Below are 57,671 nucleotides of genomic sequence, written 5' to 3'. Positions count from 1 at the left end.
CCGGCTTGGAATCGCTATATATTCTCTGGACGCCTGGTATTTTGATGATGCAGTCTGCAGGAAGAAGCTGCTGGAGCATTTTCATGTATCCTCCTTTGCAGGGCTTGGGCTGGAGGATTATGACTGCGGGATCATCAGCGCCGGAGCCCTCCTTCAGTATCTGCTGGAAACCCAGAAAAACAATCTGTCCCATTTGACCCATATTACTCCCTATACCACGGGAAAATATATGATGCTGGACAGTTCTACCAGAAGGAATCTGGAACTATGCGAGACGCTGAGGGAAAAGCAAAAAAGAGGTTCCCTGCTCTGGGTGCTGGATAAGACCCGGACTGCCATGGGGGCCCGGACACTCAGGAAGTATGTGGAACAGCCTTTGATAGAAAAAGAGGAGGTTCTTCGGCGCCTGGATGCGGTAGAGGAATTAAAGAACAATGCAATCTCTCGCGAAGAGATCCGCGAATACCTGTCGCCGGTCTATGACCTGGAACGCCTGATTACCCGAATCACCTACGGTTCTGCCAATCCAAGAGACCTGACCGCGCTGTGCAGTTCGCTGGAGATGCTGCCGCCGATCAAATACATACTCGAAGAGATGCAGTCCCCGCTTCTGGGAGGAGTGCGCGATGATCTGGATACACTGGAAGATTTGTGTTCGCTGATCAAGGATGCGATCATAGATGATCCTCCGCTTGCGATGAAAGAGGGCGGTATTATACGGGACGGCTACAGCGAGGAGGTCGATACGCTCAGGCACGCCAAGTCAGACGGGAAAGACTGGCTGGCTAAGCTGGAAGAAGAAGAGCGTGAAAAAACCGGTATTAAGAATCTGAAGATTAAGTACAACAAGGTCTTCGGATATTATCTGGAAGTGACCAATTCCTATAAAGATCTTGTGCCGGATTATTATACAAGAAAGCAGACGCTTGCCAATGCGGAGCGTTATATTACACCGGAACTCAAAGAGCTGGAAGACACAATACTGGGGGCAGAGGACAAGCTGTATGCACTGGAATACGAGCTATACAGCGCTGTCCGCGACACCATAGCCGGGGAGGTCGAGCGCATCCAGAAAACAGCCAAGGCGGTGGCGGCGCTGGACGTATTTGCATCCCTTGCCCTGATTGCGGAACGCAATAATTATGTGCGCCCTAAAATTAACGAAAAGGGCGTAATCGACATCAAGGACGGACGGCACCCGGTCGTGGAAAAGATGATTCCCAATGATATGTTCATCTCAAACGATACCTATCTGGATGATAAAAAGCAGAGGATCTCCATCATCACCGGACCGAATATGGCCGGTAAGTCCACTTACATGCGGCAGGCCGCACTGATCGTTTTGATGGCGCAGCTGGGCTCCTTTGTTCCGGCATCCAGTGCCAATATCGGGCTGGTCGACAGGATCTTTACCCGGGTTGGGGCGTCGGATGATCTCGCTTCCGGACAGAGTACGTTTATGGTCGAGATGACAGAGGTTGCCAATATCCTGCGCAATGCAACCAGCAAAAGCCTGCTTATCCTGGACGAAATCGGAAGGGGAACCAGCACATTTGACGGACTCTCCATCGCATGGGCCGTTGTGGAGTATATCTCCGACACGCATCTGCTGGGAGCAAAAACACTGTTTGCGACACACTACCATGAGCTGACCGAGCTGGAAGGCAAGATAGAAAACGTAAACAATTACTGTATTGCGGTAAAAGAAAAGGGAGACGACATCGTTTTCCTGCGCAAGATCGTGAAAGGCGGGGCGGACAAGAGTTATGGGATCCAGGTAGCCAAACTTGCCGGAGTGCCGGACATTGTCATAGAAAGGGCAAAAGAGATTGTAGAAGAACTCAGTGATGAGGATATCACCACAAGAGTCAGCGAAATTGCCGTCAAAGAACACGAGAGCAAAAAGAAATCCAAGGTCAAAAAATACGATGAAGTTGACATCGCCCAGATGTCTCTGTTTGATACGGTAAAAGACGGAGATGTCCTGGAAGAATTGAAAAATATTGATGTTGGGAACCTGACCCCGATTGATGCATTAAACACGATATACAGATTGCAAAACAAACTGAAAAACCGCTGGTAAAAGCAAAGGGGTCTGACCCTCTTGCAAAGGGGACCACCCCCTTTGCAGAAGGGTCAGACCCCTGGAGCGTGTTTGATAATTCATTGTACACGTCTGACCGCCCCATTTCACGACCTATTTTAGCCAAATTTTATCAACGTAGAACCACTACGCCTCAAAAATTTGGTTAAAACATCTCGCAAAGTGGGACAATCAGCCGTATACATGGTTTATCAAACACACTCTATGGCGGAAAAGGAGAGAAGCTATGCCACATATTCAGGTATTGGATCAGATTACAATTGATAAAATTGCTGCCGGAGAGGTGATTGAGCGTCCGGCCTCTATTGTAAAGGAGCTGGTGGAAAACGCCATTGATGCCCGGGCTACTGCCGTTGTAGTGGAGATACAGGAGGGCGGTATTTCTTTTATCCGGATCATGGATAATGGGGACGGAATACTCCGTGAGGACGTGCCAAATGCTTTCCTCAGGCATTCTACAAGCAAGATTCGGGCGGTTGAAGACCTTTCGCACATCGAATCGCTGGGATTCCGCGGAGAGGCTCTTTCCAGTATTGCTGCAGTTACGCAGGTGGAATTGATTACGAAGAGGAGAGAAGATACTTTAGGAACCCGCTATCTAATTGAGGGCGGCAAAGAACAATTGATAGAGGATACAGGCGCTCCGGATGGGACGACCTTCCTGATACGCCAGCTTTTCTATAATGTTCCGGCCAGAAGAAAGTTCTTGAAGACCCCTATGACAGAGGCCGGTCATATACAAGACCTGTTGATGCGCCTGGCGCTTTCCCATCCGGAAGTGTCATTCCAGTTCATCAACAACGGGCAGGAAAAGTTAAGGACAGCGGGTAATGGCCGGTTGAAAGATGTGATCTACAGCATCTATGGACGCGAGGTGGCCGCCAATTTGATTGAGATGGATTACGGGAAAGGCGGGATCCATATTACCGGCTATCTCGGGAAGCCTACCATCAGCCGCGGCAACCGGAATTTCGAAAACTTTTTTGTAAATGGCAGGTATGTAAAGAGCGCCATGATCTCCAAGGCCATAGAGGATGCATACCGTGATTTTGTTATGCAGCATAAATTTCCTTTTGTTGTATTACACTTCCATATTAATGGCGAAGATATAGATGTAAACGTTCATCCTACAAAGATGGAACTTCGGTTCCAAAGACAGCAGGAAGTATACAACACGGTCTATGAAGCCGTGCACAGAACGCTGCTGGAACCGGAATTAATCCCTGTCGTGGATGTCCCGGAACCTCCAAAGGCGGCAGAAGAGGCTCCGTCAGGAAGTCCGTTCTTACTAAGACCCAAGGCTGGCGCCGTGTCGGATAAAGGCTCGCCAATGACCGCAGGAAAGCAGGAAAGCGCGGAGATGGCGCCCGAGGAGAAAAATGAAGACTACTTCCTCAAAAAGATGAGGGAAAGAGTCTTGTCTTACCATAACCGTGCGTCCTCCGCGGAAGTATCCGATATCCGCCAGATCCACCGACCGGATGAACAGACATCCCGAATCCGGGAAGCCGCGGAAAAACGCAGGGCAGACGAACAGACAACCCACGATGCAAAGCCCCTGCCGGCAGTAACCATCCGGGAAGCCGGGGATATCCCATCCTCTGCTTGGTCAGATGCAGCACCGACACATCTTTCAGAAGAGCGGGCAGTTTATGGAGAAAATCCGGAACCTTCTGAGAAGCCAAAAGCCACCGAGAAGCCGGAAGCCCCTGAAAAGCCGGAACAGCTGAATCTTTTCGACGAAAAGCTGCTGAAGCGCGAGGTAAAGGCGGAATATAAGCTCATTGGCCAGGTGTTCGATACGTACTGGCTAGTCCAGTTCCATGACAGCCTCTATATCATAGACCAGCATGCCGCCCATGAGAGAGTTCTTTATGAGCGGACACTCAAAGGCATGAAAAACCGGGAGTTTACCTCCCAGTATCTGAGTCCGCCTGTCATCCTCAGCCTTTCCATGCAGGAGACAGAGCTTCTGAATGAGCATATGGACCGGTTTAAAAGAATCGGGTTTGAAATCGAACCCTTTGGTGGCGATGAGTATGCAGTCCGCGCAATACCGGACAATCTGTTTGGTATTGCAAAGAAGGAGCTGCTCCTGGAGATGCTGGACGGACTGGCCGATGGGATTACGACTTCCATGACGCCGGAACTGATTGACGAGAAGGTGGCGTCCATGTCCTGCAAGGCCGCAGTAAAAGGAAATAACCGCCTGTCCGCCATGGAGGTGGATACACTGATCCAGGAGCTGCTGGAGCTGGACAATCCATATCACTGTCCTCACGGACGGCCGACCATTATCGCCATGACGAAACGGGAACTGGAAAAGAAATTTAAGAGGATCATATAAATGAAAAAGCCATTGATTATATTGACGGGGCCGACCGCCGCAGGCAAAACGAAAGCTTCCATCGGCCTTGCAAAAGCAGTAGGTGGAGAGATTATTTCCGCCGACTCCATGCAGGTATACCGGTACATGGACATCGGCTCCGCGAAAATCCGGCCCGCCGAAATGGAGGGAATTCCCCACCATCTTGTAGACGTCCTGGATCCGGAAGAGGACTTTCATGTGGTGCGTTTCCAGCAGATGGCAAAGGAGGCCATGAAAGGAATCTATAAAAGAGGACACATTCCCATAGTCGTGGGCGGCACGGGTTTTTACATCCAGGCCCTGCTCTATGATATCGACTTTACGGAGAATGAGGGGGATACCGCCTGCAGGGAGCATCTGGAGCAGCTTGCCAGGGAAAAGGGAGCTGCATACCTCCACGCAATGCTGCGGGAAAAAGACCCCAAATCAGCCGAAGATATCCACGAGAACAACGTAAAACGCGTGATCCGCGCCCTGGAATTTTATCAGCAGACCGGGATTCGTATCTCGGATCACAATGCAGAAGAACGAAAAAAAGAATCTCCGTACAATTACGCCTATTTTGTGCTTCATGATGACCGGTCACGCCTGTATGAACGGATTGACCGCCGGGTTGACCGGATGCTGGAAGAAGGCCTCGTGGAAGAGGTAAAATCATTAAAGGACCGCGGTCTTGGACGTGATAAAATCTCCATGCAGGGGCTGGGATACAAGGAAATCATGGCGTATCTGGATCAGGAGATGACGCTGGATGAAGCGGTTTATACGATCAAAAGAGACACCCGCCACTTTGCAAAGCGGCAGATTACCTGGTTCAAAAGAGAACATGATGTCATCTGGCTGAATAAACAGGAATTTGCTTATAATGAGAAACGCCTTCTTGCACGGATGCTGGATGAGCTGGAAAAACGCAGTATAATAGAGAAAGAAGATAGATGAGGATCGCAGTATGAGCTTAGAAATGAATCAGATATATGAAGAATTAGGTATCCAAAAAGAAGTATACGAATTCGGGCGCAAGGCGGAAGAGGAGCTTGCCCCCCGGTTCCGTGAGTTTGAAAAGACTGCGGAATTCAATCAGCTGAAGGTACTGCATGCGATGCAGGAAAACCGTGTTAACGAAGGCTGTTTTCAGTTTGCAAGCGGATACGGTTACAACGACCAGGGCAGGGATACCCTGGAAGCGGTGTACGCCAGCGCCTTCCATACGGAAGCCGCTCTGGTACGTCCGCAGATTACCTGCGGGACCCACGCCCTTGCCCTTGCCCTTGCGGCAAACCTGCGTCCCGGGGACGAGCTGCTTTCTCCCGTGGGCAAACCTTATGACACCCTGGAAGAAGTAATCGGAATCCGTGAATCAAAAGGTTCCCTGGCAGAATACGGCATCACCTACCGCCAGGTGGAACTGCTGGAAAACGGATATTTTGACTATCCGGCAATCAAAGCGGCGCTGAACGAAAAGACAAAGCTGGTTACCATACAGCGCTCCAAAGGCTATCAGACACGTCCCAGCTATTCCGTTCATAAAATCGGAGAACTGATCGCCTTTATCAAAGGGATCAAACCGGATGTTATCTGTATGGTAGACAACTGTTACGGAGAATTTGTCGAAACCATCGAACCGAGCGATGTGGGCGCGGATATGATCGTAGGTTCCCTGATCAAAAATCCGGGCGGCGGTCTGGCTCCCATAGGCGGGTACATTGCCGGAAAGGAGGCGCTGATCGAAAACTGCGCGTACCGCCTGACATCCCCTGGACTTGGCAGGGAGGTCGGCGCATCTCTTGGCGTCATGCAGTCCTTTTACCAGGGATTCTTTCTGGCCCCTACCGTAGTGTGCAGTGCAGTAAAAGGTGCCGTATTCGCCGCATATCTGTATGAAAAGCTGGGATTTGGCGTGATACCTGACAGCAGGGAAAGCAGGCATGATATCATCCAGGCAGTGGAACTGGGAACTCCCGAAGGCGTAATTGCATTCTGCAAGGGCATCCAGGCCGCAGCTCCTGTCGACAGTTACGTAACACCGGAACCCTGGGCCATGCCGGGATATGACAGCGATGTAATCATGGCGGCCGGCGCGTTTGTCCAGGGCTCCTCTATCGAATTGAGTGCGGACGGTCCGATCAAACCGCCCTACGCGGTTTATTTCCAGGGCGGGCTGACATGGCCACATGCCAAACTTGGTATCCTGAAATCATTGCAGAGCATGGTGGACGCAGGAATTATCTCAGCCGAATCCCTGCTGCAATATTAGAGCGTGTCTGAAAATTCATTGCTGCAGGCAGCATTCAACCACAAGGCACAAAGAAGAAAAGGAGGCACATCCATGAATAAAGTTGCAGTAATCGGGGGCGGGGCATCCGGCCTGATGGCAGCCATTACCGCCGCGCGAAACGGCGCCGGGGTCTGTATTCTTGAACATAAGGACCGGGTGGGCAGAAAAATTCTGGCGACAGGAAACGGCAGGTGCAATTTTACGAACCTGCACCAGGAACCGATCTGCTACCACTCTGAAAATGTTCTCTTTCCCTGGAAGATCATTGAAAAATTCAATGCGCAGCAGACAATCGCATTTTTTCTGGAACTGGGCATCTATTCTAAAAACAGGAACGGATATCTCTACCCGCAGTCTGACCAGGCATCCGCGGTCCTGGAAGTGCTGCGCATGGAGGCGCGCCGCCTGGGGATAGAGATCCATACGGAGACAGAATGCAGAGAAATCATTCCGAATAAAAAAGGATTTCTGCTGCAGACAGATCACGGCAGTTTCCGTGTACAGAAGGTCATCCTGGCCGCCGGTTCCAAGGCTGCTCCATCCACGGGTTCCGATGGTTCCGGCTATGGCCTGGCAAAACAGCTGGGACACCGTCTGGTTCCGGTTCTTCCCTCCCTTGTGCAGTTGAAATGCAGAGAGAACTTCTATAAAAGCATCGCCGGTGTTCGTGTCGGAGGAAGCGTGTCTGTCTATACGGACGGTGAATGCCAGGCAAAGGATACTGGGGAGATCCAGCTTACCGGTTATGGCATATCGGGAATCCCGGTTTTTCAGGTCAGCCGCTGCGCCGCTATCGGTCTCTATGAAAAAAAGTCGGTAACCGCAGTATTGAATTTTATGCCTGATTTTACAGAAGAACAATTTCTGGCCTTTTTGAAAAAACGGATTGCCGCCCGTCCGCAAAAAACAGCAGAAGAATTCTTTGTCGGCCTGTTCCATAAAAAGCTCTCCGCACTGTGGCTGAAACTGGCACATCTTGACCCGTCCGCGGCGGTTGGAGACTGGACCGTGGAAGAGGTCCTTGCCCTTGCACGCCTGATACAGCATTTTTCTACGGAAATAACGGAGACCAACTCCTTTGAGCAGGCCCAGGTCTGCCGAGGAGGCGTCAATACGGAGGAAGTCACAGACAATCTGGAATCCCGTTTTGTCCCCGGCCTGTATTTTGCAGGGGAAATTCTGGATGTGGACGGTCTGTGCGGAGGCTACAATCTGCAGTGGGCATGGTCCAGCGGCTATGTAGCCGGAAAGGAGGCTGCCGGTGCTTAGAGTCAGCCAGATCAATCTACACCCGGGGCATACTCCGGAGGAATTAGAGAAAAAGCTTTTAAAAACCCTATCCGTTAAAAAGTCCGATCTGCTTGGATGGCGCATAGCAAAGCAGTCCATCGACGCCCGGAAAAAACCGGATGTGTTCTTTTCCTATACGGTGGATGCCGAGGTCAGGCATGAGAACCAGGTTCTGAAAAGAGCCGGAAAGCAGGTGCGGCAGATCCGTGTCAGCGCCTATCAGCCGCCCGCCCCGGGCAGCATTCCGCTAAGCCGCAGGCCGGTCATCGCAGGCAGCGGCCCGGCCGGAATGTTCTGCGCCTATCTGCTGGCTAAAAGCGGATACCGGCCGCTGCTTCTGGAACGGGGGGGCTGCGTGGAGGAGCGGATCAAAGATGTGGAAGATTTCTGGAACGGCGGCCGCCTGAATTTGTCCTCCAACGTCCAGTTCGGGGAAGGAGGAGCAGGCACTTTTTCAGACGGCAAGCTGAATACACTGGTCAAAGATTCCAAAGGAAGAAACCGCTTTGTCCTGGAGACATTTGCTGCACATGGTGCTCCTGAGCGTATCCTTTTTGAACAGAAGCCCCATATAGGCACCGACGTTCTGATCGATGTGGTCAAGAATATGCGTCAGAGCATACTGGAACTGGGCGGAGAAGTCCGGTTCCACAGCCAGGTGACCGATATCCTGCTGGATTTGGCCGCCCCCTCCGAAGAGCCCCGCATCAAACAGGTCGTTGTAAACAACAGGGAGGCGCTGGACACGGAGCTTCTGGTTCTTGCCGTGGGCCACAGTGCGCGGGATACTTTCCGGATGCTGTATGACAGACAAATCCCTATTCAGGCAAAGTCCTTTGCCGTAGGGGTGAGAATTGAACATCCCCAGTCGATGATCAGCCAGTGCCAGTATGGAAAGACAGACTGCCCGGAACTACCCGCCGCATCCTATAAACTGACGGCACAGCTTTCCAACGGAAGAGGAGCCTATACCTTCTGCATGTGTCCGGGGGGATACGTCGTCAATGCCTCCTCCGAGGAGGGCCGCCTGGCAGTCAATGGGATGAGCTACCACGCGAGAGACGGAGCCAATGCGAACAGCGCGGTCATTGTCACTGTAACACCAGAAGATTACGGGACGGATCACCCGCTTGCAGGCGTGGAATTCCAGCGAATGCTGGAGGAACGCGCATGGAAGGAAGGAAACGGGAAAGTTCCGGTTCAGCGCTTCGGTGACTTCTGCAGCGGCCGCCTCACAACAGAGCCCGGAACAATCCTGCCTCAGATCAAAGGTCCCTGGACCTTCTCCAACGTCAGGAATATTTTCCCGAACGTTCTGGCAGATTCCCTGGAAGAAGGCATCTATGCCATGGATCATAAAATCCATGGATTTGCAAGAGAAGATGCTATGCTTTCCGGTGTGGAAAGCCGAACCTCTTCTCCTGTCAGAATTATCAGAAACGAGGACTTCGAAAGCCCTGCTGCCTCCGGACTATATCCATGCGGAGAGGGCGCCGGGTATGCAGGGGGAATCACCTCTGCAGCGATGGATGGGATCAAGACAGCCGAAGCACTTATTCAGAAATATACACCAAAGTATACTTGAGTAAGTTTAAGCTCTTATCCGACTTCACAAAAAATTAAGAATAGCAGACCTATACATGATTTTTAATTTATGCTAAAATAAATCATTGTATTGAGCCATCCGCAGTCTGAAATAATTATATGAACCAAAACAATACAATGAAAGAGATGTTGGAAGAAGCGCGCCCTTATGAGAAATGCGCCAAATATGGAGCGAGTAATTTGACGGACATTGAATTACTGGCTGTTTTACTGCGTACAGGGACACGGGGAGAGAATTCCCTGCAGCTTGCGGAGAAGCTTCTGCATCCCGATTTTGCCCAGGAGGGCATCCTGAGCATTCATCAGTGGACAAAGGAACAGCTTCTTTTAGTCCGTGGAGTCGGCAAGGTTAAGGCAGTACAGATCCTATGCCTGTCCGAGCTTTCCAAAAGGCTCTCCAAGGCAGCTGCGGAGATTGGGCTGAACTTTACAAGCCCGGCCTCAGTCGCCCGTTATTATATGGAAGACATGCGTCACAAAAGGCAGGAGACCATGAAGCTTCTGCTTCTGAACACAAAAACCCGCTTAATCGGGGAGACTGATATATCAAAGGGGACGGTCAATTCGGCCGTAATCTCGCCCCGCGAGCTGTTTGTAGAAGCGCTGCAGAAAAATGCGGTTTCTATCGTACTGCTGCACAACCATCCCAGCGGAGACCCGACACCGAGCAAGGATGACATCCTTGTTACAAGAAGGATAAAGGATGCCGGTATATTGATTGGGATCGAGCTGCTGGATCATCTGGTGATCGGCAATAATTGTTATATCAGTATGCGGGAAAAGGGACTTATATAAGGATAGGGGAAGGTTATACAATGGCCAGAAATGTATATGGACTCGATTTGGGAACATATGAGATAAAAGTATATGATAAGAAAAAAGAGGAGATCTGGAAAGCCAAGAATGTTATCGCCATGCAGGACAAAAAGTATATTTTTTCCGTAGGCGACGAAGCATATAAGATGTATGAAAAAGCGCCGGATAATATCAAGGTGGTATTCCCCATGCACAACGGGGTGATTGCACATTTTGATGACATGCAGTATCTGCTCCAGAATCTGTTAAAAATGGACCGGCAGTTTTCCCGCGGCGCCGAATACGTAATCGCGGTTCCTACGGACGTGACTGAGGTAGAGAAGAGGGCTTTCTACGACCTCGTATTCCATTCAACTGCAAAAGCCAAATCCGTCCGGATTGTAGAGCGGGGGATTGCCGATGCTCTGGGCATGGATATAGACATCTGGAATGAAAAGGGCATCTTTATCGTCAATATCGGAGGGGAGACAACGGAATTATCTGTGATTGCCTCCGGCGGTATGGTTTTGAACCGTTTGATCCAGATCGGCGGCATCCATTTTGACAATGCCATCACTCATCTCGTCCGGCATAACCGTGACTTTCTGATCGGCCGCCTGACAGCCGAAACGTTGAGACGGGAATTCGGGGTATTTGACCAGGCGGCAGATGCTTCGCTGACTGTTGCCGGAAGAAATCTTATTACGGGTGTTCCGGAGCAGAAAAGCATTCCTATCGGACTCGTCAGGGCGGCCATGAAAGAGCCGCTGTCTGACTGCGTCCGCGCCATCAAATCCATGATAGACAGAACACCCCCGGATGTACGAAGGGGGATTGACCAGAACGGAATCTGCCTGACCGGCGGCCTGGCCAATCTGAAAGGGCTGTCTACATATCTGGAGGAAAGCACCGGCCTTGGAGTGCGGACGGTACAAAATCCTGAGCTCTGTGCAGTAAGCGGGCTCAAGAAGATTGTACTGAACAAAGATTACAGTAAGTTAACATATTCCATGTTAGATGAAGATTATAGGTGGCTGAGATAATATGAAAAAGAAAAATCAAACCTCGTCGACAAATAAATACTGGCTGGCAGGGCTTTCTCTGTTCTGCATCCTGTTGATGGTGCTTTCCGTATTTTCCGACAAAGCGGAGGGGCCGTTCAAAGGGATTGCCAGCGTAACAGTCATTCCCATGCAGAAAGGCATCAATCAGATCGGCACCTGGCTGGGCGACATATGCGACAATTTCGACACGCTGCAGCAGGTGAGGAAGGAAAACGAAAAACTGCAGGCAAAGGTAGATGAACTGATCACCGAGAATAACAACCTGCAGGAGGAAAAGTATGAACTGGAACGGCTGCAGGCGCTGTATAAACTGGATCAGAACTATACCGAATATGAGAAAACAGGCGCCCATGTCATCGCAAAAGATTCCGGCAACTGGTTCAGTACCTTTACGATTGACAAAGGAAGCAATGACGGGATTAAGGTAGATATGAACGTACTGGCTGGAAGCGGCCTGGTCGGAATTGTCATCAAAACAGGCCCCACATGGTCCACGGTCCGTTCCATCATCGATGACTCCAGCAACGTAAGCGGCATGTCACTTTCCACATTCGACAAGTGTATGGTAAGAGGGGATCTTTCTCTGATCAATGACGGGAAAATCCGTTTTGAACAGATGGAAAACAATGAAAATAAAGTGCAGGTGGGAGACCAGATCGTCACCTCTCATATCAGTCCTAAATATCTTCAGGGAATCCTGATTGGTTATATCAGTGAGATCACCGTAGATTCCAATAACCTGACCCGCTCCGGATATATTACACCCGTCGTGGACTTTAAGAACCTCCAGGAGGTGCTCGTAATTACAACAACAAAGGCGGATCTCACAGGCAAGGACGCAGAAGAATAATGAAAAGCAAATGGAAGTATGCAATATCCGGCAGGAAAGGGGAATACGGCAGATGAAAAAGATGAAGGCAAAAAGAGCAGGCGTAACGGCGGTTATACTGATTGTATGCTATCTGCTGCAGTGCACGCTGTTCCCGCACCTGGCTCTCGCTTCAATCAAACCAAACCTTATGATTATTCTAACAGCTTCTTTTGGTTTCATGAGAGGTTCAAAGGACGGGATGCTGGTCGGCTTCTTTTCCGGCCTGCTTATGGATATCCAGTTTGGCGGAATCATCGGATTTTATGCCCTGATCTATCTGCTGCTGGGATTTGTCAACGGCCTGTTTCAGCAGGTATATTACGACGAAGACGTCAAACTGCCGCTATTACTGATTGCAGCAAGCGAGTTCCTATACGGACTTGTCATTTACCTGTTGATGTTCATGCTGCGCAGTGAATTTAATTTTATATACTATTTCAGTCATAATATCATTCCGGAGCTCATATATACTATTGTGATTGCTCTCGGATTATACCCATTGATTTTATATTTTAACCATAAACTGGAAGCAGATGAAAAAAGGAGTGCAAGTAAATTTGTTTGAGCGTATAAAAGATGCAATTTATCGGATCGTAAAGTCACGGCTGTTTGTTTTAATCCTTGCATTCTGTATCTTATTTGCGGTACTGATCAACCGCGTATTTTATCTTCAGATTGTAAAAGGACAGTATTATCTGGACAACTATAAGCTGCAGATCCGAAAGACCCGGGAGGTGCCGGGCACACGAGGCAATATCTATGACAGAAACGGCAACCCCCTGGCCTATAACGAGCTGGCGTATTCCGTGACAATAGAAGATAATATCACCGCCGACACCCGGAAAGAAAAGAACCGGATCCTGAATGAGATCCTGGATAAGATCATAAACATCGTGGAGTCCAATGGGGATTCCGTAATCAGCGACTTTGGAGTGGTTCTGGATTCTGCGGGAAATTATGAGTTTACACAGACAAACGAGACGCTTAAGCTGCGTTTTATCGCGGACGTCTATGGGCTCAAAACAATTGACGAGCTGAAGGACAAGCAGCGCAATGCATCCGCAGAGGATATCATCAATTATCTGTGTACGGATGAAACTTATGGTTACGGCCTGGATGTCAAATCACTGGACAAGACGTATATCCTGAAAATGGTGAATCTCCGATACGCAATCGGCCTGAACAGCTTTCAGAAATATATTCCGACTACACTGGCCACCGATGTAAGTGATGAGACCGTGGCCTCTATTATGGAGAATCTGGACCAGTTGGAAGGGGTGGATATCGCGGAAGATTCCATGCGCCGTTACACGAACAGCAAGTATTTTGCTTCCATCATCGGCTATACCGGCAAGATATCACAGGAAGAATATAACTCCCTGGATAAGGATCAGAAAAAGAAATATTCCCAGACCGACATTATCGGCAAATCCGGGCTTGAACAGACCATGGATGAGGTGCTCCAGGGCACAAAGGGACAGACGCAGTATTACGTGGACAGTGTCGGCAAGGTAACTGAGACGGTCAGCAGTAAAGACCCGGAAGCCGGCAATGACGTCTATCTGACGATTGACAAAGACCTGCAGGAGCAGACGTATCAGCTGATCGAAGAAAAACTGGCCGGAATTGTGCTGTCCAAGCTCAGTGACCAGATGAATTATGACCCGAGTCAGACGAGCGATTCGTCACATATCATCATTCCTGTGGATGATGCCTACAATGCATTTATCGCAAATGAGATTATCGATGAGACACATTTTGGGGCAGAAGATGCCAAAACAGTAGAAAAACAGGTATATGGAATCTTTTCGGACAGAAAAACTGCGGCGATCCAGGAGATCATCGGAGAGCTGAATAACAGCGGCGCCGCTGCCTATAAGGATCTTTCGGCTGAAATGAAAGCTTATATGGATTATGTCTCTATTGACGTCCTGCAGGAGGCCGCAGGGGTTTTGATGCAGGATTCCATTGATACCGGTGATGAGATATATAAACAGTGGACAACGGATGAGACGATCAGCCTGAACCAGTATCTGAATTATGCAATTTCCAAGAACTGGATTGATACATCAAAGCTGTCTGATTATGTCTCAGCAGAGAAATATTCCGATTCCGCAGAAATTTATCAGGGAATTTTAACATTTTTACAAGATTATTTGGTTTCAGATGTTAATTTCGACAAACTTCTCTACAAATATCTTATAAAATCAGGTAGTATCACTGGCGGTCAGGTCTGCGCCATGGTATATGAGCAGGGTGTCCTGCCCATGGATGAGGGAACATATAACGGTCTGATTGACGGCAGCGTAAATTCTTACGCATGGCTGCGCCAAAAGATCCAGAGTCTGGAGATTACGCCCGGGCAGCTTGCACTGGAACCTTGTACAGGCTCTGCCGTTGTCAGCGACCCGAATACTGGAGAAGTGCTGGCGTGTGTATCCTATCCGGGATACGATAATAACCGTCTGGCCAACACCATGGACTCCAAGTATTATAATCAGCTTGTAACCGGGCTTTCCCGTCCGTTTTACAATAATGCAACACAGGAACGCACTGCACCGGGTTCCACCTACAAGATGCTTTCTTCTGTAGCAGCGCTTACGGAAGGCGTCATAGATGGCGGTTCGTATATTAACTGCTCCGGCGAATTTGACAAGGTCACGCCAAGCCCGAGGTGCTGGGTCTATCCCGGGGCCCATGGTATGCTTGATGTTGTCGGAGCCCTTAAGGTTTCCTGCAATGACTTTTACTATGAAGTCGGATATGACCTGGGACTTGATAAAGATGGTAATTACGACAGCGATAAAGGCGTCAAAGCGCTCGCAAAGTATGCGGAAGAATTCGGGCTAGGTGAAAAATCGGGCATCGAAATACCGGAATCAGAACCGCAGATATCGGATGAATACTCCGTGCTGTCCGCAATCGGACAGGGCACTAACAACTATACGGTCAGCCAGCTGAACAGATATGTGTCAACTGTAGCAAATAAGGGGACTGTATATAAGCTGACCCTGTTGGATAAGACAACGGATGTCAACGGTAAGATCATCAAGCAGTATGAACCTGTCGTCACGAACGAGATTAAAGATGTAAGCAGTACCACATGGGATCTGGTTCATCAGGGAATGATCGCCATGATCGGTTATACATCCAGTTTTTCGGGATTGGAGATTTCCATGGCGGGTAAGACAGGTACTGCGCAGCAGAGCGAGATCCATCCGGATCATGGTTTGTTTGTTGGATTTGCACCTGCGGAATCTCCGGAGATTGCAATTTCAGTGCGTATCGCAAACGGTTACAGCTCATCCTACGCTGCCGAGATCGGCAGGGATATTGTCAGGGCGAACTTTAAGCTTGCCGACAAAGAAGAATTGATCACTGGTTCTGCCGCACAGCTTGGTTCAGCTATTGCAGGCGACTAAGTACTACATTGCGCAGGTTCCGGTGCTTATAGTACCAGAAAAGGATGTGAAGAAGATACATGGACAAGCTGGTAACAATTAAGAGCAACAGATATGGGATTGAGGTTCATCTGAATCCGGAAGTGCCATTTGACGTTTTACTGGAAAGCGTGGCCTCTAAATTCAAAGACTCGGCGAAGTTCTTTGAGGGGGCCAAGATGGCGGTTACATTTCTGGACAGGAAGCTCTCAGACCAGGAAGAACAGGCGGTCCTTCATACGATCGCCGAGATAACGGGGATTGACATTGTCTGCATTATAGACAGGGACGAGACCAATGAATTGACATACAAAAGCATTGTAGAGAATACGCTCACCAATATGCAGAAACGGGAAGGGCAGTTCTACAGAGGTACTTTAAGCAAAAGACAGGTGCTGGAATCCGATTCGAGCATCATCATTCTTGGTGATGTTGAGCTGGGTGCTAAAGTAATTGCCAAAGGAAACGTTGTCATTGTTGGTTCTCTGTCTGGTTCAGTCCATGCAGGAGCTGCGGGCAGCAGAGATGCGTTCATCGTAGCTCTGGCCATGCAGCCGAAACAACTTCGAATTGGCGATATTGAAGCAAAGCGTCAGGTCATCTATCAGGAAAGCCTCAGCATCCGGGGGCCCAAGATAGCGGTGGTTGACGGACGCAGGATTTACGTGGATCCACTTGTGGACGAATAGAAGTTGTAGGAGGAAGAAAACATGGGAGAAGTAATTGTCATCACATCAGGAAAAGGCGGGGTCGGAAAGACGACAACGACAGCAAATATTGGAATTGGTTTATCGCAGCTTGGTAAAAAAGTCATCGTGATCGACACGGATCTGGGCCTGAGAAACCTGGATGTCGTTATGGGACTGGAGAACCGGATTGTATATAATCTGGTGGATGTCATCGAAGGCAGCTGCAGGCTGAAACAGGCTTTAATTAGGGATAAACGTTTTCCGGAGCTGTACCTTCTGCCGTCTGCCCAGACCAAGGACAAGACAGCCGTATCTCCTGAGCAGATGCGCAAATTAATCGCTGACATAAAAGACGAATTTGATTACATACTTCTGGACTGCCCGGCAGGGATTGAGCAGGGATTTGAGAATGCTGTGGCAGGGGCCGGCAGGGCGATTGTGGTCACAACTCCGGAAGTATCTGCCATACGGGACGCGGACCGGATCATCGGCCTGCTGGAAGCACATGGCATCAAGAAAAACGACCTGATTATCAACCGTCTCCGTGTGGATATGGTAAAGCGCGGAGATATGATGTCCGTGGATGATGTAACCGAGATACTGGCCATCAATCTGCTGGGTGTGATTCCGGACGACGAACATGTTGTCATCGCAACCAATCAGGGCGAGCCAATCGTAGGAGCCGACTGTATGTCCGGACATGCCTATCATAATGTATGCAGGCGCATCCTGGGGGAAGAACTTCCAATTGAAGATTTCAACAAACCGGAAGGTATTTTTGCAAGATTTTCCAGCCTATTTAAAAAGAATTAGGAGGGAATATTATGAGTGTACCATCTGTTCACGTTGCAAAAGAAAGATTGAAAACCCTGCTTATGGCAGACAGAATGCAGTGTACACCCGAAACAGCGGAAAAATTTTCTTCAGATATGTATCATACAGTTTCCAAGTATCTGGAAGTAAAACCGGAAGATTTTCACATGAAGATAACCCATTCAGATATACATATTAAGATTACAGGAGAGAACTATTGAAATTTAATTTTCTGAATATTAAGCAAAGGTATAACTTAAAAGATTATAAATTCAGCCTTGTCGCACTTGTGACCACAATCTCTATTATCGGGATCTTTGTGGTGGGAAGTGCACAGGCATCTGTGCAGGGAAAACAGATTGCCGGTGTTGTGATGGGTACGATTGCCATGATCGTTATTTCGCTGATAGATTACGAATGGGTCCTGAATATGTACTGGCTTTTATACGGCGTGAATATCGTTCTGCTTCTGGCGGTGCTGTTTTTCGGTGAGAATATCAATGGAGCTACCAGATGGCTGAATCTCGGATTTGTCCAGTTTCAGCCGTCTGACCTGACTAAGATCATAACGATTCTGTTCTTTGCGAAGTTTCTGATGGAGCGGGAACAGGCGATTAATAATAAAAAGACGATTATCCAGGCGGCCGCGCTCATCCTGCCTTCCCTGATCCTCATATACAAGCAGCCAAACCTTTCAAACACGATCTGTCTGGCAACCGTATTTTGTATTATGTTATATATGGGAGGCTTAAGCTACAAGTTTATCGGTACTGTCCTGGCAATTACCATACCGACTGCTGCGCTGTTTCTGACCATTGTCGTACAGCCTAACCAGCCCTTTTTGAAAGATTACCAACAGGCGAGGATCCTGGCCTGGCTGGAGCCCGAAAAATACGCTACAGATGAAGCTTATCAGCAGATTAACTCTGTGATGGCCATCGGTTCAGGACAGTTGTCGGGTAAGGGCTATAACAGCAATACCACGACCTCTGTAAAGAACGGAAATTTCATTTCCGAACCCCAAACGGATTTTATTTTCGCAATTATTGGAGAAGAATTAGGATTTGTGGGTTGTTGTGTGGTCATAATTTTGTTATTATTAATTGTAATAACGTGTATTTTGATAGGAGTAAAAGCAAAAGACACAGGAGGGCGGCTTATCTGCGGAGGCGTCGCCACACTGATAGGAGTGCAGAGTTTTATCAATATCAGTGTGGCTACTCAGATATTCCCGAATACAGGAATTTCCCTGCCTTTTGTGAGTTACGGAATGACTTCTGTCGTATGTTTTTATATGGGGATCGGCTTTGTGCTGAATGTCGGTCTGCAGCCCAATAAATATCAGTAGAGGAGATTACAGGACATGAACATAGGATTAGTAGCACACGATGCAAAAAAGAAATTAATGCAGAACTTCTGCATAGCATACAGGGGGATTTTGAGCAAGCATCATCTGTTTGCTACAGAGACAACAGGGGCTCTTGTGGAAAGCGTCACAAACCTGAATATCCATAAATATCTTGCGGGCCATTTAGGCGGGAAGCAGCAGATTGGAGCCCAGATCGAACACAATGAAATGGATCTGCTTATCTTTTTCCGGGATCCGCTGACACCGCGCTCCCATGAGCCGGATGTGAACGATATTGTAAGACTATGTGATATGTACAATATACCTATTGCAACGAATATAGCAACCGCGGAGGCTTTGATTTTGGCATTAGACAGAGGAGACCTGGACTGGCGTGAGATGTATAAGTAAAAAAGCTGTTCTTGCTCTGTGCCTGTTTCTGTCCGTGCTCATCACAGGATGCAGCAAGGAAGTACTAAAAACAGAAGTATACGAACAGGAACAGTATAACCGTTCACTATACAGAGGAACCCTGTCAGCGGCCGGTCTGTGTGTAACAGACACCGATGTTGCCCTGGAGGGTTACAGTGCGGACCCGAGCCTGCATGCTGCGGGTCTTTTTGATATAAAAGATAAGAAGGTACTTTATGCCAGTAAGATTCATGAAAGACTTTTTCCGGCCAGTACAACAAAGATTATGACAGCCTATGTGACGCTGAAATACGGGAATCTGGAGGATACGGTAACCGTTGGCCCCAATGCAACTCAGTTTGCCGAGGACGAGCAGACATGCGGCCTTCAGACCGGAGATACGGTTTCACTTTACGATCTGCTCTGCGGGCTTTTACTCTATTCCGGCAATGACTGTGCGGTGGCGATCGCGGAACATGTGGCCGGCAGTGTGGAAGCATTTGCAGATATGATGAATGCGGAGGCCGCTTCCCTGAGAGCAACCAATACTCATTTCGTCAATCCCCATGGCCTGCAGGACGATAATCATTACACTACGGCATACGATTTATACCTGATCTTCAATGCCTGTATAAAGGATCAGCGTTTCATGGATATCATATCGAAGGAATCCTATACTGGAACACTTACCTCATCGGACGGAAGCGTACGCAGTGAGGTGTGGGAGGCTACCAATTTTTATTCCCAGGATCTGATTCCCGATCCGGAAGGCGTCCAGGTTATCGGAGGTAAAACAGGGACTACCGACGAAGCCGGCTCCTGTGTCATCTTATACAGCAAGGATTCGCAATCCGATCCCTATATATCCATTATAATGGGGGCGGGGACAAAAGATCTCTTGTACGGCCAGATGAGCGCGATGCTGTCTGCAGGCGAAAGACCGGCTGCAGCCGCAGAGGCAGTCGATTAGGCATAGATAACTATCTCAGACTAAAAGCAAAGAACCCGATGGACGGACGCACCTAAAACGGCATGCCCTTCCACCGGGTTCCCTGTTGTTTCGCTCCTTTGAAGCGACCTTTTTCATCTACTCTGACATGTTTTTGATTCTGCCGAACAAGCTGATGAGGTAAAGACCACACAGGCCGACAATCGTATAAATTATTCTGGAAAGCCAGCTTAAATTTCCAAAGAGAAAGGCTACTAAATCAAATCGAAAAATGCCAACCAGAAGCCAGTTGACCGCCCCGATAATCACAAGTGTCAGAGCAGTGTTATCAAACCACTTCATATTATTTCCTCCTTTTCAATATCAATGCTCTTATTATTGCCACAAAAACTGGAAATATACATTTAAAAATGTTATACTGGTAAAGTTATCATAATAATAGTATCATTTTGAAATTTGATTTACGGTACAGGAGGAAGATTAGTTTGGCATCACGGAAGGACAATTCCATCAGTATTAATAAGTATAAAAGAAAACGCGAGATGAATATCGGCATCTTTATTTTTGCAATTGTATTTATCTATCTTATCGTAACGATTGTCATGTATGCTGCTGCAAAGAAGATCTCTGTTTATGAGGTAAGAGAAGGCAGTATTCTGACGGACAATTCCTACACAGGGCTCATCCTCCGTGAGGAAACAGTGGTTCATGCAGAGAATTCAGGGTATATCAATTATTTTCAGAACGAGAACAGCAAGATCAAGGCCGGAGCGAATGTCTATGCGGTTACCTCGCAAAAGTTATCCTATCCGGAGGAGACGAGCACGGAGACTTCTCTGAGCACAGAAGAGCAGAATACACTGATCGTAAAAACGCAGAGCTTTAACGAGAATTTTAATCCGCAGAAGTTCTCCTCTGTTTATTCCCTGAAAAACGAAATCGACAACACCCTGCAGAATGCTTCTAATCAAACCAAGACAGCGCAGATGGATGCTGTACTGTCCCATAACGGTGCGGGCGCAGATGTATATCAGACACCGCGGGACGGAATTATGGTTCTTGATTTTGACGGCTGTGAGTCCTTAACCGCAGATTCATTCAAAAAAGCGGACTTTGACAGGAGCAGCTATAAAAAGGTGAGCCTGGAAGATAATATGCAGGTCAAGAAGGGGGAGCCAGCTTACAAACTTGTCACAAGTGAAAAGTGGTCTGTGATCATAGAATTGGACAAGGATATGGCGGGCAAACTGGCTGATACGACCTACATAAAAACCAGAATAGATAAGGACAGCGAATCGATCTGGGCAGACTTTTCCATCCTGAAAAAAGACGGAGAGTACTATGGACGGCTGGATTACGATAACTCCATGATCCGTTATGCCGGAGACAGATTTTTAAATATAGAGCTCATCCTTGAGGATGAGAGCGGACTGAAGATTCCGAAAAGCAGTGTTGTGGAGAAAGAGTTCTTTGTGGTGCCCGCAGAGTATATCACTACGGGCGGCAACAGCTCCGCTTCGGGAGTCATGGTTCAAAAGCGAGGCGGCAATGCAGTGTTCCAGGCCGCTGACATTTACAAATCTACGGAGGATGGCAGTGTATATCTCAGCACTTGCATGTTGAAGAAGGGCACCGTCCTTGTAAAGCCCGAATCCGCGGAGACATTAGTCTTGTCAGAGACACAGCCCCAAAAGGGTGTATTTAATATTAACAAAGGCTATGCTGTTTTCCGGCAGGTTACGATCCTCGCAGAAAGCGATGAATATTATATTGTCAAGGAAGGGGATTCCTACGGACTTTATAATTACGACCATATCGTCCAGGATGGAGATTCCGTGGATGAGGACGAGGTCGTCTATTAACTATATTATATAAGCAAGGAGTGTTATTTATGTTGAAAGAGCAGTTGCAAGAAGTAGAAGAGAAGATACAGGCAGCCTGTGACCGCGCAGGGAGGCAGCGCAGTGAAGTGACTTTGATCGCGGTCAGCAAGACCAAACCCATTGCAGTACTTCAGGAGGCATATGATATAGGCGTCAGAGTATTCGGAGAAAATAAAGTCCAAGAGCTTACGGAAAAGTATGAAGCCCTTCCGGATGACATTCACTGGCATATGATCGGCCATCTTCAGACCAATAAGGTAAAATACATCGTAGATAAGGCAGAACTGATCCATTCTGTGGATTCTGTAAAGCTCGCTCAGGTTATTGAGAAAGAGGCAGAAAAGAAAAACTGCATCGCCAGTATCCTGATCGAAGTCAATGTAGCAGGCGAAGAAAGCAAGTTTGGGCTTAAAGTTGATGAAGTAATTCCATTTATAGAAAAAATTGCCTCATTTAAGCATATTCGTGTATGCGGACTCATGACAATCGCTCCATTTGTTGAAAATCCAGAGGATAATCGCCCGATTTTCGAGAATTTACATAAATTATCTGTTGACATTAAGAACAAAAACATTGATAATGTTAATGTGAGCATACTTTCAATGGGGATGACCAATGATTACGAGGTCGCAATAGAAGAGGGCGCGACCATGGTTCGTGTAGGAACCGGAATCTTTGGTGCCAGAGATTATGCCGTTAAGGCATGAGGATCTGGAACAGAAAGTATATTTTCAAAAAAAATTTATGCATTAAGAGGGCATAAGATAGGAGTGTAAACATGGGTGTGTTTGACAAATTTTTGGACATCATGAAATTGAATGATGATGAATACGATGACGACGATTTCTATGATGACGAATTTGAAGATGATGACTTTGACGAAAAACCACGCCGTTCTCTTTTTAATAAGAAAAGCAAAGAGGAATACGACGATTTTGATATCCAGGAGGATAAAAGATATGCTCCTGCAAACAGCAGCAACAGCAAAGTAACCCCGATGCGTCAGCCGGCTTCCAGACGCAATGCCAACATGGAGGTCTGCGTGGTAAAGCCTACATCAGTAGACGATTCCCGCGAGATTACCGAGACACTGCTGGCAGGGCGTACTGTAATCCTGAACCTGGAGGGCATGGATCTGGAGATTGCGCAGAGGATCATCGATTTCATCTCCGGAGCGACTTTCGCAATCAGCGGAAACCTGCAGAAGATTTCCAACTATATATTCCTTGTAACACCGACGAATGTTGATATTTCAGGTGATCTTCAGGATCTGCTCGGCGGCTCTATGGAGACAGCTAATGTAAGAGGAAGATATTAATTCTGGCATGGAAAAAGAAGAACAGCTTTTGGAAAAACGGCTGATTGAGCTGTCAAGGACGGCGTATCACCGTGACATCATTACATATTCGGATTTTTTGAATTTGAATGAACTGAATATTTTGCATTCTTTGCCGAAGGACAGGCTGTATACTCGCTATGTAACTTTCGGCGGATATGACACAGCAGAGCGTCAGATGGCAGCATTCCTACCTGATGCTCTTTATTTGCGTGGCAGCAATGACACAGTAGACATGGAAGCCCTGGGATTTCCTATTTCTGTTCTTTGTATTGAGCCGCTGCATGAGAAATATGCGGAAGAACTAACGCATAGAGATTATCTGGGCGCCGTGCTGAATCTGGGAATAGAGCGCTCCAGACTGGGCGATATTTTGATTGAAGGTAATAAGGCCATTCTGTTTGTGGAAACCGGCCTGAGCGTTTATCTGCAGGAGCAGCTGACCCGGGTCCGCCGCACAAGCGTTATGCTCCGGGAAGAAAGCGTGCAGGACTTCCAATTTACGCCCCGCTTTGAGGAAATCAAAGGTACTGTGGCCTCCGTCCGGCTGGACAGCCTATTGTCCCTGGCCTTCTCCTCCTCACGGACACGCCTGAGCGGCCTGATTGAGGGCGGTAAAGTATTTGTCAATGGAAAGCTTATGACGACAAACGGGTTCCATGTGAAGGAGGACGATATTATTTCCGTGAGGGGCATGGGAAAATTCCAGTATAAAGGCATCTTGTCCCGCACAAAAAAGAATAGAATTTTCGTAATCATCCATAAATATATATAGCGCCGGATTGCTGTGCGCCATACATGACTTTAATTAAGAAAAGGAAAAACCATGAAAGATAAGAATACAAAATCTATACAAAGCTATCTGCTGGCCGTCCTCGGCTGTATTGTCCTGACCGTGCTGGATCAGCTTACAAAATGGCTTGCCGTCATACATTTAAAAGATCAGGAGCCATTCGTGCTATGGAAAGGCGTGTTTAAGCTGGAATATCTGGAAAACCGGGGCGCAGCATTCGGAATTATGCAGGACAGGCAGATTCTTTTTGCTGTAGGAGCAGTCGTGATCGTATGCCTGATCGGCTTTATTTACGGAAGGATGCCGCATACGTCCCGCTATTACCTGCTGCGCATCTGCGCGGTAATGATCTGCGCCGGGGCTATCGGTAACATGATTGACAGGCTGCGGCTGAATTATGTGGTGGATTTTTTCTACTTCGAACTGATTAATTTTCCCATCTTTAATGTAGCGGACTGCTATGTAGTGGTTGCGTGTATCCTCTTTGCTTTTGCCATTCTTTTTTACTATAAAGAGGACGAGCTGAGCTGCTTTTCGCTGAAGAAAGGATAAAATGCCTATGGAGGAATTATATTTTACTGCCGGATCAGCCGGTGTCCGGATTGACAAATTTCTTGCCGAAGCCATTCCGGATCTCTCCAGATCCCATATTCAGAAGCTGATCACGGCAGAGCTGGTGACCGTCGGTGATAAGGCTGTCAAGGCCAATTATAAAACTGCAGTAAATGATGAGATAAAAGTACAGATCCCAGAACCGGAAATACCCGATATTCAGCCGGAAAATATTCCTCTGGACATTCTATATGAAGACAGCGAGATTCTGATTGTGAATAAGCCCAAGGGAATGGTTGTACATCCCGCCCCGGGTCATTACAGCGGCACGCTGGTCAATGCGGTCATGTATCACTGCAGAGATAATCTTTCAGGCATTAACGGTATTGCAAGGCCGGGAATTGTCCACCGGATTGATATGGACACGACAGGATCCCTGCTTATCTGTAAGAATGACGCTGCACACCAGTCACTGGCCGAACAGTTGAAGGAACACCACATTACCCGGAAATACCATGCCATTGTGTACGGCAATCTGAAGGAGGATGACGGAACTGTAAATGCACCGATCGGCAGGCACCCCACAGACAGGAAAAAGATGAGCACAAGGGCCCCTCACAGCCGCAGTGCGGTGACACACTATAAGGTGCTGGATCGTTTCGGAGATTACACCTACATCGAATGTGAACTAGAAACCGGACGTACACATCAGATCCGGGTGCATATGGCCAGTATCGGGCATCCAATCGTGGGAGATGCCGTCTACGGCCCTGCCAAATGCCCGTTTAAACTGCAGGGGCAGACACTGCATGCAAAGGTTCTCGGCATCATACATCCGGTGACGGAAGAGTATATGGAATTTGATGCGCCGCTTCCGGAATATTTTCTCCAATTATTGAATAAGTTAAGACACCGGTAATGGAACAGTTCAGACCGTCCGAATTATTACTCGGTAATTATGAAAATTGCACAATAAATTCAATTCATGTTGTAAAAAACAGCGTCATCTTGTATAATAATTGTATAAAAGTTATTCCACGAAAGGACAACATATGCTGGTTTGACGTAAAAGGAGAGTGACTGATATGAAAACTAACACAATCATTACAATTGGCAGACAGTACGGCAGCGGAGGGCGAGAGATTGGCTACAAGGTAGCGGAACATCTTGGAATTAAGCTTTACGACAAAGAGATGCTGGCAAGGGCCGCCAAAGAAAGCGGGATCTGCGAAGAGATCTTTGAATCCCATGACGAGAAACCAACGAACAGCTTTCTGTACTCATTGGTGATGGATACCTATTCCATGGGATATTCCGGCAGCACCTATTCCGATATGCCGATCAACCATAAAGTGTTCCTGGCTCAGTTTGACGCAATCAAAAAGATTGCGAACGAGGGGCCGTGTATCCTGGTCGGCCGATGCGCAGACTATGCATTAGAATCCTACGAGAATGTAGTCAGTGTATTTATCCATGCAGATCTGGATGCCCGTGTCCGCAGAATCGCACGGATTCACGATATGACAGATGCCAAGGCAAAAGACATAATAATTAAGACAGACAAAAAACGTGCCAGCTACTACAATTATTATACGAATAAAAAGTGGTCAGATGCCGAAAGCTACGAATTATGCCTGAACAGCGGGGAACTCGGCGTGGAAGGGACAGCACAGGCAATTGAACAGTACGTAGCCTTAAAAGAAGGCATGACATCTGCAAAGAAAAAGCTATAGAGAAGTATTCACATATCAGATAAGAGCCGGAAACGCCGGACAGCAGTTTAGATAACGCTGTCCGGCGTTTCCGGCTCTTATCTGATATGGGGAATTCTTTCCGGCCATCCTTTGATATTGCCGTTCAATATCGCGTGAAACATTCTTTCCCTTGCACCGGGATGCTCCGTATTGAGCTGTTTTACCAGTTCTTTCGCATACTGCCTCTTGGTATATCCGTCAACAGGACATTTGCTGTTCACTACGGGCAGATGATACTTATTCTTAAACCCGATCACATCCGCTTCATCGATAAACATAATGGGCCGGATAACGGTCAAATCCATGCGGTCCAGATAAGTCTTCGGTGAGAAGGAATGAAATCTTCCTTCAAAGATTAATGAGAGCAGCATAGTTTCAATAATATCGTCCTTGTGATGGGCGTACGCAACCTTATTGCAGCCCATTTTTTTAACTGCATCGTTAAGCGCCCCCTTGCGCATCTTTGCACAGAGTGAACATGGATTGGCTTCTTTTCGCACATCAAACAGAATGTGATAGATCTCAGAATCCACAATATGGTAGGGCACTTCCAGTTCCATGCAAAGCTCTTTGATAGGAGTTAAATCGAAGTTCTCGAATCCCAGGTCCACCGTGACAGCACTGAGTTCGAACTGTTTCGGATAAAACCGTTTCAGGCCATGCAGGGCATAGAGCAGCGTAAGGCTGTCCTTTCCGCCGGAAATTCCCACTGCAATATGATCGCCTTCCTGGATCATGGCATATTCATCGACTGCCTTACGTGTAAAACTTAATAATCTCTGTAACTGCATCTATTTCTAAATCCTTTCATCGTAATTTCCTGCCAAAACTCAGACTATATTATTATAGAATGTCTTCCTCTGAAATACAAGAAAATTCACAGATGTGAAAGACGAAAAAGTCGCTAAAAAATCGAAAATTGCTGTTCTGAAAATAGTTCACTAAGCAAAAAAAGTGTGATATAATATGAACAAGTGTATCTGGAATATTTTACCGGCTAACGCTTCCCGATATACAAAAACTAAAGAATAAAAAGAAAGGAAGGAAAACGGAGTAAAATATGGAGATGAACTTTAGATTGATCGGAGATGAGGTCTGGTCAGAACATATCCACTGGAAACTGCATTCATTTGAGAGTGTGTCACTGATATATGATTTAATGACAGGTATGCTGGTGGATGAGTATAAAAAGCTGCTCAGAAATGGGGAGGCGAAAATCATTCAAAATGAGCTTGCAGAAGGTAAACAATGCGAAATTCTAATTGAAGAAAATGAAAAAATCGCAGAAAACTTATGCAGGCATATGAATATAAAAAAAGACGAAGGAGTAATGGCAGTATTTTTTGATTCCTTCTATCGGCTGCTTCAGCTTGCCACAATAACCAGTTACCACACGGCGCTGAATAATATAAGTAAAACCAACGTGGATAAATGTCTTGCCGTGTGCAGGGATTTCAGCTGTGAGATGCTGTCTGCCGGCAATATGATCCGGAAGGAAGATAACGGCTGCTATGCCAAAGATGTCGATATTATACTTAAAAATATGCACAAAGTATTGGCGGTTTTTATTGAGAAAGCCGCAGAATATGGGAAGTATTTTTTAAATTATAAAAAATATTCATGAATTAAAATAGACAGTATTGTTTTTTTCATGTAATCAACGGGTGAGCACCTACCGTATGTGAGGCTATTTTCTTGCATACGGTATTTTTTGCCCTGAGGAGTTCTTAAAATGTACAGTAAAAACAACAAGACGGAAAATATAGCAGTAACACTAATAAAGTTCTGTACGCCGCTCATTTTAAGCGGAATCCTGCAGCAGCTTTATAATTGGGCGGATGCATTTATCGTTGGCAATATAGCCGGCGAGACCGCACTTGCGGCAATTGGCTCCACAACTACGGTCATCAATCTGTTTCTAACTGCGATCACTGGATTTACACTCGGGCTTTCTATTTTATTTGCGCAGAAATATGGCGCCGGAAAAGAGAACCATCTCCCCAAAATACTTTCGGTGTTTTCGGTGATAATCGGCGGGATTTTTCTGCTCGTCTCACTCATAGGCATCATCGGAGCTTTTCCATTACTCCAGATGATGAACACGACACAGGACACCATTCATATGGCAAAGGTATATCTGCAGATCATACTGGTCGGGATACCGATACTGGCGGTCTATAATGTTTACGCTGCCGCGCTTCGCGGAATCGGAAACAGCCGTGCTCCATTCAGCGCTGTTTTGTTTTCTTCCGTCGTGAATGTGATACTGGATATTATGTTTGTGGGCGTATGGCATGGGGGTGTGGCCGGGGCGGCAGCGGCAACAGTGATTTCACAGGCCGTTATGACGGTATTTATTATCATTTACAGTGTAAAAAAGTATCCCAGCCTGCGTTTCAAGATTCAAGAGTGGAAGCCGGAACGCTCTGTTCTTCGTGAGGGGCTTCATCTAGGAATCCCTCCTATGATTCAGGCCTGTATCAGTTCTTTAGGCGGCCTTATCCTGCAGAATTTCATGAACGGATTCGGCACACAGACGGTTGCGGCGATTACTACGGCATATCGTGTGGATACAATGATACTTTTGCCGATTATTAATCTTGGTTCGGGAATTTCTACGATCGTTGCCCAAAGCTATGGGGCAGGTAAGAAAAAGCAGACTACAAAGACCGTATATGTGGGAACAGCGATGATGCTTTGCGTGTCTTTATTGCTCACATGGCTGGTAGTAGAAGCCGGAGGAGATTTAATCTCCTTGTTTGGGGTAAGCCCTGAGGCAGTAGAGATCGGAAGAAATTTCTTCCGGAAAATCGCTGCTTTTTATGCTGTTTACGGCGTTGCGATGTCGATACGCGGTTACATAGAAGGAATCGGGGACGTGCTGTTCTCAAGCATCGCCGGGATTATTTCACTGATTTCACGCATTGTGTTTTCATATGCTTTTGCCGGCATATGCGGAAATATGATCATTGCATATGCCGAAGCCGGTTCGTGGGGCGTTTTATTGCTGCTGTATGTATTCCGTATACTGTGGAAGAAATATTGGGCATAATAATGAAGAATATCATAAATTGTATTTGACATTGTTAACTGTAATATGTATAATTACAGTTAACAATAAGAGGGATACTACGAATTCCAATATAAAATAATCAGAATCTGGGAGTGGCATTATGGAGAAAAAAAGAGAAAAAGAAACAACAGCCGGTTTTACCGATGGATATGTCGGGACATATTATTCAGAGGAGAGCAGAGGGATATACCGTTTTTCTTTTCATGAAGAGACTGGAGAACTGACAGCACCTGAACTTTTTTATGAGGCAAGGAATTCCAAATGGATTTCTTTAAACAATGATCGGATGGTGATTCCTGATGAAAAGGCAGGAAAGGCGGGAACCTGTTTTCTGGAATTAAATCACGGATCGGTGAAAAAATGTGACGGCGAGGTGCTGCAGGAACACCAGACGCCTTGTTACATCGAACAGGAGGAAGACTTTATCTATACAGCCAACTACCATGAAGGCACCGTTATGATCTATCAGACAACAGAGGAAAAACCTGAGGTCGTGAAGCGGATTAAAAATGGAGAGGGCGCCGGATGCCACCAGATTCTGCTTCATGACTCGTATATTATGGTACCCTGCCTTACGCAGGACAGAATCCGGCTCTTCGACAAAGAGAAAGGATTTGCCCCTGCCGGAGAGATCAGCTTTCCAAAAGGCAGCGGTCCAAGACACGGTGTTTTTAATCAGGCCCACACCCGGCTCTATGTTGTGAGTGAATGGAGTAATGAACTTTTTATTTTTAAAGTTTGCGGCAGAGAGTTTTTGCTGGAGCAGACATTTTCTGTTCTCCCCCAAAATGAAAAGACCGGGGAACGGCCCAGGGCCGCTGCAGCGGCGGCAATCCGGCTAACGAAAGATGAGAAATTTCTATATATATCAGTGAGAGAAAGAGAATTGCTGGCAGTTATCGATGTAAGTCATGACAAAGCCACCGTCATACAGCACGTATCCTGTGGCGGGAAACATCCGCGTGACTTTATTTTAAGCAAAAATGAAAAGTTTCTGCTTGTGGCAAACCGCCTGGAAGGTGGAATTGTATGTATTGAGAGGGACTGTGATACAGGAAAATTAAAAGGAGTGAGAAGCCGTATAGAGATGCCGGAAGGGGTATCGCTTGTACTGGCATAACAACGATAGATTGATTATAAGGAGGTATTTCGATGAGGAGAACAGAAATAGGAGTCATTGGACTCGCGGTAATGGGAAGAAGCCTTGCCCTGAATATGGCTGACCATGGATTTAAAGTAGGAGGGTACAACCGGAGCCGGGAGGTGACCGATGAACTTCTCAGGGAGCATCCGCATGAGAACTTTGTTCCTTTTTACGATATGAAAGAGCTTGTAGAATCACAGGAACGTCCGAGAAAGTTTCTGATTATGGTAAAGGCCGGAAAGCCTGTTGATATGGTAATTGAGCAGCTTCTTCCGCTTATTGATGAGGGAGATATGATTCTGGATGGCGGGAACTCTTTCTTTGAAGACACAAGAAGGCGGGAGAAAAGCCTGCGTGAAAAAGGAATCCTTTATTTTGGAACTGGTGTTTCCGGAGGAGAGAAGGGAGCGCGTTTTGGCCCCTCTATCATGCCGGGAGGAGACAAAGAGGCATACGGCCATATCTCCCCGATCCTGGAAGCAATCGCAGCAAAAGCACAGGGCGAGCCATGCTGTGCCTATATGGGTCCGGACGGCGCCGGCCACCACGTTAAGATGGTGCACAATGGGATTGAATATGCAGATATGCAGCTGATTGCAGAAGCTTATCTGCTCCTTAAATACGCAGGCGGTTTTACAAATGGAGAGCTGGCCGATACATTTGCAGAGTGGAACGAAGGCGAACTGAAGAGTTATCTGATTGAAATTACAGCAGGTATCTTCCGGGAGAAAGATGATTTTACAGACAAAGAGCTGGTGGATTATATTCTGGACAGTGCAGGACAGAAGGGAACCGGCCGCTGGACCAGCCTGGAATCCCTGAAACAGGGCGTGAACGTATCCATGATAACAGCGGCATGCAATGCCAGGATTATGTCGAACCGTATTGAGGAGAGAAAGACAGCCAGAGATTTGTTCGATAGCCCGCAACCAAAGCCGGCTCCTGAGAAGACAGCATTTAAAAAGCAGGTAAGAGAAGGGCTGTACACAGCCAAAATCGCAGCCTATGCGCAGGGATTCGAACTGCTTTCCCATGCATCCGGGGAATATGGATGGGATCTGAATTATGGCAGAATCGCATCGATTTTCCGTGCCGGCTGTATCATACAGGCCCAATTTCTGGATGATATTACAAGGGCGTTTGAGAAAAATAGCGCGCTCAAGAATCTGATGATGGATTCCTTCTTCATGGACGGTGTGAACCGTGGGCAAAGAAGTCTCCGGGATATCATGTGCATGGGAATTCAGAATGGGATTCCGCTGCCGGCAATGAGCCAGGCTGTGGCGTATATCGATGCTTTCAGAGGGATGCCTGTAGGGGCGAACCTCATTCAGGCACAAAGAGACTGCTTTGGGGCACATACCTACGAGCGGACTGACAGGGGAGGAATCTTCCATCACGATTGGAGGTTTTAAAATGTGTAAAGAACAGATTTTTACAATCTTTGGAGGTACCGGAGATCTGACATTCCGCAAACTGATACCGGCATTTTATAATATGGAGGCTTTTAAAAACGAGGACCTTTGCACACAAATTGTCATCATCGGAAGAAGAGACTACACGAGTGGGGAATACCGGGAGATGGCCCGCAGGTGGGTAGAAAAATTCGCAAGACTCGGGTATAAAGAGGAGATCTATGAGAGGCTTGCAGGGAAAATGACTTACTACCGTATGGATTTCACCGATGAGTCAGCTTATGTTGATCTGGATGCATTTTACCGGAGAATGGGTGATGTAGAGCATATCTTTTATTTTGCAGTAGCTCCCAGGTTCTTTGAAATTATCGTAAAAGGGCTCCAGCTGGTATCCGGCGCCGGGAACGGCAAGGTCGTGATTGAGAAGCCTTTTGGCGAAAATCTTCTGGCAGCGGCGAGTTTAAATGCAACGATGGAGACTTTCTTTAAACAGGACCATATTTATAGAATTGACCATTATCTTGGAAAAGAGATGGTCAGAAATATACAGACTATCCGTTTTGCAAATCCAATTTTCAGTAATGTCTGGAACGCACGATATATCGACTGCATTCAGATTTCTGCGCTGGAAGAGGTAGGCGTGGAGACAAGAGGCGGCTATTATGACCACAGCGGCGCTTTGAAAGATATGATGCAGAATCATCTGTTCCAGATCCTCACCATTGTAGCCATGGAACAGCCGGAGAGTGCAGCTGCAGAAGATATGCACCGGGAGCAGATGAAGGTACTGAACGCGCTCCATATGCCTGAAGATATAAAAGAGAATATTGTTCTGGGACAATATGAGGGCTACCGCGGGGAACCTGCTGTTGATTCGGAATCTGACACGGAGACGTACGCAGCAGTCCGTCTGATGATAGAGAATGAGCGTTGGCATGGAATGCCATTCTATGTCCGCACCGGAAAAAAGCTTGGGAAGCGGGAGATGCAGGTTGCAGTCGTATTTAAAAGCCCTGTGCCGGGAGTGGAACCGGATATATTGAATATTAAAATACAGCCCACAGAAGGCGTATATCTTCAGTTTAATATAAAGAAACCCGGAGAGTCAGAAGAAGTGGTTCAGGCTAAAATGGACTTCTGCCAGAATTGTTCCTTTATCAATCAGATGAATACACCTGAGGCATATGAAAGGCTGATTGGCGCATGTATCCGTGGGGAGCGTTCCTGGTTCTCACAATGGGACCAGATAGAAACGAGCTGGAAATACGTGGACGCGATCCGGGAGCAGTATCATAAAAATTGTCTTCCAGTACATTTATACCCTCAGGGAAGCGCAGGCCCGAGAGCCGCAGACAAACTGCTTGGCGATCACGGGCACGAATGGTTTGAATAATATTTAGTGAAACAGCGCTTTGTCAAAAGATTCGTGGTAAGCGCTGTTTCAACTTAAATATTAAGGTTCCCGCAGTTTCACAGCCCCCGCAGCCTGCCTGCGCCTGTTCTCATCGATAGCCGCATAATGCTTTTTCGTAGTATTAACATCCTTGTGTCCTAAAACATCAGCCACAAGATAAATATCGCCTGTTTCCTTGTACAGGGCGGTACCATAGGTGCTGCGCAATTTGTGCGGCGTGATTTTTTTATTCGGCGTAATCTGGCGTGCGTACTTCTTCACCATATTCTCAACGGCCTGAACCCCCATCCGTTTTCGCTGGGTTGATAGAAACAGTGCATTTTCATGGCCGGAGAGGGCAGTAACAGACTTTCTTGTTGTATACAGATACATCTTCAGTGCATTTTCAACCTCTTCACCAAAATAAACAACCATTTCATTCCCGCCTTTTCGGGTAACCTTAACTCCATTGTTCTTAAAATCCACATCCTGGATATCAAGCCCAACACATTCAGACACACGAATCCCGGTACCCAAAAGCAGCGTTAAAATTGCCAGATCCCGGTTCTTTGTTTTTTCAAAATACACTTTACGCTGACCGGTCAGGTCATCGCCGCCGTGTTCAACATATTCCAACAGAGAGGCTACTTCATCCGTATCCAGACGTATAATAGCCTTATCATGTAACTTCGGCATGTCCACAAGCAAAGTGGGATTCTTCTCAATAACCTGATGTTTAAAGTAATAGGCATAGAAGCTGCGGAGTGCTGACATCTTGCGCGCCAGTCCCTTTTCTGTATTCGTAATTTGCTGATCCTCAGAGCCTGTGTAAACCTTCAGATATTCCTGATATTCCTCAATATCAACCGGCTCGATGCGTTCCAGATCCTTCGCGGTAAACTGATCCATGGTATAGTCTTTATAAACAGGATTATTCTCCATTAAAAAATGGAAGAAAACGCGGATATCATAGGCATAAGATATCCGTGTTTTAGCAGAACTTTTAGGTTCTATAGCACGGAAATAGTCCCTGGCAAATGGCGGCATTGTCTTAAGAATTTGCCTGAGACGCAGGGTATTGTCTATGTAAGTCTGTTCATGATATGTTTTCGGATCCTGTGCGGACATGTTAAAATTCCCCCTTAATGTTATAAACCCCTTATAGTTGAGGTAATTATAGCATGGATACGGATCTCTGTCCATATCTATTGGAAAAATCAGTATTTGTCGTATAGATTTATTTATCTCATACGATATCTCTTCATTTATTAATGCGGAGTTTTCTGAAGCAAACCTTTCCCCTATATATCAGTATATCAAATGAGGCAGCCTGCACATATTCGTACAGGCTGCCTCTGGGTGAGTTTATATATCAATACATAGGGATGTATATTGATACCTTTATCTAATTATCTATAAAGAAATCAAGTAATGAACAGGTTGATTATTTATTTATAAATTCTGTATCGTTGTAAGCGATCATCAGATTCTGGCCTGCCTGAATGTCATCTGTACTCAGTGAATTCATCTCTTTTAACACCATAACATATTCTGAGACGGAACGATAATCTTCTGTAATATATTCTTCTGCAATATCCCATAGAGTATCTCCGGGCTGAATCTCAATACTCTTGTAATACTTAAAGTTAACAGGCTCTTCTGAACGTTTCTCATGTGCTGAAATCAAAAGATTTCCAAACAAAGCGCATGCCGCAAATACAATGAATACTGTTGCAATAAATAGAACCAGCATACTCCTGATATGTCTCTCGTTCTTTTTGATAGTCTGTGCTTTTGCATAATTTCTTTCTCTCTGCATTAGTAATTCCCCCGTTAAAACTCCCTAATAATTAGTTGCTTATTCGTTTTGCGAACAGCTGTTCTCTATAGCTAGAATTATATAACACGAACACATGTTTGTCAATACTCGCGTTTCATTTTTCGAACATATTTTCGTAACAAGTGTTTGCTTTTTAAAAACAACTATGATACTATATTTATAGAATGAGTTGAGCGTTGGCTTTAACGGATTAAGGAGGGCTATATGTCACAGGGTAAGATCAGCAAAAAGCAGCTGGAGATATTAGAATACATAAAAGCACAGATATTAGAACGGGGATTTCCCCCTGCTGTACGTGAGATTTGTGAGGCTGTCAATTTAAAGTCCACTTCCTCTGTACACTCTCATCTTGAGACACTGGAGAAGAACGGATACATAAGGCGTGACCCCACGAAGCCCAGAGCCATAGAGATATTAGATGATACATTTAATCTGACCAGACGCGAAGTTGTGAATGTCCCGCTTGTCGGCCGTGTCGCCGCAGGAGAGCCGCTGCTGGCACAGGAGAACATAGAAAACTACTTCCCCATTCCCATGGAATTCATGCCCAACAAGCAGACCTTCATGCTGACTGTAAAAGGAGAAAGCATGATTAATGCCGGGATCCTGGATGGCGATATGGTGCTCGTTGAACAGGATCATACCGCTTCCAACGGTGACATGGTGGTTGCACTTGTAGAAGACGGAGCCACAGTCAAAACCTTCTATAAAGAAGAAGGAGTATACCGCCTGCAGCCGGAGAACGACTACATGGAGCCTATCATCGTAAAGGAAGTATCCATCTTAGGAAAAGTGATCGGGGTTTTCCGATTTTTTTAAAATCCGGAGGCAAAATGGTATTTCCGAATTGTATTCAAAAAGACATGCGCAAAACTGAAATGCTGCATGTCTTTTTATCCTCTTATCTCCTGGGAGAATACCGCCGACCGTTACCGGCGGTTCGCTCCAATCAGTCTTTCTTAATCTGTTCCACGATATATTCGCTTATCTGCGGCGGTTCCAGAAATGGCCGTGCAAGATAATATCCCTGCATATAATCTACACCCAGTTCGATCACCTTATGCATCTCCTGTTCCGTCTCGATTCCTTCCGCAATGACTTTAATATTTCTTTCCTTAGCATAGGATATGGTATTTTCCACGATCTTCTGCTTATCAATATTATCATGGATACCGGATATAATCTCTCTGTCGATCTTAATATACTTAGGGGCAAGCTCCAGAAGGATTCTCTCACCATTATATCCGCTCCCGTAATCGTCCAGGTTACTATTCACAGTCGATTAGGGCATGACAAATAGAGCGGGTGTCATTTCCGCTTGATTTTTCATATTTGAATCGACTTTCAAAGAGGAGGTGATGAGGAAAAAACTTCTTCAACTGTATAGGGATTTCCGGTACACAAACGTTTTAGAGCGTCGATCTCATTGATGTGATTTCGGCGGCAGGTTTCTATGTATGTTCTGATGAGTGCATGATTGTCCGCTGCGGCTTCAGATTCAAATTGGCCAGATATTTTCATATCGTGTGATATCCTCCTCCGTATCATATCCATAGAAAAACAGATAAAATTCATCCCCTGAATTACGCGAAATAATTGTGTTCGACGGCGTATACTTCCGAAAACTGTCTGCCGCAGCCTGAATGTATTTATCTCCGTAATCATGCCCGAACTTATCGTTGATCTGTTTGAGGTTATCCAGATCCATCATAACCAGTGCCGCCTTCTTCAGGCAGGATTCTCCCTTTTCAAAAAGCTGCTGCATGATACGCTGGAATGCACGTCTGTTCTTCAGCCCCGTAAGCAGATCGTGGTCACGTTCATGCTCAATCAGCTGCTTTTCCTGGATTGTCTTCGTGATATCTTCGACTATGCCGATTGCCCTTCGATCCTCCACGCCCGAATAACTTAGACGGACAAAGGTCTCTTTTTCCCCGGTCGGTATCTTATACAATATATAGTCTTCTGCTTCCTCTGCTTTATAGATTTCCAACTCCTTCATTTCCATGATGAAAGTCTGCACATCCATATTGGAAGCAATGGAACCCTTAAGGCCAAATATATCAAAGAAACCGTCCGTCAAAAATAGAGTGTTATTATCCATATCAATTTCAAACCCTGCTATACGTATGCTGGCTTTGTTCAGAATCTGCGCAAACTTTGTGGCGGAGTCGATTACATCACGGCTCAGCTTTTCAATGGACTCTTCCAGCTGATCGAATTCATATATATTCGTTCTGGGGAGGCCTATTTTGTTTTTTGTATTCATCTGCTGCATATGTTTTGACACCAGATGAATCGGTCTTGATATCATAAAACTAACAAGCACGCTGCCTGCGATCCCCATAATGATTGTCAGAATAATTGCAACAATAATATAGGACATGATATGGTTGGAAAACTCGGTAAGATCACTCTCCTTCACTGCACCTGCCAGTCCCCACCGATCCGATTCAAAGGGACCGTTCGAATCATAGAGCTGGAAGTACTCCATATCCATAAAATACCGCTCATGATCTGCACCGTTAAAATAAAAGTTCCCATCAGATGACTGTGATACATCCAGCTTTTCCATGTCCGGTGCGATGCTGCTGTCCGATGAATATACGGTTCTATATTCATCGGTTTCCGCATCCTGTACGATCAGTAAATAGGAGGCCGGCTTATCTTCCATCAATTCCTCAGACGGAAGCATAGTGGCAAGGTAATCCAGTGTAATCTCCATGCCAAGTGTACCATAGACTTTACCTGTTGACGTTATCAGAGGAACCGTATAGGAAATCATCATCTTATCGTCGTCCGTAAGCGTATGCGGTTTTCCCCAATACCCCAATTCTGTCAGCGAAGCTGCCTCGGGGTTTTCATATCCTTGTTCCTGCGGATTTAGAAAAAGATTGTATATCTCCTCATGTTCCTTGGTAAATAAGAACTGAGGCTTCCAGGCACTGTCAGTGGCTATATCCAGGCTATGTACAAGATCAACCGAGCCTCTCTCAATCAGGAGGTCACTGTTGCGGACAGAGGCGCTTGTATCCGGATCCAGATCCCGGAAATAAACGCCGGGACGGGAAAAACTCTCCTGTTCCCTCAGTTCTTTGGGATCATCATTGTTAAAAACAACAAAAGCTCCGGTCACCTTATTGGAACGAAGCATTTCGATCAGATTTCCGGAAATCTCAGAAACCAGCGGAAGGCAGGCATTTGAGTTTTTTCCTATATTATCCAGGTCGATCGTCCCGTCCTGATCCAGCTTTTCAGCGGTCTCGTTAATGAGTTGTACCGTATAAGACACGTTAGACCAGCTGTTTATCATCTCATTCTGCAGGTAGCTGGAACGATTGGCCACCTTTCCCTGAACAATGCCTTTGGCATTCTCATCAAGTTCCTGAATGGCTCCCCCGAATATAAAAGTTCCTGAGAGCAGCATTACTTCTATTAAAGTTAGGAGGACCATGGGAATCAGCATTCTTTTCAGTATAGGCTGTGCTTTCTGTCTGTTCATGCGCATTCCTGTGCCCTCCTTTCTTTCATCCGCTTCCTATATGCAGCGGTTCCGAATTTATTTATTATCTACTAACTTCTCAAGAGATGCCAATGTCTCCTCATACCAGCTCTCAAAATTATCATCCGTATCAAATTTACTGACAGCCTCTTCCCTGGTAGAACCTGCTGATATTGCCGATTCCACCTCTGCCCGGTCCGCTGCCGCTTTGTCTGTAAGCGAATACTCCAGCACATTACGGGCATCCGTACCGTTTTCAAAGGCGCGGGTTGTATAGAGTGAAGTTTCCTCAATTTGCGTTAGGGAAGCCTCAAGCACCTGGATGACGCTGCTGTCTGTACTGTCTATGCTCTTTTTGATCAACTCTTTATCGTTGGCCTCTTTTTTGACAGGCAGATACCCTGACGTCACAGCAAACTGTATATTACGGTCAGTGTCTGTAAACCATTTCAAAAATTCCACGGAAGCCTCGATTTCTGCCTTATCTTCCTTTTCCATCACTACCATGCCTGCGCCCTGCTGTACAGAGTATTTCTCACCGTCCTTAAAGCGAGGGCACTCAAAAGCCTGCATCTCGATCGGATATGTATTTTCATCGTCCAGCGTCACCTGATTAGGGAAAAATGTCGCTCCCGCAGAGGAACCTACAAATGCCAGTATATTCCCTGTCTTGATATCATCACTCCGAAACTTGCCGGAGGAAGCAAAGTAGCCATTGATAAAAGGCACATAGTAATTGTCCCAAAGCTTACGGACTACGTCTTTATCAAAATTCAAAGCCGGCTGACCATCCTTGACGGAGAAAATCTCAGTCCCCAGTTCCCGTGCTCCTATTATAAAATAATTGGCCATAGCGTCCCTTCCAAAGAAGGCTTTACCGTCATCCGGAGTATCTGTCAGGCTGTCCGTCCATTCGTAATATTCTTTGGACGTGGCAGTAATCCCCTCGATTGTGGAAATATCCTCCAGGTCAGCGCCCGTTGCATCGGCAAACTTATCCCAGTCTGTCTTGTTCAGCATAAATACTTCCGTTGCCTTGGCAATCGGGAATATCTTCAGACTGTCTTCGGAGGAAAACTTTCCCTCATCAATGTAGCTGTCCATATATTCACTGATCTCATCCTCAGTCATATATTCCATCAAATCCACAGCCATGCCCTTCTGATCCACCGCATAGGCTGTATCCGCATAAGCCGCAAAAATATCAGGGATTTCTTTTGCCCCGACTTTTCCGTCAATGGAGGCCAGTACATTATCCTCCAGATCGGCCACATTGCCAAGGCTGGATGCTTTTACTTTGATTCCCAGCTCTTTTCCCCGGCTGCCATTAAACTCTGTTACCAGTTCATTGAAGGCATCCTGCTGTGCGCCGTTATAATAGTGCCATACTTCGATAGAAACCGGCTTCTTAGGATCCAGCAGGCTTTCCTTCTTGTTATCATTCGTTTTTTCTTCTGCAGAAGAGCACCCGGCCGTCAGGCTGAGAATGGCAGCTGTAAACAGGCAGACTGCAGTTTTATACACTCGTTTCCTCATAATATCCTCCACCGGCGCTTATAGTGATTCAACATCTACTTCTACGCCATCCCTCCAAATACGTTCCAGGTTATAGAACAGCCTGTTCTCCTTATCAAAAATATGCACGATGATATCTCCAAAATCAAGCAGCACCCAGCTGGCGGTACCGTAACCTTCCCGCTGCTTTAACACAAATCCTGCCTTATGGAGGCATTCCTCCACATTGTCTACCAGAGCCTTTACCTGGCTCTCGTTGCTGCCGTTTGCGATGATAAAATAATCCGCAAGTACGGAGACACCGGCAATATCAATCACCTTGATGTCCTCTCCCTTTTTTTCATCCAGCGCTTTGCAGGCAAGCCGCGCCATTTCCCTTGCTTGTTCCATAGATCAGTCTCCTTTACTTCTTTAATTTGTATACATTATTCTGCAGCTGTGCTGCAGACCCGCCCGCAGGGCATGTGTTACGGGGTGCCCTTTGGGTATACATTATTCTGCAGCTATGCTGCAGACCTGCCCGCAGGGCATAAGTTACGGGGTGCCTTTTGGGTATAATTATATCAACAGTTCTCACTTGTCTGAACTGCTACTGATAATATTCATAAGTTCTGACGGTCATGGGGTCAATCTCCCTTCCCACATTCTTAAGATAAGAAATTGTGGAACCAGCACTGAGTGCCACTGCCTTGTTCAGATTTGAAAACGCCTCTCTTCTCACTTCTTTTAAAACCGGAATTCCCTGCCTGCCCGGTTCGATATAGTCAGCTAGAAAAATGATTTTTTCAAGCAGTGTCATCTGAGGCTTTCCCGTGGTGTGATAAGTGATGGCCCCCAGAATATCAGAATCTTTAATATTATATTCATGCTCGGCAAGATATGCTCCCAGCTTGGCATGGATCAGGGCCGGCATTTTCAGCTCAGAGTCGGTCAGTGTGATATTGCATTCCCTGCACAATTTGATCTGCTCCTTACCGGAGCAGAACTTGCCGCAGTCATGCAAAAGCCCTGCCAGCATCGCCTGGTGTATATCCGTTTCATAACACATGGCAAGCGATGCAGCCGTATACATAACTCCCAGCGTATGTTCGTAGCGTTCTGGTTTTAATCTCTTCTCCAGTTTTCTTCGAATCCCCAAAATCTCCGTCATGGCTCCACTTCCTTATACAAATGATGTTCTTTAATATAATCAGCCACTGCATCCGGCACGAAATAATGCACTGTCAGCCCCTTCGCGGCCCGCTCCCGGATCGTCGTTGAAGAAATCTCCAGTAGCGGCGCCCGAAGCAGTTCAATCTCGGCTTCATATTTCTTTTTAAGATAAGCAATCTGTTTCTGCATATCTCCCACATCCTTGTCATCCCGCATCGCCGCAAGTATGGTGCAGGTTGGGAAAATCTCTTTGAAATACTTCCATTGTTCAATGGAAAACAGAGAATCCGCCCCCAAAATAAAATAAAACTCGTTGCCCGGATACAGTTCATGGAAATCACGCATTGTCCGATACGTGTATGATATCCCCTTCTTCGCCTCATGCATGGAAAGCTTAAAATGCGGGGAACCGCTGATTGCGGCCTTTACCATCTCAATTCTGTGGGTAAGCGAGGTATCCATGTCTTCCGTATCTTTATGCGGTGGATTACCATTCGGTAAAAACCATATTTCATCCAGTTTAAACTCTTCGAAGGCAAATTCACCCAAAAGCAGATGACCAATATGGATCGGGTCGAATGTGCCTCCCATGATGCCGATTTTCATAGAATCCTCCTACGGAAGTACGATCTTTTTCTTGTCGTCCTTTCCTTCCCTGTATAATACAATCTTCTTGCCGATTACCTGGACCACCTGAGAACGTGTCCTGCCGGCAACAAGCTCTGCCAGCTCCCTTGGATCATCTGCACAATTTTGAAGCACGCTGATCTTAATGAGTTCTCTGGCCTCTAAAGCCTCAGAAATCGCTTCTGTAAGCCCGGGAGTAATACTGGACTTCCCGATCTGAAAGATCGGATCCATTGTCATGGCAAGGCTTTTTAAATAAGCTCGCTGTTTTGTTGTCATACTGTTTTATCTCCTGTCTATTTATAATAATCAAACTGCAGTCCATACATCTTAACCGTGTCTCCCTCCTGAATGCCTGCCTGTTCCAGGTCATTCAGGATACCGGAATCTTTTAAGAACTTCTGGAAGAAGGCAAATCCCTTTTCAGAATCCAGGTTGGTGTATCCCAGCATCTTTTCAATCTTCGGGCCTTCCACTACATACAGTTCTCCTTCTCTCTCCACTGTATAGGGCAGGTCTTCATAGATCAGTTCATCCTCAGGAAAGTATTCCTGTTCAAATACAATCGGCTTATCATCCATATCCTGAAGCTGTCCGCTCACATAGTATAACAGCTCCTGAATCCCCTTTCCGGAAACTCCGGAGATTGGGAATACCCGGATCCCTTTTGGCTCAAATTCCGCCCTGAGCCTGTCCACCGGGTCTTCGTCCCCGCTGTATATCAGATCGGTCTTATTGGCTGCAATCACCTGCGGGCGCTCTGCAATCTCAGGGTTATAAGCCGTCAGTTCCGCATGAATCTTATAGATATCGTCCATCGGATCCCGGCCCTCAGTGCCCGCTGCATCCACCACGTGGATCATCATTTTTGTCCGTTCAATGTGGCGCAGAAACTCATGTCCCAGTCCGACGCCTTCCGATGCCCCCTCGATCAGCCCGGGTATATCCGCCATCACGAATCCTTTCGCCCCATCCAAGTCAACGACTCCCAGATTCGGGTTCAGCGTTGTAAAATGGTAGTTGGCAATCTTGGGATCCGCATTCGTAACCCTGGAGAGCAGTGTTGACTTGCCTACATTTGGAAAACCGATCAGCCCCACATCTGCGATGACTTTCAGCTCCAGATTCACCTCCAGCTCCATGGCCGGCTGTCCGGGCTGCGCATACTTCGGCACCTGCATGGTGGATGTGGCAAAATGCTGATTCCCCAGTCCTCCCCTGCCGCCTTTTAAGACAACCTGGCTGCGGTTGTCCCCTGACATATCCGCGATTACTTTGCCGGTCTTTGCTTCTTTGATCACGGTTCCCTCCGGAACTTTTAAGATCAGATCCTTCCCGTCTTTTCCATGACAGCGGCGCTTGCCGCCCTCTTCGCCGTCGCCGGCGGCATATTTCCTCTTGTGGCGGAAATCTACCAGTGTATTCAGGCCTTCATCTATTTGAAAAATAAGGTCCCCGCCTTTTCCGCCGTCCCCGCCGTCCGGCCCTCCGTTCGGTACATATAGTTCCCTCCGAAAGCTGCAGTGTCCGTCACCGCCTTTGCCGGATCTTATGAAAATTTTCGCTCTGTCTGCAAACATATTATATATCCTTTTCTATTTACTATTTTTACCAATTCCATATCCGTACTATTATATCACAAGATAGTTCCTTTTACTATTCATAATTCCCTGAAATCACATATCCTATAGCTGCATATTTCTAACAGTTCATACAAGCCTGAAATATTGCGCATCCAGCCCATTGAAATTCGCCTGCAGCGAAGGGAGCTGTGCATTTCGGATGTTAAATAATAAACAAGCCCCAGACTGTTAGGTCTGAGGCCGTGTGTACCGTAACTAATTATTCAGCTACAGGATAGATAGAAACCTGTTTCTTATCTCTTCCTTTTCTCTCGTATCTGACAACTCCGTCTACTAATGCAAACAGTGTGTCATCCCCGCCGCGTCCTACGTTCACGCCCGGATGAATTCTTGTTCCACGCTGTCTGTAAAGGATGTTGCCGGCTTTCACAAACTGTCCGTCAGCTCTTTTAGCACCTAATCTTTTAGACTCAGAGTCACGGCCGTTCTTAGAAGAACCAACTCCCTTTTTATGAGCAAAATACTGAAGGTTCAATTTCATCATGGTTATTACACCTCCTTGAAGATAATATCAATGTATGGTTCATAGTCGCTGTCATCTTCTATTTCTTCCAACCCCAGAATCATAGTCTTTAACAGCAGTTCAGCATCGTGTGTAGGTCTCCCACCGGTAAATCTGAACTGAATCAGCCCCTGTGCATCTTCTGAGTCGTCTGTCACTACAGATGTCTCATCGGATGTATATCTTTCAATCGCATTTATCGTGTTGATAATCAGCGCTGAAGCCGCCGCACATACAATGTCCATACCCTCATCCGCGAATCCGGCATGTCCCTGTGCGTCAAAACCTACATATTCATGCTTGTCAGTCTTATAAATGGATACTTTAATCATTCTCTCACCGGGTTATGCGTTGATCTTGTCGATCTTAACTGCAGTATACTGCTGTCTGTGACCATTTTTCTTATGGTATCCAGATTTTCTCTTATACTTGTAAACGACAACTTTTTTGCCTTTACCGTCACCAATTACAGAAGCTGTAACTGTCGCACCATCGACTGTCGGGTTCCCAACAACAAGTTTGTCGTTGTTCACTGCAAGTACCTGGTCAAATGTATAAGTCTCTCCAGCTTCTACCCCAAGTTTTTCTACTTTAATGATATCGCCTTCGGCTACTTTGTACTGTTTACCACCTGTTGCTATAATTGCGTACATATGGCACCTCCTATTATCATTACTCGCCAATTACGGTGTCTGCTAAAAGGGCAGAACTTCAAAACCTCATTGCGCGGCATACCGTTATAGTATAGCATATGCAAATTTATAAAGTCAATAGTTTCCGGGCATTTTCGTCAAAAATCCTGCTTTTTTCCTCTTGTGTCAGTGGAAGTCCATTCATATATTCTATGGACTCTGTCTGCCCGGACCATGGAGAATCTGTGGCAAAGAGAATACGATCTGTACCGTGGTTCCTGCAAATGCGCACAAACTGTCCGTCATCGATTGCACCAAATACAACGGCAGTATCCAGATAAACCTTTTTTCCGACGATGCAGCGCTCCACATCGTCCCAGCATTTAAGACCGCCCATATGGGCGATTACCAGCTTCTCGGGCTGCACTTCGTCAATCACCTCTGCCGCCATCTGCGGCGTGCAGTAAACACAGTCCGGATATCCGGGATCGTAGCCGCCGTGCACGGTAATAATCAGCCCCAGTTCTGATGCATAGGAAACAATCCGCTTATAACGGATATCGTGAAACATCGTCTCCTGATATGCCGGGTGCAGTTTAATCCCCTGAAATCCCATGTTCTTCAAAGTCTTAAGTTCTTCCCTGTAGTTTGCGCTGTCCGGGTGGAGTCCCCCGAAGGAGATCACATCTCCCGTCAAAAAATGGGCGGCAAAACGGTTTATGCTGTCAAACTGAGACGGTTTTGTAACGACCGGGAGGGCAACCGAGATGTCTATGCCCGCTTTCTGCCCGGAAACCTTCAGTCCCTCAGCAGTTCCATCGGTAAAGGGAACCGTTTTACATCTTCCGCTTAAAAATTCCAGTGTCTTTCCGGCAATCTTATCCGGGAAAATATGTGTATGAAAATCTATCATCTTATTTTACCTTATACCTTATTTTTCAACTATAGCTGAAAATCCTCCCGCAGAGCATGTGTTACGGTGTACCCTTGGGTATACCGTATGTGAGTCTTTGGGCAGGCTTCTATTTATCGCAATCATTGAGTTTATCGTAACAGTATTCTATGATGCTTCTGCGCGTAATGATCCCGATGAATTTATTCTGGTCATCCACTACAGGTACAAAATTCTGATTCATCGCTTTCTTCACCAGATCTTCCATATCGGCATCCGCAGGCACTACATCAAAATTGGCCTTACGTGGGAACTCCTTTATCAAGATGTGTTCGGCGCTTTTGATATCCAGATTATTGTAAGACTTTATTCCCCAAAGCAGGTCTCCTTCTGTGACAGTGCCCACAAATTCCCCTTCCCTGTTCAGCATGGGGATGGACGCATACTTATGGTATTCCATTGTCTCCAGAACCTGGCGCAGCGTACTGTCATTGTAGATATAAGCAACTTCATTTTTCGGTTTTAAAAAAAACAGAATGTTCATAATGAATACCTTTCTTTAAATTTGTGTCAAAACAAAGATTTCATACAGCGCCCTGATCGCGTTTTTAAAATCATCATGTCTGACACCAACAATAATATTCAGCTCACTGGATCCCTGATCAATCATTTTTACATTAATGTGCGCATGGGCAAGGGCAGAGAATATTCGGCCGGCAGTCCCGCGTGTCGCCCTCATTCCCCGGCCTACAATAGCAATCAGTGCAAGATCTGATTCCAGTTCGATGTGGTCAGGATCTACAGCCTTGTGGATTCCGGCAAGCACCCGCTGTTCCTTTTCCTCAAATTCATCCTTATGAACGAAGATTGTCATTGTGTCAATACCCGACGGCATATGTTCGATGGAAATCTCATTCTCTTCGAATACCTGGAGCACCTTGCGGCAGAAGCCAATCTCAGAGTTCATCATGGCCTTCTCTACGGTAATGGATGCGAAGCCGTCCGTACCGGCAATCCCTGTAATGGTATACTTCGGCTGCCTGCATGTGCCCTCTACGATTAAAGTTCCTTTATCCTGAGGTGCATTGGTGTTGCGGATATTGATCGGTATTCCTGCTTTTCTTACCGGGAAAATGGCATCCTCATGGAGCACGCTCGCCCCCATGTAGGAAAGCTCACGCAGTTCTTTATATGTAATAGTCTCTATGGATTTGGGATTCTTCACAATCCTTGGGTCAGCAATGAGAAATCCGGATACATCTGTCCAATTTTCGTATAAGTCAGCCGTTACAGCCAGCGCAACCAGTGAACCGGTAACATCTGAACCGCCTCTGGAAAATGTTACAACCGTTCCATCTTCTTTCGCCCCGTAAAATCCGGGAATGACCGCGTAGCATATATCCTTTAGCCGTGCAGACAGCAGGTCGTTTGTTACAGCGTCATCAAAATTGCCCTCCTCATCAAAGCGGACTACCTCGGCTGCGTCCACGAATTCAAATCCCAGATATGCTGCCATCACCTTGCCGTTCAGATATTCACCTCTGGAGGCAGCGTAATCTCTTCCTGCTTTTTTTCCAAAATTTTCCCGGATCACATCAAAGTCCTGATCCAGGGAAAGAGTCAGATTCAACCCTTCGATAATCTCGTTATATCTGTCTTGGATTGCAGAGAGTAAGTCTGTAAAGTTCTTTTCCTTAATGGCGGCCCCATAGCAGCTGTACAGCATATCCGTCACCTTGGTGTCTCCTGAGAACCTTTTACCTGGTGCGGATGGTACAACATACTGCCTGGATTCATCTGCTCGTATGATGTCCCCTACTTTTTTAAACTGCTCGGCACTGGCCAAAGAACTTCCGCCGAATTTTACTACTTTTTTCATTCCTCGTTTCCTCCAATATACTTAGAGAGGCGCCCATATCCGGCATGCAGCCGGCCCTTAACAGCAAATACTGTGCGATATAGTTCCCTCTTCAAAATTTCTGCGTTCTCGGTACATTATTATAACGCAGTCATTCCTTCTTGTAAATCTCTTCTTTCGCATTTTTTTGCATTTAATGACAAAAAATCCTGCATTTTTATTCACAAATCAAATTCAAAATCTGTTATACTGCAAATTTAAAATATCACATCTGCATACTCGGCGCCGGCGGCCCTTTTCAAATCACCGGGATCCAGTTTTAGCTGCATGCCCAGCCTGCCCCCACTGACATACATGTAGTCCAGGTACCGGGCCGTTTCATTTATTATAGTAGGGAAAGCTTTTTTCATGCCGATGGCAGTACAGCCTCCTCTGACATATCCGGTAACCGAGGTAAGCTCTTTAACCGGAAGCATTTCCAAAGACTTTTCCCCCGCGGAACGGGCCGCCTTCTTCAAGTCCAGTTCAGACGCAATCGGAATCACGAACACATAATGTATCCCGCTCTTTCCTGTTGTTACGAGTGTTTTATAGACTCTGTCATGAGGCAGGCCCGCTTGATCTGCAATCGTAATGCCGTCCACGAATTCATCGCACTCGTAAGTCTGATATTCATAAGGAATTTTATATCGGTCCAATATCCGCATTGCGTTCGTCTTCAGTTCTTTCTTCCCCATAATCTTCTCCTTATCTGTCATATTCTCTCCCCTGCAAAATCAGCGGTACAAGGCATTTGGATTGTCTTATACTAGGACTGAACCCTATTACATTAAGCACATGATTTACTCAATAATCGAACAGGCTGAGCTGCTCCATACGATAGGGGCGCTTATAGCTTGATATGATATCGGACATCTTATGCAGGATTCCCGCCTCCTGGCACTCTTTCTCAAAAACCTTCCAAAGCTGGCGTACCCGCGGGCTTCTGCATTCATAGGCGTTGCCGAATCTCTTTTGGTATTTCTCTGCAAGCCCCTCTCCCGGGAAGAGCTGGTTCAGCCTTTCATAGTACCAATCCCGCTGATTTTCGCGCAGCGTCATCCCAAAAGCAGGATAGATAAACTTTGCACCCGCCTCGTGTGCCTTACGAACGATTTCCCGGATATTCTCATCAGAGTCTTCCAGGAAAGGAAGCACGGGCATTAACAGAATCCCGGTATATATCCCATGACCGGACAATTCACGGACCAGGGCAAACCTCTCCGAGGACGGCGGCGCTCCCGGCTCTATCTTTTTTGCAAGCACATCGTCTGAAGTGGTAATCGTGACTTTGCACAGCACCGGTGAATGTTCCCTGATATCTGTAAGCACATCGATGTCCCTTGCCAGCAGACTGCTCTTTGTAGCGATGGCGGCTCCAAATCCAAATGCATCGCAGAGCTCCAGCGCATGCCGGGTCAGTTTCAGCTCCTTCTCAAAGGGATTATAAGGATCGCTCATGGCCCCCGTAGAAACCACGCCCTTCTTTGTCTTTCTGCGCAGCTCATCGCGTATGATCATCAAAGCATTTTCCTTTGCCCTGACAGTGTCAAAGGAAGAGATTCCGTAACAGTCTGAACGGCTGTCACAGTATATGCAGCCATGACAGCATCCTTTATATATATTCATATTATATTCTGTTCCAAACCAGTATTCCGGTCTTTTCGAACGGGTAATTATCGTTTTAGCTGGAATATACTCCATAATAATGTTCCTTTTCTTGGAAGTCCCCGGCTGTTGATTGGCCGGGGAGGTTCACTTATTATACCAAAGCCATGATTTTCCGGCTATTGTAACATTAGGCATTTTGCTGTTTTAACATTTTTAGTGAAATTAATTGTATAATCGTATACAATACACAACGCAACTTTACTGTTTTGAAGCCCTCACGAAATACCCAATATTTTATATTGTATACATGGATGCAATATTTTCCTTGTCATAATCATTCGAACTGCATACTGCATTTTGAGTAAGTTTATATTGCATACAACTATACAATATAAAAACCAAAAAAATTATTCTGCTAAACTCTCATGAAGAGGTCTGCGTACTTTTTTGCGGGTCAGCTCTACAAGCTGCAGCGCGGTCACATCCACAAGTGTTGATTGAATCGGGTCTTTTGAGAGGTATTGGCGGAATGTTTTCAGCAGTTCCCTGGTTGCATCGGCATCGTCCAGGTTAATAAAATCCACAATAACGATTCCCGAAAGGTTTCTAAGCCGCATCTGTTTGGCTGCCTCCCTGGCTGCTTCGAGATTGATCTTCAAATAAGTTTCAGAAGGATTCTTTTTTACAGAACATTTTCCCGAGTTCACATCAATCACAGTCAGCGCTTCCGTATACTGTATCACCAGATAGGCCCCATTCTTAAGCCATACGCGTTCGCTCAATGCCCTTTCCAGTACAGTCTGTGTATGATACAGCTTTCCGAGAGGGAGCTGGCTGCTCTGATAAAGCCTCAGTTTCTCTAATTCTGCCGGCTGTTCTCTTGTATAATATTCCCTGACCTGGCGGTAAAGCTCTTCGTCCTCAATCACAATCTCCGTTAAACCTTCGGTATACACATTTTTCAGGTCAGAGATATAAGCGGGAGGCGCCTCCTGCAGACAGGAAAAGCATGTTCTCGTCTGAGACGCAGACTTCAGAGCGGTATAGCTTTGTTCCAGGCTTTTAATCTCCCCCAGGATCTGGTCAAAATCAGCATCGCCTGCATTCGTACGGATGATAAGGCCATACTCCTCGTTTTTATAGGGCAGAAGGCGTTCTTTTAATTCCTCACGCAGCGATTTGGGAAGCTTGCCGGAGGTTCCGATTCTGGTGTTTCCTGTTGTCAGAATTGCATACCTGCCCGTAAAACTTAAGTTGCTGCTGACCGTCGGGGCCTTTGTTTTAACGGCCTCTTTGCTGATCTGAACAACCAGCTCATCCCCGATGCAGAGCGGCTTCCTGCCTGCTTTATGCGTGAACAGAGCATTAGCGGCCTGGCTCATGTCATAATAACATTCCACGCCGCTCTCAATCTCGATAAATGCTGCTCCGATATTGGGCACTATATTCTTCACTCTGCCCACATAGATATTGCCAAGTACATGCTGCCTTACCCCGCTGTCCGGCTTGTCGCAGTGTATTTCTACGATTTCATCGTCCTCCAGAAGAAATATCCAGACCTTTTGGGCCTCTTTCATCATAAGAACTTTTCTTGAGGTCATGCCGTCTCCATCTCCATTTCGCTACCCAAATCTTCCAATGTTACCAATTCCCGTCTGCCTTCCTGGCCCCTATCCGCATACATCTCAAGCCTGTGATGTGAATAATCGCTCTCGGCAAAATCGATCCCCATAAAATGACAGAATGCCTCCATGACAAGGCCGGGCTTCAGATTCTGGACGCTCCCCGCGGCCACCTGCATACAGACAGCGTCCGCTTTCGCTTCCAGACAGTATATCATTGGTTTGATATCCACTTCATTCGCACTGCGTTTTGTCTCTTTCAGAATCCGGATCTCGGGCTGCGCCATGAATGCCGCAAGCTTCTCCGGCCAATCTGCCGGAAACACATCCTTTTTCACCGTCGTCCTGTAATCCGCCGCCGCAACGATCGCCATTCCAGTCATCTTCTTTTCTTCCGCAATCTGACGGAAGCTTACGACTTCCATCCCTTCCACCATGGCCTCATTCAGCCGTCTCACGGCCTCTTTGCTGGAAATCGGGCCGCTCAGCTCAATATCAAAGTATTCACCGTCACTGGAAAGTCCGATCCCCAGCGGATTTGCAAAAGACATAATCATATGAGGACTGTAGCCGGCGGTAAAGGCGATCGGGATCTCCGCCCTTCTCATGGCCTTCTGGAAAAACCGCATCACATCCAGGTGCCCGATAAATCTCAGCGCACCATATTTTCTGAACTTAATTCTTACCTTCATAGCAGACACCTCCTCCAAATTGTGCCGCTCCGCATCCGGAGCACTGCATCTTACAGTTTGGTGTGACAACGCCCTCCTGCGCCCGCTCCCACTCTTTTTTCATAAAGCTTTTGCTGACCCCGATATCAATGAAGTCCCACGGAAGCAATTCATCCAGTTCTCTTTCCCGGGTCGTATAAAATGCAATATCAATGCCCGTATTCTCAAACGCCTGCATCCATTTTTCATTGCAGAATGTTTCTGTCCAAGCGTCAAAAAGGCATCCCAGTCTGTAGGCCTCCTCAATGGCCTTTCCCACTCTCCTGTCGCCGCGGGCAAACACGCCCTCCAGAACGGTTACTTCCGCATCATGCCAGTTATATTTCATGCTTTTTCTGTTTAACTGCTCCTGAAATTCATGCTTCACAACCGAAGCCCTGTGCATATACTCCTCACTGGTACACATTGGCGCCCATTGGAATGGGGTAAATGGTTTAGGTACAAAAAAGGAAGTGCTCGCCGTTATCTGGCATTTGCCATGGCGCTCCTCTTTCGGGATCTCGTAATATCTTCTCGCAATCCGATCTGAAAGCCTTGCGATCTCCTTCATATCTGCTTCCGTCTCAGTGGGAAGGCCCAGCATAAAGTACAGTTTTACCTTGGACCAGCCTCCCTCGAAAGCCTGTCCGGCCCCCTCCAGGATCATTTCCTCCGTCAGGCCCTTATTTATTACATTTCTCATCCGCTGTGAACCCGCTTCGGGGGCAAATGTCAGGCTGCTCTTGCGGACATCCTGCACCCGCTGCATCACATCCAGCGAAAATGCATCGATCCGAAGGGATGGCAGGGTAATATTCATCCCTTTATCCTTAAATTCATCTATTAAAAAGTCTACCAGTTCTTTCAGTTCGGAATAGTCACTGGAACTCAAAGAACTCAGAGAGATCTCTTCGTGTCCCGTATTCTTCAGCATAACACGGGCGTACTCCTTCAATGTCTCCACGTTTCGCTCGCGGGTAGGCCGGTACAGCATCCCTGCCTGGCAGAATCTGCAGCCGCGGATACATCCCCTCTGGATTTCCAACACAACCCGGTCCTGCGTTGCTTTGATAAAGGGCACCACTGGCTTCATCGGATAAGGCGCTTCCGTGACATCCATTACGATCTGCTTTTTCACCGTGGCAGGAATCCCGGGCTCCGTCGGTGTAAAGGACTTCAGAGTACCATCATCATGATAATCCGCTTCGTAGAACATCGGAACATAGAGCCCCTCAATCTCCGCCGCCCTTCTCAGAAACTCTGTACGGCTGCTGTTCCCGGCCCGGCAGGTCTTGTAGAGATCCAGCAGTTCATCATAGACCGTCTCGCCCTCTCCTATATAAAACAGATCAAAGAACTCTGCCAGCGGTTCCGGATTGTAGGTGCAGGGGCCGCCGCCGATTACGATCGGATGCTCCCAGGTACGGTCCGCACTGTGGAGCGGAATCTGGCTTAGATCCAGGATCTGCAGTATGTTCGTGTAGCACATTTCATACTGGATTGTGATGCCCAGAAAGTCAAAATTCTTGACTAGATCCTGTGATTCCAGGGCAAACAGGGGGATCTTCTGTTCCCTCATTACCTTGTCCAGGTCGGTCCAGGGAGAATATACCCTTTCACACCATACATCCTCACGCCGGTTAAAAATATCATACAAAATCTGAATCCCCAGGTGGGACATGCCAATTTCCATGATATCGGGAAACGAAAGGGCAAACCGAATGTCCACCTGATCCGGGTCTTTATTCACCGCATTTACCTCATTGCCGATGTAACGGGCGGGTTTCTCGATGTTCAGCAGTATCTCATCGCTCAACGCTAATTTTCTCATCATTATATACATCCTTCTTATCCATGCTATTAGATCCCAAATGATCTGATGGTGTCCGGAAACACCGGGCACCACTGTTTAATTATAAGTGCTTTTTGTCATAACATCAAGCAAAATGCGGAATGTTTTAAGTTTATGCAGATGAGTGCGCGAAAGAAGGGATAGCTTCTGTAACGGCTACCCCTTTCTTTCGCACACTCATCTGCCGGCGAGATGGAAACTCGTCAACTCAGCGTATTAAACATCTTCGATCTTCCCTAAAAGCTGCAGCGGCTCCTTTTTTAGGTTTTCTTTCATATAGCAGGACGAGATGATAAACGCCGCCAGAATTAAACCACCCCCGGTCCCAACCGACAATGCTATGCTGGGGCTTGCCCACTCTATGTCAGCCTCTGTGTCATTTGTTGTCACATTGCTGTAGGACGTATCGAATACAGTGGCCGCATCGGCCTTCTTGGCGGCTGCTCCTGTAGCTTTCCATCCCGCTATGCTGCCCAGGATGCTGCCAACCGCCGCAAGTACAAGTATTCCGGTCAGAATAGATCTGGAACACTGCCCCTTCGTTCTTCCAAGCAGGCGCTCCACGGCAATCCTCTCCTGTTGTCCCGTTATGAACATACTTGAAAAGAACAGTAAAATCATGAGTGCCATGACGCCTCCGCTGACCAGGAATATCCATGACATCATCTTTCGCTTTTCAATCCCTTCCCGGAGCTGGGTATAACCTTTGTCATAAAAGGTGATCTTCAGATCTTTTACCCCTTGTTTTTCCCATAGCTCCTGATATTGCTGTATTGTTCCGTTTGGAATTTGGAAAGACGTGTTGCCAACCTGCATGCGTCCATAGGCTACGATGTTATCTTTCCAGGAATTCTCGGGAACTGCGTTCCAGGGAATGACCACTTCATACATGCCGATTCCAAGGGAACCGGTACCGTAATCTTTGATTGTATAAATGCCCGCAATCTCATATTCCTGCTCGTTGAATATGGAATAGGGCTGGCCCTGTGCATTAATAAAGGAAAACCCATACCCGCCGCCCTTTGTTGAAAAGTTGTCCACCGGTGCATCCCGATAATTGGCATAAAACAGAGGCAGGGTTAGTTTGTCCCCCACGGACTTCTGAAGCAGCATCGCCAGCGTACTGGGAATCAGACAGACCTTTGCGCCGTCCTGATATTCCTCTTCTGTGATATCCCTTCCCTCGGAGATAACGACCTCATCCTGATAAAACGGCATCAGCAGCTTTGTGCTGTCTGTGGGCTGAACCGGTACGACATGATCCAAATAGTCCTGCATATTTCCCGCCAGCAGCCACCGCTTTCCGCGTTCTGTTTCATAGAACCCTTCCGTCACCTCATCAAATTCGTCTGATTCATTTATAGGATCATAGATCCTTTCTCCATCGAGAGTGTATTGTGTTGATAGGGTACCATTTGTAGGAACATATTCCATTTCCATCTCCCCGCTATCGCTGTTTTCTGTTTCCACACCGTGGGTAAAACCGTACTGATTAAGCTGCATAACATAAGTCTTTCCCGCCTCGAACGTTCTGGGTTCCGGATTCTGGTGTTCGCAGACATAGATATAATCCCCCTCATTGACAGCGCCTTCCAGCACCTTAACAATGCGCATCTTGACGGAATGATCCGCTGTTTCTGTTTTCAGGGGGGTTACCTCCACGGTGAGCAGCCAGGTGCGCCCCACTCCCTGATAAAGCTCCTCTACATATGCTCCAAAATAGGGGCGCTGCCTTGGCTTATGTACATACCCCGCGCCTTCAAAGTCCAGCACCTCCTCTTTGATTCGCTCCCCCGCGGTTCTTGCGTTAAAGTACTGATACTCTTTCATTTCCGCATCCCATATCCCATAAACCCCGTTATCCTTTGTCTCCTGCTCCACAGTTCCTATGGTGGTAAATATTTTTTCGAATTCCTGAATTGCCGTTCTGCTCATGTTCCAGAGGTTTCCGCCCAGTGCCAGGAAAAATGCCGAAACACCAATCAGAAGAAAAAACAGAAAACTCTTCAGGGGACTGCGGAGCATTTGTTTCATGCTGTAATAAAATGTCATGCCATACACCACCTCACTGTTTTTCTACCGATATCATTTTCCCGTCCTTCATGGTCATACGGATATCCGCCTGGTCTGCAATCCGAGAATTGTGTGTAACTATAATAACTACATATTCTTTCTCATGTGCCAGTCTAAGCAGTAATTCGACTATATTCTCTTCATTTTCCGTGTCCAGATTCCCTGTCGGCTCATCTGCCAGCAGAATTCTCCCTCCGGCAGCCATAGCTCTTGCAATTGCCACTCTCTGCTGCTCCCCTCCGCTCATCATACGCGGATATTGGTTCAGGATCTTTTCTTCCAGACCTACTTCTTCCAGGCACAGGGCCGCCTTCTCTTTTGCCGTTTTGCGTGGAATTCCCTGGAGCTCCAGCGGATACATAACATTCTCCCAGGCGGTCAGCAGAGGAAATAAATGAAAGGCCTGATATACCACGGACACTTCCTTCCGTCTGTATGCATCCCGGTCCATTTCCGCCAGATTTTCGCCGTCCACCAGGATTCTCCCTTCCCTGGGATGGTCAAGTCCGGCAAGCAGGGATAGAAAAGTACTTTTTCCGCTTCCTGATTCTCCTGTAACCGCATACATGTTACCGGATTCAAACGTGCAGGATATCCGTTTTACCGCCTCAATTGTCTGAAATTTATTCTGATAAGAATAACTTACATCTTCTACTTTAATCCGTTCCATATCTCCCTCTCAATCTCTGTGTGATAACACAGCTGCAACGCTGAATCTTCCAAACATCCACATGGCAGCCGACGCGCCCAGTATATAGCAGACCAAAAACACAAGCCAGACAAGCGCAATTGCTCCCATGCCGGCCCACCGCAATATCAACCCTGCAGCTGCTCCCACAGCGCCGCCTGCCGCAGCCAGCAGAATATGTTCCACAAAAAACAGTACCGTACACCGCCGTCTGCTCGTTCCAAGCGCCCGCATAATCGCGTACTCCTCCCGTCTGCCCTGAAGCAGCAAGTGGGATACGATATACCCCACCATAATCACTACAAGAAGGACAAAGGGCAGAAATCCCTGCAGCAGAGACAGGCTTTTTTCCAGACTAGTGACCGACCGGATAAAGATCACATCATCTACCCTGACCCCGGCCCCGGCATAAGAGAAAGTCGAGCCCGGAACCACCGTCTGAAGCCCGGCGTCCTTTAATTCCTGTTTTAATTCATTGAGCTTCATGGAATCTTTTACCAGAAAGGACAGGGAAGAGGCAAAATATGTCTGGCCACTCTGCTTATAAATCTCTTTTACAGCATCCAGAGGGAATAAAATATCCGGCACAGTTACCTCTTCATCGGTTCCGCTGGAATCCCAGATTCCGACGACTTCCATACTTACCGGCCGGAGATCCTTTATTTCTAATCCTGTTCCGGAAAGCAGCAGCTGGTAGTGCTGCAGTGAAAGGGGGAGCCGGCTCCCAAGTTCTTTATCTATGGATGATTGATTCACGATACAGACATCCTGGCTTTTCTGAAAAGTATCCCAATCCCAGCCTTTGCTCCACTTGACATCTTCCTCTTCCAGGCCCTCAATACATTCCGGGCGGTTCAATCCCTGAACCCAGAAATCTTGTAAGTTTTCGGCATTCTCCTGCGGAAGGCGCCCCAAAAGCTTTGCCCCTTCCACAATCTCTTTTGTGTATGAGGATCCGTAAACCGCATCGAGAACCCGCGGCTGTATGAACAGGCCCGAATTGGAATCCCCGCTCACATTCCAGATCTGTACCGATATAGGGAGCCTTTCCGGCAATTCATCGAGCTGTTGTTTTGTACTGGTCAGATTGCCCAGATAAAGAGCCATTACAATAACCGTCAGCAGGCTGATCAGGATATTGAGGATACTTTTTTTGTAGTGACGCCGTATATTTACCAGAATTGTGTGTATTGCCTGATAAAAACTCCTTCTCTTGTCCGGGATTTCTTTCTTGATAGACTCTTCATTTTCCCTTATACAAAGTATCCGTGTTGACGCTTCCCTTGTCTCCTCACTGTCCTCCAGCACTCTGGCAGCCGTATAGACGGTTCCGTCCAGCGTGAATTTAGGGTACATTCCGGATTTTACCATCTGAAACTTCATCCCGCGGTCTGATGCATATTTACGCAGTACAGCCTCAAACATACCTGCTGTGTTCACGGCTTCATCTGCATTAAATGAAAATCTCCGCTGCTGTTCTTCCATGGCCACCCGCTTGTAATCGTCCGCAATCTTTGCGAATACGCTTCCGTTTCGGGACATGGTTTC

Annotated in this window: 56 protein-coding genes (2 of these 56 cut by a window edge); 30 read left to right on the top strand and 26 right to left on the bottom strand. The window is 46.8% G+C overall.

What is annotated here, in order from left to right; all coding sequences use genetic code 11:
* The 17 genes from mutS to GKG43_RS02025 all read left to right on the top strand — a co-directional run.
* Nucleotides 1-2,083, top strand: partial view of a DNA mismatch repair protein MutS gene (gene mutS / locus GKG43_RS02105; protein ID WP_055154466.1) — the 3' portion only. The gene continues 551 nt to the left of window position 1, outside the view; the window shows 2,083 of its 2,634 coding nt (coding positions 552-2,634); its start codon lies off the left edge, out of view; it ends in the stop codon at nucleotides 2,081-2,083.
* 247 nt (nucleotides 2,084-2,330) lie between these two features.
* Entirely contained in the window at nucleotides 2,331-4,451 is a 2,121-nt protein-coding gene (mutL, locus tag GKG43_RS02100; RefSeq protein ID WP_055154446.1) for a DNA mismatch repair endonuclease MutL, read from the top strand.
* Complete coding sequence (gene miaA, locus GKG43_RS02095) at nucleotides 4,452-5,411, top strand: tRNA (adenosine(37)-N6)-dimethylallyltransferase MiaA (RefSeq protein ID WP_055154445.1); 960 nt, start codon at nucleotides 4,452-4,454, stop codon at nucleotides 5,409-5,411.
* A 22-nt stretch (nucleotides 5,412-5,433) separates the two neighbouring features.
* Nucleotides 5,434-6,726 (top strand): methionine gamma-lyase family protein, encoded by a 1,293-nt coding sequence (locus GKG43_RS02090; protein ID WP_347561923.1) that lies wholly within the window; start codon nucleotides 5,434-5,436, stop codon nucleotides 6,724-6,726.
* A gap of 72 nt (nucleotides 6,727-6,798) precedes the next feature.
* Nucleotides 6,799-8,016, top strand: a complete 1,218-nt coding sequence (locus GKG43_RS02085; protein WP_050642280.1) for an NAD(P)/FAD-dependent oxidoreductase — start codon at nucleotides 6,799-6,801, stop codon at nucleotides 8,014-8,016.
* Complete coding sequence (locus GKG43_RS02080) at nucleotides 8,009-9,622, top strand: FAD-dependent protein (RefSeq protein WP_050642281.1); 1,614 nt, start codon at nucleotides 8,009-8,011, stop codon at nucleotides 9,620-9,622. Before GKG43_RS02085 ends, GKG43_RS02080 begins: the two co-directional genes overlap by 8 nt.
* Nucleotides 9,623-9,741: 119 nt before the next feature.
* Nucleotides 9,742-10,437 (top strand): DNA repair protein RadC, encoded by a 696-nt coding sequence (gene radC, locus GKG43_RS02075; protein WP_050642282.1) that lies wholly within the window; start codon nucleotides 9,742-9,744, stop codon nucleotides 10,435-10,437.
* Nucleotides 10,438-10,457: 20 nt separating this feature from the next.
* Entirely contained in the window at nucleotides 10,458-11,480 is a 1,023-nt protein-coding gene (locus tag GKG43_RS02070; RefSeq protein ID WP_055154443.1) for a rod shape-determining protein, read from the top strand.
* A 1-nt stretch (nucleotide 11,481) separates the two neighbouring features.
* A complete protein-coding gene (mreC, locus tag GKG43_RS02065) occupies nucleotides 11,482-12,351 on the top strand; it encodes a rod shape-determining protein MreC (protein ID WP_055154442.1) in 870 nt (289 codons plus the stop codon).
* 52 nt (nucleotides 12,352-12,403) lie between these two features.
* Nucleotides 12,404-12,937, top strand: coding sequence for a rod shape-determining protein MreD (gene mreD, locus GKG43_RS02060; RefSeq protein WP_050642782.1), 534 nt, complete (start codon nucleotides 12,404-12,406; stop codon nucleotides 12,935-12,937).
* Nucleotides 12,930-15,794 carry a penicillin-binding transpeptidase domain-containing protein gene (locus GKG43_RS02055; protein ID WP_055154441.1) on the top strand — a complete coding sequence of 955 codons (2,865 nt, stop codon included), beginning with the start codon at nucleotides 12,930-12,932 and terminating at the stop codon, nucleotides 15,792-15,794. Before mreD ends, GKG43_RS02055 begins: the two co-directional genes overlap by 8 nt.
* A gap of 59 nt (nucleotides 15,795-15,853) precedes the next feature.
* Nucleotides 15,854-16,501, top strand: coding sequence for a septum site-determining protein MinC (locus GKG43_RS02050; RefSeq protein ID WP_050642286.1), 648 nt, complete (start codon nucleotides 15,854-15,856; stop codon nucleotides 16,499-16,501).
* A 21-nt stretch (nucleotides 16,502-16,522) separates the two neighbouring features.
* On the top strand, nucleotides 16,523-17,314 hold the full coding sequence (gene minD, locus GKG43_RS02045; RefSeq protein ID WP_050642287.1) for a septum site-determining protein MinD: 792 nt from the start codon (nucleotides 16,523-16,525) through the stop codon (nucleotides 17,312-17,314).
* Nucleotides 17,315-17,325: 11 nt separating this feature from the next.
* The gene (locus GKG43_RS02040) at nucleotides 17,326-17,535 is read left to right on the top strand and encodes a cell division topological specificity factor MinE (RefSeq protein WP_025657450.1); all 210 of its coding nucleotides are present in this window, start codon (nucleotides 17,326-17,328) and stop codon (nucleotides 17,533-17,535) included.
* On the top strand, nucleotides 17,532-18,662 hold the full coding sequence (locus tag GKG43_RS02035; RefSeq protein ID WP_044927360.1) for an FtsW/RodA/SpoVE family cell cycle protein: 1,131 nt from the start codon (nucleotides 17,532-17,534) through the stop codon (nucleotides 18,660-18,662). Before GKG43_RS02040 ends, GKG43_RS02035 begins: the two co-directional genes overlap by 4 nt.
* A gap of 15 nt (nucleotides 18,663-18,677) precedes the next feature.
* The gene (locus GKG43_RS02030) at nucleotides 18,678-19,073 is read left to right on the top strand and encodes a methylglyoxal synthase (RefSeq protein WP_050642288.1); all 396 of its coding nucleotides are present in this window, start codon (nucleotides 18,678-18,680) and stop codon (nucleotides 19,071-19,073) included.
* Complete coding sequence (locus tag GKG43_RS02025; protein WP_055154440.1) at nucleotides 19,057-20,043, top strand: D-alanyl-D-alanine carboxypeptidase; 987 nt, start codon at nucleotides 19,057-19,059, stop codon at nucleotides 20,041-20,043. The genes GKG43_RS02030 and GKG43_RS02025 overlap by 17 nt, the downstream gene beginning before the upstream one ends.
* Before the next feature lie 117 nt (nucleotides 20,044-20,160).
* Here the strand turns inward: GKG43_RS02025 and GKG43_RS02020 are convergent, their stop codons facing one another.
* Nucleotides 20,161-20,364: a DUF378 domain-containing protein gene (locus GKG43_RS02020; RefSeq protein ID WP_009004217.1), complete on the bottom strand. Its 204-nt coding sequence runs from the start codon at nucleotides 20,362-20,364 to the stop codon at nucleotides 20,161-20,163.
* 143 nt (nucleotides 20,365-20,507) lie between these two features.
* On the opposite strand from GKG43_RS02020, the gene GKG43_RS02015 reads away from it, so the two are divergent.
* From GKG43_RS02015 to GKG43_RS01985, 7 genes are all read left to right on the top strand, one after another.
* Nucleotides 20,508-21,884: an HlyD family efflux transporter periplasmic adaptor subunit gene (locus GKG43_RS02015; protein ID WP_167702509.1), complete on the top strand. Its 1,377-nt coding sequence runs from the start codon at nucleotides 20,508-20,510 to the stop codon at nucleotides 21,882-21,884.
* A gap of 29 nt (nucleotides 21,885-21,913) precedes the next feature.
* Nucleotides 21,914-22,612, top strand: coding sequence for a YggS family pyridoxal phosphate-dependent enzyme (locus GKG43_RS02010; RefSeq protein ID WP_025657455.1), 699 nt, complete (start codon nucleotides 21,914-21,916; stop codon nucleotides 22,610-22,612).
* Between the two features lie 71 nt (nucleotides 22,613-22,683).
* The gene (locus tag GKG43_RS02005) at nucleotides 22,684-23,223 is read left to right on the top strand and encodes a cell division protein SepF (RefSeq protein ID WP_050642290.1); all 540 of its coding nucleotides are present in this window, start codon (nucleotides 22,684-22,686) and stop codon (nucleotides 23,221-23,223) included.
* A gap of 7 nt (nucleotides 23,224-23,230) precedes the next feature.
* Nucleotides 23,231-24,016, top strand: coding sequence for a YlmH/Sll1252 family protein (locus GKG43_RS02000; protein ID WP_050642291.1), 786 nt, complete (start codon nucleotides 23,231-23,233; stop codon nucleotides 24,014-24,016).
* A 51-nt stretch (nucleotides 24,017-24,067) separates the two neighbouring features.
* Nucleotides 24,068-24,586, top strand: a complete 519-nt coding sequence (gene lspA, locus GKG43_RS01995; protein ID WP_050642292.1) for a signal peptidase II — start codon at nucleotides 24,068-24,070, stop codon at nucleotides 24,584-24,586.
* A 1-nt stretch (nucleotide 24,587) separates the two neighbouring features.
* Entirely contained in the window at nucleotides 24,588-25,505 is a 918-nt protein-coding gene (locus GKG43_RS01990) for an RluA family pseudouridine synthase (protein ID WP_347561922.1), read from the top strand.
* Nucleotides 25,506-25,671: 166 nt separating this feature from the next.
* Entirely contained in the window at nucleotides 25,672-26,319 is a 648-nt protein-coding gene (locus tag GKG43_RS01985) for a cytidylate kinase-like family protein (RefSeq protein ID WP_055154439.1), read from the top strand.
* A gap of 77 nt (nucleotides 26,320-26,396) precedes the next feature.
* On the opposite strand, the gene GKG43_RS01980 is transcribed toward GKG43_RS01985, so the two are convergent.
* Nucleotides 26,397-27,131 carry an ATP-binding protein gene (locus GKG43_RS01980; protein WP_050642294.1) on the bottom strand — a complete coding sequence of 245 codons (735 nt, stop codon included), beginning with the start codon at nucleotides 27,129-27,131 and terminating at the stop codon, nucleotides 26,397-26,399.
* 269 nt (nucleotides 27,132-27,400) lie between these two features.
* Here GKG43_RS01980 and GKG43_RS01975 point away from each other — a divergent pair, with 269 nt between their 5' ends.
* The 5 genes from GKG43_RS01975 to zwf all read left to right on the top strand — a co-directional run bounded on the left by GKG43_RS01975 (nucleotide 27,401) and on the right by zwf (nucleotide 33,365).
* Complete coding sequence (locus GKG43_RS01975) at nucleotides 27,401-27,964, top strand: hypothetical protein (protein ID WP_050642295.1); 564 nt, start codon at nucleotides 27,401-27,403, stop codon at nucleotides 27,962-27,964.
* A 108-nt stretch (nucleotides 27,965-28,072) separates the two neighbouring features.
* Complete coding sequence (locus GKG43_RS01970) at nucleotides 28,073-29,392, top strand: MATE family efflux transporter (protein ID WP_055155327.1); 1,320 nt, start codon at nucleotides 28,073-28,075, stop codon at nucleotides 29,390-29,392.
* Between the two features lie 121 nt (nucleotides 29,393-29,513).
* Nucleotides 29,514-30,533, top strand: a complete 1,020-nt coding sequence (locus tag GKG43_RS01965; RefSeq protein ID WP_055155328.1) for a beta-propeller fold lactonase family protein — start codon at nucleotides 29,514-29,516, stop codon at nucleotides 30,531-30,533.
* 32 nt (nucleotides 30,534-30,565) lie between these two features.
* Entirely contained in the window at nucleotides 30,566-31,972 is a 1,407-nt protein-coding gene (gene gndA / locus GKG43_RS01960) for an NADP-dependent phosphogluconate dehydrogenase (RefSeq protein WP_055155329.1), read from the top strand.
* A gap of 1 nt (nucleotide 31,973) precedes the next feature.
* Entirely contained in the window at nucleotides 31,974-33,365 is a 1,392-nt protein-coding gene (zwf, locus tag GKG43_RS01955) for a glucose-6-phosphate dehydrogenase (RefSeq protein WP_055155330.1), read from the top strand.
* 60 nt (nucleotides 33,366-33,425) lie between these two features.
* Here the strand turns inward: zwf and GKG43_RS01950 are convergent, their stop codons facing one another.
* Both GKG43_RS01950 and GKG43_RS01945 read right to left on the bottom strand, forming a co-directional pair.
* Entirely contained in the window at nucleotides 33,426-34,493 is a 1,068-nt protein-coding gene (locus GKG43_RS01950) for a tyrosine-type recombinase/integrase (RefSeq protein ID WP_050642300.1), read from the bottom strand.
* Between the two features lie 316 nt (nucleotides 34,494-34,809).
* On the bottom strand, nucleotides 34,810-35,184 hold the full coding sequence (locus GKG43_RS01945) for a LysM peptidoglycan-binding domain-containing protein (protein ID WP_070102572.1): 375 nt from the start codon (nucleotides 35,182-35,184) through the stop codon (nucleotides 34,810-34,812).
* 225 nt (nucleotides 35,185-35,409) lie between these two features.
* Between GKG43_RS01945 and lexA the strand changes: the two genes are divergently transcribed.
* Nucleotides 35,410-36,024 carry a transcriptional repressor LexA gene (gene lexA / locus GKG43_RS01940; protein ID WP_050642301.1) on the top strand — a complete coding sequence of 205 codons (615 nt, stop codon included), beginning with the start codon at nucleotides 35,410-35,412 and terminating at the stop codon, nucleotides 36,022-36,024.
* Nucleotides 36,025-36,154: 130 nt separating this feature from the next.
* Here the strand turns inward: lexA and GKG43_RS01935 are convergent, their stop codons facing one another.
* The 22 genes from GKG43_RS01935 to GKG43_RS01830 all read right to left on the bottom strand — a co-directional run.
* On the bottom strand, nucleotides 36,155-36,481 hold the full coding sequence (locus GKG43_RS01935; RefSeq protein ID WP_055155331.1) for an EAL domain-containing protein: 327 nt from the start codon (nucleotides 36,479-36,481) through the stop codon (nucleotides 36,155-36,157).
* 222 nt (nucleotides 36,482-36,703) lie between these two features.
* Nucleotides 36,704-38,713: a GGDEF domain-containing protein gene (locus GKG43_RS01930; RefSeq protein WP_055153206.1), complete on the bottom strand. Its 2,010-nt coding sequence runs from the start codon at nucleotides 38,711-38,713 to the stop codon at nucleotides 36,704-36,706.
* Between the two features lie 51 nt (nucleotides 38,714-38,764).
* On the bottom strand, nucleotides 38,765-40,243 hold the full coding sequence (locus GKG43_RS01925; protein ID WP_050642303.1) for an extracellular solute-binding protein: 1,479 nt from the start codon (nucleotides 40,241-40,243) through the stop codon (nucleotides 38,765-38,767).
* 18 nt (nucleotides 40,244-40,261) lie between these two features.
* Nucleotides 40,262-40,612, bottom strand: coding sequence for a ribosome silencing factor (rsfS, locus tag GKG43_RS01920; protein ID WP_050642304.1), 351 nt, complete (start codon nucleotides 40,610-40,612; stop codon nucleotides 40,262-40,264).
* A gap of 199 nt (nucleotides 40,613-40,811) precedes the next feature.
* The gene (gene yqeK, locus GKG43_RS01915) at nucleotides 40,812-41,372 is read right to left on the bottom strand and encodes a bis(5'-nucleosyl)-tetraphosphatase (symmetrical) YqeK (RefSeq protein ID WP_055153208.1); all 561 of its coding nucleotides are present in this window, start codon (nucleotides 41,370-41,372) and stop codon (nucleotides 40,812-40,814) included.
* Nucleotides 41,369-41,980, bottom strand: a complete 612-nt coding sequence (gene nadD, locus GKG43_RS01910; protein WP_050642306.1) for a nicotinate-nucleotide adenylyltransferase — start codon at nucleotides 41,978-41,980, stop codon at nucleotides 41,369-41,371. The genes yqeK and nadD overlap by 4 nt, the downstream gene beginning before the upstream one ends.
* A 9-nt stretch (nucleotides 41,981-41,989) precedes the next feature.
* Nucleotides 41,990-42,280 (bottom strand): ribosome assembly RNA-binding protein YhbY, encoded by a 291-nt coding sequence (gene yhbY, locus GKG43_RS01905; protein WP_009004257.1) that lies wholly within the window; start codon nucleotides 42,278-42,280, stop codon nucleotides 41,990-41,992.
* 17 nt (nucleotides 42,281-42,297) lie between these two features.
* Nucleotides 42,298-43,581, bottom strand: a complete 1,284-nt coding sequence (gene obgE, locus GKG43_RS01900; RefSeq protein WP_050642307.1) for a GTPase ObgE — start codon at nucleotides 43,579-43,581, stop codon at nucleotides 42,298-42,300.
* Nucleotides 43,582-43,843: 262 nt separating this feature from the next.
* Nucleotides 43,844-44,128 (bottom strand): 50S ribosomal protein L27, encoded by a 285-nt coding sequence (gene rpmA, locus GKG43_RS01895; protein WP_009004259.1) that lies wholly within the window; start codon nucleotides 44,126-44,128, stop codon nucleotides 43,844-43,846.
* A 5-nt stretch (nucleotides 44,129-44,133) separates the two neighbouring features.
* Nucleotides 44,134-44,478: a ribosomal-processing cysteine protease Prp gene (locus GKG43_RS01890; RefSeq protein WP_050642308.1), complete on the bottom strand. Its 345-nt coding sequence runs from the start codon at nucleotides 44,476-44,478 to the stop codon at nucleotides 44,134-44,136.
* 12 nt (nucleotides 44,479-44,490) lie between these two features.
* On the bottom strand, nucleotides 44,491-44,799 hold the full coding sequence (gene rplU, locus GKG43_RS01885; RefSeq protein WP_050642309.1) for a 50S ribosomal protein L21: 309 nt from the start codon (nucleotides 44,797-44,799) through the stop codon (nucleotides 44,491-44,493).
* A gap of 106 nt (nucleotides 44,800-44,905) precedes the next feature.
* Nucleotides 44,906-45,691: an amidohydrolase family protein gene (locus GKG43_RS01880; RefSeq protein ID WP_050642310.1), complete on the bottom strand. Its 786-nt coding sequence runs from the start codon at nucleotides 45,689-45,691 to the stop codon at nucleotides 44,906-44,908.
* Between the two features lie 109 nt (nucleotides 45,692-45,800).
* Nucleotides 45,801-46,214: a CBS domain-containing protein gene (locus tag GKG43_RS01875; RefSeq protein ID WP_055153210.1), complete on the bottom strand. Its 414-nt coding sequence runs from the start codon at nucleotides 46,212-46,214 to the stop codon at nucleotides 45,801-45,803.
* 15 nt (nucleotides 46,215-46,229) lie between these two features.
* The gene (locus GKG43_RS01870) at nucleotides 46,230-47,549 is read right to left on the bottom strand and encodes an aspartate kinase (RefSeq protein ID WP_055153212.1); all 1,320 of its coding nucleotides are present in this window, start codon (nucleotides 47,547-47,549) and stop codon (nucleotides 46,230-46,232) included.
* Between the two features lie 236 nt (nucleotides 47,550-47,785).
* Complete coding sequence (gene ybaK / locus GKG43_RS01865) at nucleotides 47,786-48,265, bottom strand: Cys-tRNA(Pro) deacylase (RefSeq protein WP_050642313.1); 480 nt, start codon at nucleotides 48,263-48,265, stop codon at nucleotides 47,786-47,788.
* A 109-nt stretch (nucleotides 48,266-48,374) separates the two neighbouring features.
* On the bottom strand, nucleotides 48,375-49,271 hold the full coding sequence (locus GKG43_RS01860; protein ID WP_154253240.1) for a radical SAM protein: 897 nt from the start codon (nucleotides 49,269-49,271) through the stop codon (nucleotides 48,375-48,377).
* Nucleotides 49,272-49,585: 314 nt separating this feature from the next.
* The gene (locus tag GKG43_RS01855; protein WP_050642315.1) at nucleotides 49,586-50,779 is read right to left on the bottom strand and encodes a ribonuclease E/G; all 1,194 of its coding nucleotides are present in this window, start codon (nucleotides 50,777-50,779) and stop codon (nucleotides 49,586-49,588) included.
* Nucleotides 50,776-51,492, bottom strand: coding sequence for a TIGR03936 family radical SAM-associated protein (locus GKG43_RS01850; protein WP_055153216.1), 717 nt, complete (start codon nucleotides 51,490-51,492; stop codon nucleotides 50,776-50,778). The genes GKG43_RS01855 and GKG43_RS01850 overlap by 4 nt, the downstream gene beginning before the upstream one ends.
* Nucleotides 51,476-53,341 (bottom strand): TIGR03960 family B12-binding radical SAM protein, encoded by a 1,866-nt coding sequence (locus tag GKG43_RS01845; protein WP_055153267.1) that lies wholly within the window; start codon nucleotides 53,339-53,341, stop codon nucleotides 51,476-51,478. The genes GKG43_RS01850 and GKG43_RS01845 overlap by 17 nt, the downstream gene beginning before the upstream one ends.
* Before the next feature lie 237 nt (nucleotides 53,342-53,578).
* On the bottom strand, nucleotides 53,579-55,414 hold the full coding sequence (locus GKG43_RS01840; protein ID WP_050642317.1) for an FtsX-like permease family protein: 1,836 nt from the start codon (nucleotides 55,412-55,414) through the stop codon (nucleotides 53,579-53,581).
* Nucleotides 55,415-55,427: 13 nt separating this feature from the next.
* Nucleotides 55,428-56,105 (bottom strand): ABC transporter ATP-binding protein, encoded by a 678-nt coding sequence (locus GKG43_RS01835; protein WP_050642318.1) that lies wholly within the window; start codon nucleotides 56,103-56,105, stop codon nucleotides 55,428-55,430.
* Between the two features lie 9 nt (nucleotides 56,106-56,114).
* Nucleotides 56,115-57,671 carry the 3' portion of a MerR family transcriptional regulator gene (locus GKG43_RS01830; protein ID WP_055153220.1) on the bottom strand. The gene runs 354 nt beyond the window's last position, so 1,557 of the gene's 1,911 nt are visible here — the last part of the coding sequence; its start codon lies off the right edge, out of view; it ends in the stop codon at nucleotides 56,115-56,117.

The sequence above is a fragment of the Eubacterium sp. BIOML-A2 genome (assembly GCF_009680135.1).
GTDB lineage: Bacteria > Bacillota > Clostridia > Lachnospirales > Lachnospiraceae > Faecalicatena > Faecalicatena contortus_B.
Note: the sequence above shows the minus strand (reverse complement) of the source record. Positions and strands in the feature narration are given on the sequence as shown.

Bases quoted from the DNA above. Each gene is read 5' to 3' on its own strand.
- mutL (WP_055154446.1), top strand. From the start codon at position 2,331: ATGCCACATATTCAGGTATTGGATCAGATTACAATTGATAAAATTGCT.
- miaA (WP_055154445.1), top strand. From the start codon at position 4,452: ATGAAAAAGCCATTGATTATATTGACGGGGCCGACCGCCGCAGGCAAA.
- GKG43_RS02090 (WP_347561923.1), top strand. From the start codon at position 5,434: ATGAATCAGATATATGAAGAATTAGGTATCCAAAAAGAAGTATACGAA.
- GKG43_RS02085 (WP_050642280.1), top strand. From the start codon at position 6,799: ATGAATAAAGTTGCAGTAATCGGGGGCGGGGCATCCGGCCTGATGGCA.
- radC (WP_050642282.1), top strand. From the start codon at position 9,742: ATGAACCAAAACAATACAATGAAAGAGATGTTGGAAGAAGCGCGCCCT.
- GKG43_RS02070 (WP_055154443.1), top strand. From the start codon at position 10,458: ATGGCCAGAAATGTATATGGACTCGATTTGGGAACATATGAGATAAAA.
- mreC (WP_055154442.1), top strand. From the start codon at position 11,482: ATGAAAAAGAAAAATCAAACCTCGTCGACAAATAAATACTGGCTGGCA.
- mreD (WP_050642782.1), top strand. From the start codon at position 12,404: ATGAAAAAGATGAAGGCAAAAAGAGCAGGCGTAACGGCGGTTATACTG.
- GKG43_RS02050 (WP_050642286.1), top strand. From the start codon at position 15,854: ATGGACAAGCTGGTAACAATTAAGAGCAACAGATATGGGATTGAGGTT.
- minD (WP_050642287.1), top strand. From the start codon at position 16,523: ATGGGAGAAGTAATTGTCATCACATCAGGAAAAGGCGGGGTCGGAAAG.
- GKG43_RS02040 (WP_025657450.1), top strand. From the start codon at position 17,326: ATGAGTGTACCATCTGTTCACGTTGCAAAAGAAAGATTGAAAACCCTG.
- GKG43_RS02030 (WP_050642288.1), top strand. From the start codon at position 18,678: ATGAACATAGGATTAGTAGCACACGATGCAAAAAAGAAATTAATGCAG.
- GKG43_RS02020 (WP_009004217.1), bottom strand. From the start codon at position 20,364: ATGAAGTGGTTTGATAACACTGCTCTGACACTTGTGATTATCGGGGCG.
- GKG43_RS02010 (WP_025657455.1), top strand. From the start codon at position 21,914: ATGTTGAAAGAGCAGTTGCAAGAAGTAGAAGAGAAGATACAGGCAGCC.
- GKG43_RS02005 (WP_050642290.1), top strand. From the start codon at position 22,684: ATGGGTGTGTTTGACAAATTTTTGGACATCATGAAATTGAATGATGAT.
- GKG43_RS02000 (WP_050642291.1), top strand. From the start codon at position 23,231: ATGGAAAAAGAAGAACAGCTTTTGGAAAAACGGCTGATTGAGCTGTCA.
- lspA (WP_050642292.1), top strand. From the start codon at position 24,068: ATGAAAGATAAGAATACAAAATCTATACAAAGCTATCTGCTGGCCGTC.
- GKG43_RS01990 (WP_347561922.1), top strand. From the start codon at position 24,588: ATGCCTATGGAGGAATTATATTTTACTGCCGGATCAGCCGGTGTCCGG.
- GKG43_RS01985 (WP_055154439.1), top strand. From the start codon at position 25,672: ATGAAAACTAACACAATCATTACAATTGGCAGACAGTACGGCAGCGGA.
- GKG43_RS01980 (WP_050642294.1), bottom strand. From the start codon at position 27,131: ATGCAGTTACAGAGATTATTAAGTTTTACACGTAAGGCAGTCGATGAA.
- GKG43_RS01975 (WP_050642295.1), top strand. From the start codon at position 27,401: ATGGAGATGAACTTTAGATTGATCGGAGATGAGGTCTGGTCAGAACAT.
- GKG43_RS01970 (WP_055155327.1), top strand. From the start codon at position 28,073: ATGTACAGTAAAAACAACAAGACGGAAAATATAGCAGTAACACTAATA.
- GKG43_RS01965 (WP_055155328.1), top strand. From the start codon at position 29,514: ATGGAGAAAAAAAGAGAAAAAGAAACAACAGCCGGTTTTACCGATGGA.
- gndA (WP_055155329.1), top strand. From the start codon at position 30,566: ATGAGGAGAACAGAAATAGGAGTCATTGGACTCGCGGTAATGGGAAGA.
- zwf (WP_055155330.1), top strand. From the start codon at position 31,974: ATGTGTAAAGAACAGATTTTTACAATCTTTGGAGGTACCGGAGATCTG.
- GKG43_RS01950 (WP_050642300.1), bottom strand. From the start codon at position 34,493: ATGTCCGCACAGGATCCGAAAACATATCATGAACAGACTTACATAGAC.
- GKG43_RS01945 (WP_070102572.1), bottom strand. From the start codon at position 35,184: ATGCAGAGAGAAAGAAATTATGCAAAAGCACAGACTATCAAAAAGAAC.
- lexA (WP_050642301.1), top strand. From the start codon at position 35,410: ATGTCACAGGGTAAGATCAGCAAAAAGCAGCTGGAGATATTAGAATAC.
- GKG43_RS01930 (WP_055153206.1), bottom strand. From the start codon at position 38,713: ATGCGCATGAACAGACAGAAAGCACAGCCTATACTGAAAAGAATGCTG.
- GKG43_RS01925 (WP_050642303.1), bottom strand. From the start codon at position 40,243: ATGAGGAAACGAGTGTATAAAACTGCAGTCTGCCTGTTTACAGCTGCC.
- rsfS (WP_050642304.1), bottom strand. From the start codon at position 40,612: ATGGAACAAGCAAGGGAAATGGCGCGGCTTGCCTGCAAAGCGCTGGAT.
- yqeK (WP_055153208.1), bottom strand. From the start codon at position 41,372: ATGACGGAGATTTTGGGGATTCGAAGAAAACTGGAGAAGAGATTAAAA.
- nadD (WP_050642306.1), bottom strand. From the start codon at position 41,980: ATGAAAATCGGCATCATGGGAGGCACATTCGACCCGATCCATATTGGT.
- yhbY (WP_009004257.1), bottom strand. From the start codon at position 42,280: ATGACAACAAAACAGCGAGCTTATTTAAAAAGCCTTGCCATGACAATG.
- obgE (WP_050642307.1), bottom strand. From the start codon at position 43,581: ATGTTTGCAGACAGAGCGAAAATTTTCATAAGATCCGGCAAAGGCGGT.
- rpmA (WP_009004259.1), bottom strand. From the start codon at position 44,128: ATGATGAAATTGAACCTTCAGTATTTTGCTCATAAAAAGGGAGTTGGT.
- GKG43_RS01890 (WP_050642308.1), bottom strand. From the start codon at position 44,478: ATGATTAAAGTATCCATTTATAAGACTGACAAGCATGAATATGTAGGT.
- rplU (WP_050642309.1), bottom strand. From the start codon at position 44,799: ATGTACGCAATTATAGCAACAGGTGGTAAACAGTACAAAGTAGCCGAA.
- GKG43_RS01880 (WP_050642310.1), bottom strand. From the start codon at position 45,691: ATGATAGATTTTCATACACATATTTTCCCGGATAAGATTGCCGGAAAG.
- GKG43_RS01875 (WP_055153210.1), bottom strand. From the start codon at position 46,214: ATGAACATTCTGTTTTTTTTAAAACCGAAAAATGAAGTTGCTTATATC.
- GKG43_RS01870 (WP_055153212.1), bottom strand. From the start codon at position 47,549: ATGAAAAAAGTAGTAAAATTCGGCGGAAGTTCTTTGGCCAGTGCCGAG.
- ybaK (WP_050642313.1), bottom strand. From the start codon at position 48,265: ATGGGGAAGAAAGAACTGAAGACGAACGCAATGCGGATATTGGACCGA.
- GKG43_RS01860 (WP_154253240.1), bottom strand. From the start codon at position 49,271: ATGGAGTATATTCCAGCTAAAACGATAATTACCCGTTCGAAAAGACCG.
- GKG43_RS01855 (WP_050642315.1), bottom strand. From the start codon at position 50,779: ATGACCTCAAGAAAAGTTCTTATGATGAAAGAGGCCCAAAAGGTCTGG.
- GKG43_RS01850 (WP_055153216.1), bottom strand. From the start codon at position 51,492: ATGAAGGTAAGAATTAAGTTCAGAAAATATGGTGCGCTGAGATTTATC.
- GKG43_RS01845 (WP_055153267.1), bottom strand. From the start codon at position 53,341: ATGAGAAAATTAGCGTTGAGCGATGAGATACTGCTGAACATCGAGAAA.
- GKG43_RS01840 (WP_050642317.1), bottom strand. From the start codon at position 55,414: ATGACATTTTATTACAGCATGAAACAAATGCTCCGCAGTCCCCTGAAG.
- GKG43_RS01835 (WP_050642318.1), bottom strand. From the start codon at position 56,105: ATGGAACGGATTAAAGTAGAAGATGTAAGTTATTCTTATCAGAATAAA.